The sequence below is a fragment of the Cryobacterium sp. GrIS_2_6 genome (genome assembly GCF_035984545.1).
Classification (GTDB): Bacteria; Actinomycetota; Actinomycetes; order Actinomycetales; family Microbacteriaceae; genus Cryobacterium.
In genome coordinates this window covers 4043018-4099081 of record NZ_JAXCHP010000001.1, presented here as the reverse complement: position 1 = coordinate 4099081, position 56064 = coordinate 4043018, and the positions used below count along the sequence as shown (strand labels likewise).

At 68.9% G+C, this 56064-nt stretch carries 58 protein-coding genes, 1 tRNA gene and 1 riboswitch (1 of these 60 running past the window's edge); of the genes, 28 read left to right on the top strand and 31 right to left on the bottom strand.

The window, feature by feature from the left end; translation table 11 throughout:
• Positions 1 to 86 precede the first annotated feature (86 nt).
• The 4 genes from RCH22_RS19840 to RCH22_RS19825 form a co-directional block, all read right to left on the bottom strand.
• A complete protein-coding gene (locus RCH22_RS19840; RefSeq protein WP_327015313.1) occupies positions 87 to 833 on the bottom strand; it encodes a phosphoglyceromutase in 747 nt (248 codons plus the stop codon).
• 45 nt (positions 834 to 878) lie between these two features.
• The gene (locus RCH22_RS19835) at positions 879 to 2060 is read right to left on the bottom strand and encodes a folate-binding protein (protein ID WP_327015312.1); all 1182 of its coding nucleotides are present in this window, start codon (positions 2058 to 2060) and stop codon (positions 879 to 881) included.
• 67 nt (positions 2061 to 2127) lie between these two features.
• Positions 2128 to 2787 (bottom strand): FABP family protein, encoded by a 660-nt coding sequence (locus tag RCH22_RS19830; RefSeq protein ID WP_327015311.1) that lies wholly within the window; start codon positions 2785 to 2787, stop codon positions 2128 to 2130.
• A 191-nt stretch (positions 2788 to 2978) separates the two neighbouring features.
• Positions 2979 to 3242, bottom strand: a complete 264-nt coding sequence (locus tag RCH22_RS19825; protein ID WP_327015310.1) for a hypothetical protein — start codon at positions 3240 to 3242, stop codon at positions 2979 to 2981.
• 83 nt (positions 3243 to 3325) lie between these two features.
• Here RCH22_RS19825 and RCH22_RS19820 point away from each other — a divergent pair, with 83 nt between their 5' ends.
• The 8 genes from RCH22_RS19820 to pstB all read left to right on the top strand — a co-directional run bounded on the left by RCH22_RS19820 (position 3326) and on the right by pstB (position 12362).
• Positions 3326 to 4018, top strand: coding sequence for a response regulator transcription factor (locus RCH22_RS19820; RefSeq protein ID WP_281535805.1), 693 nt, complete (start codon positions 3326 to 3328; stop codon positions 4016 to 4018).
• A complete protein-coding gene (gene mshD / locus RCH22_RS19815) occupies positions 3993 to 4904 on the top strand; it encodes a mycothiol synthase (protein WP_327015309.1) in 912 nt (303 codons plus the stop codon). The genes RCH22_RS19820 and mshD overlap by 26 nt, the downstream gene beginning before the upstream one ends.
• A gap of 56 nt (positions 4905 to 4960) precedes the next feature.
• Complete coding sequence (locus RCH22_RS19810) at positions 4961 to 7135, top strand: RNA degradosome polyphosphate kinase (protein WP_327015308.1); 2175 nt, start codon at positions 4961 to 4963, stop codon at positions 7133 to 7135.
• Complete coding sequence (locus tag RCH22_RS19805) at positions 7132 to 8082, top strand: NUDIX domain-containing protein (RefSeq protein WP_327015307.1); 951 nt, start codon at positions 7132 to 7134, stop codon at positions 8080 to 8082. Before RCH22_RS19810 ends, RCH22_RS19805 begins: the two co-directional genes overlap by 4 nt.
• Before the next feature lie 158 nt (positions 8083 to 8240).
• The gene (pstS, locus tag RCH22_RS19800; protein WP_327015306.1) at positions 8241 to 9338 is read left to right on the top strand and encodes a phosphate ABC transporter substrate-binding protein PstS; all 1098 of its coding nucleotides are present in this window, start codon (positions 8241 to 8243) and stop codon (positions 9336 to 9338) included.
• 162 nt (positions 9339 to 9500) lie between these two features.
• Positions 9501 to 10445 (top strand): phosphate ABC transporter permease subunit PstC, encoded by a 945-nt coding sequence (gene pstC, locus RCH22_RS19795; protein ID WP_327015305.1) that lies wholly within the window; start codon positions 9501 to 9503, stop codon positions 10443 to 10445.
• On the top strand, positions 10445 to 11545 hold the full coding sequence (gene pstA, locus RCH22_RS19790) for a phosphate ABC transporter permease PstA (protein ID WP_327015304.1): 1101 nt from the start codon (positions 10445 to 10447) through the stop codon (positions 11543 to 11545). Before pstC ends, pstA begins: the two co-directional genes overlap by 1 nt.
• 37 nt (positions 11546 to 11582) lie before the next feature.
• Positions 11583 to 12362 (top strand): phosphate ABC transporter ATP-binding protein PstB, encoded by a 780-nt coding sequence (gene pstB, locus RCH22_RS19785; RefSeq protein WP_134533973.1) that lies wholly within the window; start codon positions 11583 to 11585, stop codon positions 12360 to 12362.
• Between the two features lie 30 nt (positions 12363 to 12392).
• Here the strand turns inward: pstB and RCH22_RS19780 are convergent, their stop codons facing one another.
• The 4 genes from RCH22_RS19780 to RCH22_RS19765 form a co-directional block, all read right to left on the bottom strand.
• On the bottom strand, positions 12393 to 13280 hold the full coding sequence (locus RCH22_RS19780) for an aminodeoxychorismate lyase (RefSeq protein ID WP_327015303.1): 888 nt from the start codon (positions 13278 to 13280) through the stop codon (positions 12393 to 12395).
• Between the two features lie 20 nt (positions 13281 to 13300).
• Complete coding sequence (locus tag RCH22_RS19775) at positions 13301 to 14206, bottom strand: anti-sigma factor (protein WP_327015302.1); 906 nt, start codon at positions 14204 to 14206, stop codon at positions 13301 to 13303.
• On the bottom strand, positions 14203 to 14787 hold the full coding sequence (locus RCH22_RS19770) for a sigma-70 family RNA polymerase sigma factor (RefSeq protein ID WP_327015301.1): 585 nt from the start codon (positions 14785 to 14787) through the stop codon (positions 14203 to 14205). The genes RCH22_RS19775 and RCH22_RS19770 overlap by 4 nt, the downstream gene beginning before the upstream one ends.
• Before the next feature lie 201 nt (positions 14788 to 14988).
• Positions 14989 to 15633 (bottom strand): DNA-directed RNA polymerase subunit beta, encoded by a 645-nt coding sequence (locus RCH22_RS19765; RefSeq protein ID WP_327015300.1) that lies wholly within the window; start codon positions 15631 to 15633, stop codon positions 14989 to 14991.
• A 135-nt stretch (positions 15634 to 15768) separates the two neighbouring features.
• Between RCH22_RS19765 and RCH22_RS19760 the strand changes: the two genes are divergently transcribed.
• From RCH22_RS19760 to RCH22_RS19735, 7 genes are all read left to right on the top strand, one after another.
• Positions 15769 to 15841 (top strand) — tRNA-Lys (locus RCH22_RS19760).
• A 197-nt stretch (positions 15842 to 16038) separates the two neighbouring features.
• Positions 16039 to 16473, top strand: coding sequence for a WHG domain-containing protein (locus tag RCH22_RS19755; RefSeq protein ID WP_327015299.1), 435 nt, complete (start codon positions 16039 to 16041; stop codon positions 16471 to 16473).
• 143 nt (positions 16474 to 16616) lie between these two features.
• Positions 16617 to 17150 carry an SDR family NAD(P)-dependent oxidoreductase gene (locus tag RCH22_RS21255; protein ID WP_369125311.1) on the top strand — a complete coding sequence of 178 codons (534 nt, stop codon included), beginning with the start codon at positions 16617 to 16619 and terminating at the stop codon, positions 17148 to 17150.
• Positions 17044 to 17697 carry an SDR family oxidoreductase gene (locus RCH22_RS21250; RefSeq protein ID WP_369125310.1) on the top strand — a complete coding sequence of 218 codons (654 nt, stop codon included), beginning with the start codon at positions 17044 to 17046 and terminating at the stop codon, positions 17695 to 17697. The genes RCH22_RS21255 and RCH22_RS21250 overlap by 107 nt, the downstream gene beginning before the upstream one ends.
• A complete protein-coding gene (locus RCH22_RS19745) occupies positions 17616 to 17999 on the top strand; it encodes a hypothetical protein (protein ID WP_327015297.1) in 384 nt (127 codons plus the stop codon). The genes RCH22_RS21250 and RCH22_RS19745 overlap by 82 nt, the downstream gene beginning before the upstream one ends.
• A gap of 42 nt (positions 18000 to 18041) precedes the next feature.
• Entirely contained in the window at positions 18042 to 19220 is a 1179-nt protein-coding gene (locus RCH22_RS19740) for a cation:proton antiporter (RefSeq protein WP_327015296.1), read from the top strand.
• A gap of 273 nt (positions 19221 to 19493) precedes the next feature.
• Entirely contained in the window at positions 19494 to 19955 is a 462-nt protein-coding gene (locus tag RCH22_RS19735) for a hypothetical protein (RefSeq protein WP_327015295.1), read from the top strand.
• Positions 19956 to 20052: 97 nt separating this feature from the next.
• Here RCH22_RS19735 and RCH22_RS19730 read toward each other — a convergent pair whose 3' ends face one another.
• Genes RCH22_RS19730 through RCH22_RS19720 form a run of 3 tightly spaced genes read right to left on the bottom strand, consistent with a single transcriptional unit; the run spans position 20053 to position 23179 of the window.
• The gene (locus RCH22_RS19730) at positions 20053 to 21393 is read right to left on the bottom strand and encodes a DUF445 domain-containing protein (RefSeq protein ID WP_327015294.1); all 1341 of its coding nucleotides are present in this window, start codon (positions 21391 to 21393) and stop codon (positions 20053 to 20055) included.
• 10 nt (positions 21394 to 21403) lie between these two features.
• Entirely contained in the window at positions 21404 to 22342 is a 939-nt protein-coding gene (locus RCH22_RS19725; protein WP_327015293.1) for an aldose 1-epimerase family protein, read from the bottom strand.
• 9 nt (positions 22343 to 22351) lie between these two features.
• Positions 22352 to 23179: a DeoR/GlpR family DNA-binding transcription regulator gene (locus tag RCH22_RS19720; RefSeq protein ID WP_327015292.1), complete on the bottom strand. Its 828-nt coding sequence runs from the start codon at positions 23177 to 23179 to the stop codon at positions 22352 to 22354.
• Positions 23180 to 23276: 97 nt separating this feature from the next.
• Between RCH22_RS19720 and galT the strand changes: the two genes are divergently transcribed.
• Positions 23277 to 24437 carry a galactose-1-phosphate uridylyltransferase gene (gene galT, locus RCH22_RS19715; protein ID WP_327015291.1) on the top strand — a complete coding sequence of 387 codons (1161 nt, stop codon included), beginning with the start codon at positions 23277 to 23279 and terminating at the stop codon, positions 24435 to 24437.
• Positions 24434 to 25594: a galactokinase gene (gene galK / locus RCH22_RS19710; protein WP_327015290.1), complete on the top strand. Its 1161-nt coding sequence runs from the start codon at positions 24434 to 24436 to the stop codon at positions 25592 to 25594. Before galT ends, galK begins: the two co-directional genes overlap by 4 nt.
• A 110-nt stretch (positions 25595 to 25704) precedes the next feature.
• Here galK and RCH22_RS19705 read toward each other — a convergent pair whose 3' ends face one another.
• A complete protein-coding gene (locus tag RCH22_RS19705; protein ID WP_327015289.1) occupies positions 25705 to 26193 on the bottom strand; it encodes a YbaK/EbsC family protein in 489 nt (162 codons plus the stop codon).
• Between the two features lie 164 nt (positions 26194 to 26357).
• On the opposite strand from RCH22_RS19705, the gene RCH22_RS19700 reads away from it, so the two are divergent.
• Positions 26358 to 26894 (top strand): gamma carbonic anhydrase family protein, encoded by a 537-nt coding sequence (locus tag RCH22_RS19700; protein WP_327015288.1) that lies wholly within the window; start codon positions 26358 to 26360, stop codon positions 26892 to 26894.
• 142 nt (positions 26895 to 27036) lie between these two features.
• Here RCH22_RS19700 and RCH22_RS19695 read toward each other — a convergent pair whose 3' ends face one another.
• The 8 genes from RCH22_RS19695 to RCH22_RS19660 all read right to left on the bottom strand — a co-directional run bounded on the left by RCH22_RS19695 (position 27037) and on the right by RCH22_RS19660 (position 35847).
• The gene (locus RCH22_RS19695) at positions 27037 to 27918 is read right to left on the bottom strand and encodes a bifunctional methylenetetrahydrofolate dehydrogenase/methenyltetrahydrofolate cyclohydrolase (RefSeq protein WP_327015287.1); all 882 of its coding nucleotides are present in this window, start codon (positions 27916 to 27918) and stop codon (positions 27037 to 27039) included.
• A 170-nt stretch (positions 27919 to 28088) separates the two neighbouring features.
• The gene (gene glyA, locus RCH22_RS19690; protein ID WP_327015286.1) at positions 28089 to 29387 is read right to left on the bottom strand and encodes a serine hydroxymethyltransferase; all 1299 of its coding nucleotides are present in this window, start codon (positions 29385 to 29387) and stop codon (positions 28089 to 28091) included.
• A 25-nt stretch (positions 29388 to 29412) separates the two neighbouring features.
• Positions 29413 to 29502, bottom strand: a riboswitch (ZMP/ZTP riboswitch).
• Between the two features lie 5 nt (positions 29503 to 29507).
• Entirely contained in the window at positions 29508 to 29864 is a 357-nt protein-coding gene (gene mnhG / locus RCH22_RS19685) for a monovalent cation/H(+) antiporter subunit G (RefSeq protein WP_323504808.1), read from the bottom strand.
• On the bottom strand, positions 29861 to 30124 hold the full coding sequence (locus RCH22_RS19680) for a monovalent cation/H+ antiporter complex subunit F (protein ID WP_327015285.1): 264 nt from the start codon (positions 30122 to 30124) through the stop codon (positions 29861 to 29863). Before RCH22_RS19680 ends, mnhG begins: the two co-directional genes overlap by 4 nt.
• Positions 30124 to 30798: a Na+/H+ antiporter subunit E gene (locus RCH22_RS19675; protein WP_327015284.1), complete on the bottom strand. Its 675-nt coding sequence runs from the start codon at positions 30796 to 30798 to the stop codon at positions 30124 to 30126. The genes RCH22_RS19680 and RCH22_RS19675 overlap by 1 nt, the downstream gene beginning before the upstream one ends.
• Entirely contained in the window at positions 30795 to 32363 is a 1569-nt protein-coding gene (locus RCH22_RS19670) for a Na+/H+ antiporter subunit D (RefSeq protein WP_327015283.1), read from the bottom strand. Before RCH22_RS19670 ends, RCH22_RS19675 begins: the two co-directional genes overlap by 4 nt.
• Positions 32360 to 32878 carry an NADH-quinone oxidoreductase subunit K gene (locus RCH22_RS19665; protein ID WP_327015282.1) on the bottom strand — a complete coding sequence of 173 codons (519 nt, stop codon included), beginning with the start codon at positions 32876 to 32878 and terminating at the stop codon, positions 32360 to 32362. Before RCH22_RS19665 ends, RCH22_RS19670 begins: the two co-directional genes overlap by 4 nt.
• The gene (locus tag RCH22_RS19660; protein WP_327015281.1) at positions 32875 to 35847 is read right to left on the bottom strand and encodes a Na+/H+ antiporter subunit A; all 2973 of its coding nucleotides are present in this window, start codon (positions 35845 to 35847) and stop codon (positions 32875 to 32877) included. Before RCH22_RS19660 ends, RCH22_RS19665 begins: the two co-directional genes overlap by 4 nt.
• 137 nt (positions 35848 to 35984) lie before the next feature.
• On the opposite strand from RCH22_RS19660, the gene RCH22_RS19655 reads away from it, so the two are divergent.
• Both RCH22_RS19655 and RCH22_RS19650 read left to right on the top strand, forming a co-directional pair.
• Positions 35985 to 37598 carry an amino acid permease gene (locus RCH22_RS19655; protein ID WP_327015280.1) on the top strand — a complete coding sequence of 538 codons (1614 nt, stop codon included), beginning with the start codon at positions 35985 to 35987 and terminating at the stop codon, positions 37596 to 37598.
• 152 nt (positions 37599 to 37750) lie between these two features.
• Positions 37751 to 39178, top strand: a complete 1428-nt coding sequence (locus RCH22_RS19650) for a glycosyltransferase family 2 protein (protein WP_327015279.1) — start codon at positions 37751 to 37753, stop codon at positions 39176 to 39178.
• Between the two features lie 450 nt (positions 39179 to 39628).
• Here the strand turns inward: RCH22_RS19650 and RCH22_RS19645 are convergent, their stop codons facing one another.
• Entirely contained in the window at positions 39629 to 41041 is a 1413-nt protein-coding gene (locus RCH22_RS19645; RefSeq protein ID WP_327015278.1) for an MFS transporter, read from the bottom strand.
• A 156-nt stretch (positions 41042 to 41197) separates the two neighbouring features.
• Between RCH22_RS19645 and purU the strand changes: the two genes are divergently transcribed.
• The gene (gene purU, locus RCH22_RS19640; RefSeq protein ID WP_327015277.1) at positions 41198 to 42070 is read left to right on the top strand and encodes a formyltetrahydrofolate deformylase; all 873 of its coding nucleotides are present in this window, start codon (positions 41198 to 41200) and stop codon (positions 42068 to 42070) included.
• 95 nt (positions 42071 to 42165) lie between these two features.
• Positions 42166 to 42522, top strand: a complete 357-nt coding sequence (locus tag RCH22_RS19635) for a YrdB family protein (RefSeq protein ID WP_327015276.1) — start codon at positions 42166 to 42168, stop codon at positions 42520 to 42522.
• A gap of 80 nt (positions 42523 to 42602) precedes the next feature.
• Here RCH22_RS19635 and RCH22_RS19630 read toward each other — a convergent pair whose 3' ends face one another.
• The 5 genes from RCH22_RS19630 to RCH22_RS19610 form a co-directional block, all read right to left on the bottom strand.
• Positions 42603 to 43829 carry an MFS transporter gene (locus RCH22_RS19630; RefSeq protein WP_327015275.1) on the bottom strand — a complete coding sequence of 409 codons (1227 nt, stop codon included), beginning with the start codon at positions 43827 to 43829 and terminating at the stop codon, positions 42603 to 42605.
• A 52-nt stretch (positions 43830 to 43881) separates the two neighbouring features.
• On the bottom strand, positions 43882 to 45783 hold the full coding sequence (locus tag RCH22_RS19625; protein WP_327015274.1) for a heavy metal translocating P-type ATPase: 1902 nt from the start codon (positions 45781 to 45783) through the stop codon (positions 43882 to 43884).
• A gap of 130 nt (positions 45784 to 45913) precedes the next feature.
• Positions 45914 to 46732, bottom strand: coding sequence for a hypothetical protein (locus RCH22_RS19620; protein ID WP_327015273.1), 819 nt, complete (start codon positions 46730 to 46732; stop codon positions 45914 to 45916).
• 159 nt (positions 46733 to 46891) lie between these two features.
• Positions 46892 to 47431, bottom strand: coding sequence for a hypothetical protein (locus RCH22_RS19615; RefSeq protein ID WP_327015272.1), 540 nt, complete (start codon positions 47429 to 47431; stop codon positions 46892 to 46894).
• 111 nt (positions 47432 to 47542) lie between these two features.
• Positions 47543 to 48103, bottom strand: a complete 561-nt coding sequence (locus RCH22_RS19610) for a hypothetical protein (protein ID WP_327015271.1) — start codon at positions 48101 to 48103, stop codon at positions 47543 to 47545.
• A gap of 10 nt (positions 48104 to 48113) precedes the next feature.
• Between RCH22_RS19610 and RCH22_RS19605 the strand changes: the two genes are divergently transcribed.
• On the top strand, positions 48114 to 48437 hold the full coding sequence (locus tag RCH22_RS19605) for a hypothetical protein (protein ID WP_327015270.1): 324 nt from the start codon (positions 48114 to 48116) through the stop codon (positions 48435 to 48437).
• Here RCH22_RS19605 and RCH22_RS19600 read toward each other — a convergent pair.
• Complete coding sequence (locus RCH22_RS19600; protein WP_327015269.1) at positions 48434 to 49648, bottom strand: NADP-dependent isocitrate dehydrogenase; 1215 nt, start codon at positions 49646 to 49648, stop codon at positions 48434 to 48436. The two genes, RCH22_RS19605 and RCH22_RS19600, sit on opposite strands and share 4 nt — an antisense overlap.
• Positions 49649 to 49801: 153 nt before the next feature.
• Here RCH22_RS19600 and RCH22_RS19595 point away from each other — a divergent pair, with 153 nt between their 5' ends.
• The 4 genes from RCH22_RS19595 to RCH22_RS19580 all read left to right on the top strand — a co-directional run bounded on the left by RCH22_RS19595 (position 49802) and on the right by RCH22_RS19580 (position 51532).
• The gene (locus RCH22_RS19595; RefSeq protein WP_327015268.1) at positions 49802 to 50254 is read left to right on the top strand and encodes a GNAT family N-acetyltransferase; all 453 of its coding nucleotides are present in this window, start codon (positions 49802 to 49804) and stop codon (positions 50252 to 50254) included.
• 22 nt (positions 50255 to 50276) lie between these two features.
• Complete coding sequence (locus RCH22_RS19590) at positions 50277 to 50600, top strand: MGMT family protein (RefSeq protein ID WP_327015267.1); 324 nt, start codon at positions 50277 to 50279, stop codon at positions 50598 to 50600.
• A 99-nt stretch (positions 50601 to 50699) separates the two neighbouring features.
• Complete coding sequence (locus RCH22_RS19585; protein WP_327015266.1) at positions 50700 to 51062, top strand: cytoplasmic protein; 363 nt, start codon at positions 50700 to 50702, stop codon at positions 51060 to 51062.
• A gap of 32 nt (positions 51063 to 51094) precedes the next feature.
• Positions 51095 to 51532 carry a cytoplasmic protein gene (locus RCH22_RS19580; protein ID WP_327015265.1) on the top strand — a complete coding sequence of 146 codons (438 nt, stop codon included), beginning with the start codon at positions 51095 to 51097 and terminating at the stop codon, positions 51530 to 51532.
• Between the two features lie 19 nt (positions 51533 to 51551).
• On the opposite strand, the gene nagA is transcribed toward RCH22_RS19580, so the two are convergent.
• From nagA to RCH22_RS19560, 4 genes are all read right to left on the bottom strand, one after another.
• Complete coding sequence (nagA, locus tag RCH22_RS19575; RefSeq protein WP_327015264.1) at positions 51552 to 52688, bottom strand: N-acetylglucosamine-6-phosphate deacetylase; 1137 nt, start codon at positions 52686 to 52688, stop codon at positions 51552 to 51554.
• A 4-nt stretch (positions 52689 to 52692) separates the two neighbouring features.
• A complete protein-coding gene (locus tag RCH22_RS19570) occupies positions 52693 to 53478 on the bottom strand; it encodes a glucosamine-6-phosphate deaminase (protein ID WP_327015263.1) in 786 nt (261 codons plus the stop codon).
• 83 nt (positions 53479 to 53561) lie between these two features.
• Complete coding sequence (locus RCH22_RS19565) at positions 53562 to 54806, bottom strand: PTS transporter subunit EIIC (protein WP_327015262.1); 1245 nt, start codon at positions 54804 to 54806, stop codon at positions 53562 to 53564.
• Between the two features lie 56 nt (positions 54807 to 54862).
• Complete coding sequence (locus RCH22_RS19560; RefSeq protein ID WP_327015261.1) at positions 54863 to 55474, bottom strand: GntR family transcriptional regulator; 612 nt, start codon at positions 55472 to 55474, stop codon at positions 54863 to 54865.
• A 384-nt stretch (positions 55475 to 55858) separates the two neighbouring features.
• On the opposite strand from RCH22_RS19560, the gene RCH22_RS19555 reads away from it, so the two are divergent.
• A protein-coding gene (locus tag RCH22_RS19555) for a glucose PTS transporter subunit EIIB (RefSeq protein WP_134449968.1) crosses the window boundary here: on the top strand, positions 55859 to 56064 show its 5' portion. 28 nt of this gene lie beyond the right edge of the window; the window shows 206 of its 234 coding nt (coding positions 1-206); it begins with the start codon at positions 55859 to 55861; its stop codon lies off the right edge, out of view.

Genomic DNA, 56064 nt, shown 5'->3' with positions numbered 1-56064 from the left:
TGCACAACCCGAAACGGCCCCGGAAGCGAATGCTTCCGGGGCCGTTTTCGGTGGGGCTGTCGAGCGGGACTAATTGAGCGGGAGTGCTACTTCTTGCTGCCCTGTGCGGCGACGGCCGCGGCACCGGCGGCGGCGGCCTCGGGGTCGAGGTACTGGCCTGCGCCGATCGGGACCAGATTCTCGTCGAGGCGGTAGACGAGCGGGATTCCGGTCGGGATGTTGAGCTCGGCGATGTCCGCGTCGCTGATGTTGTCGAGGTGCTTCACGAGGGCGCGCAGCGAGTTGCCGTGGGCGGTGACGAGAACGGTCTTGCCGGCACGGAGGTCCGTCGCGATGTCGGACTCCCAGTAGGGCAGCATCCGGTCGACGACGTCGCTCAGGCACTCGGTACGGGGCAGCTCGTCGCCGAGGCCCGCGTAGCGCGGGTCGTGTGCCTGGGACCAGGGGGAATCGTCGGCGAGCACGGGCGGCGGCACGTCGAAGGAGCGGCGCCAGAGCTGGAACTGCTCGGGGCCGAACTTGGCGAGGGTCTCCGCCTTGTCGAGGCCCTGCAGGGCGCCGTAGTGGCGCTCGTTGAGGCGCCATGAGCGCTTCACGGGGATCCAGAGGCGGTCGGCTTCCTCGAGCGCGATGTTCGCGGTCTGGATGGCGCGGCTAAGGAGTGACGTGTGCAGGACGTCGGGCAGGAGGCCGGAATCTGCGAGGAGCTCGCCGGCGCGCTTGGCCTCCGCGGCTCCCTGCTCGCTCAGGCGAACGTCTACCCAACCGGTGAAGAGGTTCTCTTGGTTCCATAGGCTCTGGCCATGGCGAAGGAGGATGAGATTGTATGACATGCCTCCAACTCTATCGAGAGCAGGGCCGGTGGTCGGTGACTGGGGTCAGTGTCCGGGGGTGCGGATGCCCAGCCGGGGCAGCCGGGGGATCTCGGCGACCGAGCCGGCCGACTGCGGAACGATGACCTGCTGGGTCGCGGCGACCGCGATCTCCTCGCTCAGCACCTGGAGCACGACCGTTGCCGGCACGGTGCGTTTGACGACGGCGAGTGCGATCGGCCCGAGCTCGTAGTGGATCGCACTCGAGGTGATCGAGCCGACGCCGCGACGCTCTGTGTCGCCGTCTGCAAGTCGCCGGACGGCCTGGACTTCGTCGCCATGCACCGGCAGCACGCCCTGGGAGCCGTCGAGGTGCAGCAGCACGAGCCGCCGCGGGGGGTGCCCGAGGTTGTGTACCTTCGCGACGGTCTCCTGGCCGCGGTAGCAGCCCTTGTTCAGGTGCACGGCGCTGCGCAGCCAGTCGAGTTCGTGCGGGAGGGTCCTGTCGTCGACCTCTGTAGCCCGGCGGGGCCGCCAGGCAGCGATCCGGAGCGCTTCGAGGGCGAGCAGGCCGGCCGCGCGCACGGTTCCGCGGCGGACGGCCGGCGTCAGGGCGGGAAGCACGGTGCGGGGCACGAGGGCCTCGGTCCAGTGCCAGTCGGCACCGGGATGCGCAGGGTCTTCCGCGTACTGGAAGCCGCCGGTGACGACGGCAGCCCACGGGTCGTGCCAGACGAGGGGGGTTCCGTTCGGCGCGGCGGGTTCGAGCGCGGGCGCGGCTGCGGCGAGGTCGCCGATGCTCCCCATCGTTCCGATGACGGCATACTCATCGGTGCGGTCGCGCAGTTCGACCCGCAGCATGAAGCGCATCCGGTCGAGCCACGCAAGCAGTGCGGGCAGTTCGGCGGCCTCGACGACGAGCCACGCCTCCGTGCCGTCGTCGACGAGCCGCACCGCGTGCTCGATGTGCCCGGTGGGGTCGAGCACGAGGGTCTCAGCCGATTCCCCCGGCACCAGAAACCGCAGCTCCTGGCTCGTGATCGAATTGAGCCAGGTCAGCCGGTCCGGGCCGGAGACGCCGAGCACCGCAAGGTTGGAGAGGTCGACGATGGCCTCGCCGGCGAGCAGGTGACGCTGCTCGATCATCGGGTTGCCGTAATGTGCGGCGACGCCGGCATCGGGGCCGGTGGCCTGCACGGCGCCGGGCAGGTCGAGCAGGGCTGAAACGGATGCTATCGGCGGGGTCATGAGGACTTCTTCCGGGGTTTGTGTGACGCTGAGGCGCACATCGGGGACAACGCGGGAGCCGCCGGGATTATTCGACCCGCTTGAGCCGGCCGGAGGCGTGCGTGCGCAGGCTCTGGCCGAGGGCGGCGATGTCCCACGCCCAGAGCAGGTGGCCGTCGACGAGACCGTACAACCGGGTCGCGGCCGAGTACGCCTTCGCGCCCTGGGTGCGCATCACCGCGTCGGTTGCGAGGTCGATCCGCGGCCCCTTGACCTGGCCGAGGTAGATCTCGGCGGCACCGCCGGGGTGCACGAGCGTCACGTCGATGTCGAAGCCGCCGGCGGCATTGCGGAGCGTCTCCACGGCGGACGCCGTCGTGTAAGGGTGCTCGCCCTCTGCCGGCAGCAGCCCGGGCCCGGGGTCGCCGGCGCCCTGGGGACGACTCAGGCGCCAGTAACCTGTCTCGGTCATGAGCGGGGTCTTCCCGACGAAGCCGGACGCGGCCCCGACGGCTGCCTCGGCGTCGTCGTCGACGCTCGCTGTGGCATCCGCTTCGAGCCAGGTGTATGAACTGTAGTTCAGGTGCGGGAGGCCATCATGGCTGAAGCTCAGCCGCTGGCCGAACTCACGCGAGACCCGATGACCGTCCGGCATGGCATAGTCGATGACGCCTGACCCCTCCCAGACGCCGAGGAGCCACGAGAGCGGAACGAGTTCGGAGGGGAGCCGGGTCGGGAGCTCGAACATCGAGGGTTACCGCTGCCCCCGGAACAGCTTGAACAACACGACGCCGGAGACCCAGGCGATCGACAGGCTCGCGAGCGCGAGGAGGCCCAGGAAGAAGATTTCGAGCGCGAGGATTGACATGACACCACCTTAGCTCCCGGCGAGAGCCGAAACGCCTGCGCGGGGGCACCCGGCGCGGCTTTACCAGTTCGTTACAGAAGCCCGGCGAGCGCGAAGATCCCGGTCGCGGCGGCGAGGACGACGACCGCGCCGACGAGGCTCAGCGTGACCCGGTGCACGTAACCCTCTTTTTGGCCGGTCGCGAGCTGGATGGAGAGGGTACCGATGGTGCATCCCGCGAGGGACAGACCGATCCACACGAGGGAACGACCGGGCGCCGCGAGGGTCCCGGTGAGCACAGAACAGACCACGGCGAACGCCCAGACCAGGCCGACGCTTCTCCACTGCCACTTCACTCCTCTATTGTGCCCTGCCATGGGAGCAATGGGCTGCACGCGGCTGCACGCTAGGATTGGCCAACAATGGTTGGAGGGCCCGCGTGGCGCAATTATTGATCCTGACCTCTGCGGTCGGCGGGGAGGTCCTGCCGGCGCTGGCGTTGCTCTCGCATGGAATCCGCGTCATTCCGGCCCAGCCCGACCAGCTCATCACCGCCCCGGACTCCGATGTCATCCTGGTCGACGCCCGCACCAACCTGATGGCCGCCAAGTCGCTGTGCCAGATCATGCAGACGACGGGCAGCCAGGTCCCGCTGCTTCTCGTGATCACCGAGGGCGGCCTCGCCGCGGTCAGCCCCGGCTGGGGCATCGACGACGTGATCCTGGATACGGCGGGTCCCGCCGAGGTCGACGCCCGCATCCGCCTCGCCGCCGGCCGCACGCCGCGGGCCGAGGAGTCCGCGCTGATCCGCGCCGCCGGTGTCGTCATCGACGAGGCGAGTTATTCCGCGAAGGTCTACGGCCGACCGCTCGACCTCACGTACAAGGAATTCGAACTGCTCCGCTTCCTCGCGGCCCATCCCTCCCGGGTCTTCACCCGCGAGCAGCTGCTCAGCGAGGTCTGGGGCTACGACTACTTCGGCGGCACCCGCACGGTCGACGTGCACGTCCGCCGCCTCCGCGCCAAGCTCGGCGACCAGGAATCCCTGATCGGCACCGTGCGCAACGTCGGATACCGCTTTAATGTGCAGGAACCAGAGGTCGTGCGTGATCAATCCGTCGCACGGGCCTGACGACAGCGCCTTCGCGCTCTCCTGGGACGCGGTGACGGATGCCGCCGAACGCGTCGACGGGTATGCCCCGCTCAACGAGCAGGCCACCCTCGATCTCGCGGCCGGGCGCCGCACTCCCTTTCTGCTTCGCGACGGCGACGCGGCCGTCGGAGCCCTCGTCCTCGGCTCGGGCGAGCTCGACCTCGTGGTGCACCCCGAGTTCCGCAGGCACGGCCACGCCACCGTGGCCCTGACCGAGCTCTTCGGTGATCCCGCGTACGCGGCGGCGGCGCCGGACGACCTGACCGCCTGGGCGCACGGCGATCACCCGGCGGCCCGCGCCCTCGCCGGGCGCTTCGGCTTCGACGCCGCCCGTCGCCTGCTCCAGCTGGAACTGGCGCTCGACGCAGCCGCTCCCCCGGCATCCGCTGCCCCGGAGCGGGCTACCGCTCGGGAGGAGGACGACGCGATCGTGATCGCCGCCTTCGACCCCGAAACGGATGCGGACGCCTGGGTGGTCCTGAATGCCCGGACCTTCGCCATCCACCCCGAGCAGGGCGGCATCACCGCAGCCGACCTCGCCGCCCGAATGAACGAGGCCTGGTTTGACGCGGGCGACTTCCTCGTCGCCCGCGTCGGCGGCGCCCTGGTCGGCTACAACTGGCTGAAGATCGAGCCGGGAGCAGCCGAGGGTGAGATCTACGTGGTGGGGGTGAGCCCCGAGTGGAGCGGGCACGGCCTCGGACGCCGGCTGATGACCGCGGGACTCGAGCGTCTGCGCCAGCGCGGGGCGACCAGGGCGACGCTCTATGTCGAGGGCGACAATGTGCCCGCCGTGCGGCTGTATCGGTCCCTCGGATTCACCGATCGCAGTGTCGACGTCCAGTACCGCCGCCGAACCCGATAGGCACTGTTCACCCGGAACCGTCGCACCGGCAGGTCCCGCGGTGTCAGGATGGACTCATGGACGGCGAAAACATTCAGGACGAATCGGGTCTCGGAAGCGACTTCGATGACGATTTCGATCCCCTGACCGGCAAGGACGACCCGGAACTCCCCACCAACCGGTATCTCGACCGGGAATTGAGCTGGCTCGCGTTCAACCAGAGGGTGCTCGAACTCGCCGAGGACCCACAGCTCCCGGTTCTCGAGCGCGCGAACTTCCTCGCCATCTTCTCGAGCAACCTCGACGAGTTCTTCATGGTCCGCGTCGCGGGACTCAAACGCCGTATCCTGACCGGACTCGCCGTTCCGACGAACATCGGCACCGCACCGCAGGATGCCCTCTCCGACATCTCGGCGATGGCGCACGTGCTCCAGGACCGGCACGCCCGCGCCTTCCAGGACCTCGTCAGCCCGGCCATGATGGCCGCCGGCATCCACATCGCGACCTGGGACAGCCTCGACGAGGCCGACCACCGATCGCTCCGCGACTACTTCTCCAACCAGATCTTCCCGGTGCTGATGCCCCTCGCGGTCGACCCGGTGCATCCGTTTCCCTACATCTCCGGCCTCTCCCTCAACCTCGCCGTCCGGGTACGCAACTCGAAGACCGGCAAGCAGGAATTCGCGAGGCTCAAGGTGCCGACGATGCTGCCGCGCTTCGTGCGCGTCGACCGCCGCGAGGGCTTCGACAATGTGCGATTCATTATGCTCGAGGACCTGATCGCCAACCACCTCGGCGATCTGTTCCCCGGCATGGACATCCTCGAACACCACGTTTTCCGGGTGACCAGGAACGAGGACGTCGAGATCGAGGAAGACGAGACCGAGAACCTGATCAAGGCCCTTGAGAAGGAACTTCTCCGTCGCCGGTTCGGCCCGCCCATCCGCCTCGAGATCACCGAGGACATGGACGAGGTCACGCTCGGCCTGCTCGTGCGCGAACTCGACGTCACCGAGCAGGAGGTGTACCGGCTGCCCGCCCCACTCGACCTCGGCGGACTGTTCGACCTGCGCGTCGACCGCCCGGACCTGCGCTACGTCAAGCACGTCCCGACCACGGCCGTACAGCTCCTCGCACCAGAGCCGAACGCCGAGCCCGATATCTTCAGCTCGATCGCGCGCCGCGACATCCTGCTCCACCACCCGTACGAGTCCTTCGCGACGAGCGTGCAGGCATTCCTCGAGCAGGCGGCCGCCGACCCGGACGTTCTCGCGATCAAGCAGACCCTGTACCGCACCTCCGGCGACAGCCCGATCGTTGAGGCGCTCATCGCGGCCGCCGAATCCGGCAAGCAGGTGCTCGCCCTCGTCGAGATCAAGGCTCGCTTCGACGAGCAGGCCAACATCTCCTGGGCACGCAAGCTCGAGAAGTCCGGCGTGCACGTCGTCTACGGTCTCGTCGGCCTCAAGACGCACTGCAAGCTCGCCCTCGTCGTGCGCAACGAGAACGGCGTGCTGCGGCACTACAGCCACATCGGCACGGGTAACTACAACCCGAAGACCAGCAGGCTCTATGAGGACCTCGGCCTGCTGACCGCGGACCCCCAGGTCGGCAAGGACCTGACCCGCCTGTTCAACGAGCTGTCCGGGTACGCGATCGAGAAGAAGTTCAAGCGGCTTCTCGTAGCGCCCCTGCACCTGCGTCGCGGGTTGTTGAAGGCGATCAACCTGGAGACGCAGGCCGCCCTCGACGGCAAGCCCTCCGGCATCCGCATCAAGGTCAACTCGATGGTCGACGAGGCCATCATCGACGCGCTCTACCGGGCCAGCCAGGCCAGGGTCCCCGTCGAGGTCTGGGTGCGCGGCATCTGCAGCCTGACGCCGGGCATCCCCGGGGTCAGCGAGACGATCAAGGTGCGGTCGATCCTCGGCCGCTACCTCGAGCACTCCCGGATCTTCTCCTTCCACAACGGCGGGGACACCCAGGTGTACATCGGCAGCGCCGACATGATGCACCGAAACCTCGACCGACGCGTTGAGGCCCTCGTGCGCCTCGTCGACCCCGATCACCTCACGGAGATCGATGGGCTGTTCAACCGCGCCATGGACGACCGCACGGCATCCTGGTGGCTCGACAGAACCGGCGAATGGACCCGCCACCACCTCGATGACTCCGGAAAGCCGCTCGACGACATGCAGGACCGATTGATGCAGCAGATCTCCCGACGCGTTCGGCCGACGGGTCGCCGATGAGTGCGATCCTTCCGAACGGGGCGATCCACGCTGCCGGTGCGGTCTGCTGGCGCCTGATCGACGGCAAGATGAACGTCCTGCTCGTGCACCGCACGGTCTACGGCGACGTCACCATCCCCAAGGGGAAGGTCGACCCCGGCGAGACCCTGCCGCAGACGGCCGTGCGGGAGATCGAGGAAGAAACCGGACTCGCGGTCGCCCTGGGCGTGCCGCTCGGCGAATCGCGGTACTCGCTCGGCAACGGCAGGGAGAAGGTCGTGCAGTACTGGGCCGCCGAGGTGCACCCCGAGGAGATCCAGCGCTCGACCTTCGTGCCGAACAGCGAGATCGCGGCCATCGAATGGGTCACGATCAAGAAGGCACGCAGCTATCTCAGCTACGCGCAGGACGTCGAGATCATCGACGCCTTCGCCGAACTCGTCGACAGGGGCGTGACGACGACCTTCGCCCTCATCGCTCTCCGGCACGGCAAGGCCGTCACCGGTTCAAGCTGGGCCGGCCCCGACAGCACCCGCCCCCTCACCGAACGCGGCGTCGCCCAGGCCGTCGAACTCGTGCCGACCGTGGCGGCGTGGCGCCCGCGCCGCATCGTTTCGAGCACGGCCACCCGGTGCATCACGACCGTCGCCCCGCTCGCGGCCGCGACCGGCATCCCGATCAAGCGCACGGAGCTCTTCAGCCAGGACGCCTTCGAACAGGGCGTAGCGGATGTCCGCGCCGGCATCGGCAAGCGCATTCGCTCCCGCAAGACCGCCGTCATCTGCAGCCACGGACCGGTGCTGCCCGAGATCCTGCACGAAATCGCGCTCGCCACCGGGAGCACCTTCGGCCTGTACATCGAGGAGGCTTCCCACCTTGACATCGGCTCGTTCTCCGTCGTGCACCTGACCCGCGAGAACCCGAGCGCCGGAATCCTCGCCATCGAGACCTACCGACCGAGCGTCTGAGGGCCAGCCGGCCCGTCGAACAGCCCGTTCACGTTAACCTTCCGTTCATCTTCCGGAGGGGGTGTCGTTAAGCCGTCGGATTATCGTCTGACCGGGGCCAGCACCGGCCCCGCCCCGCAGTCAGTTTCACTGCTGTCAACCCTCGAAAGGGAAAATTCGTGAATCTCAAGCGTTTTGGCCGACCCGCAGTCATCGCCGTCGCCGCCGCTCTCGCACTGTCCTCGTGTGCCTCCAACGAAGCCGGTACCGGCTCGAGCACCACCGCAGCGACAACCAGCACCCTCACCGGAACGCTCACCGGCGCCGGCTCGTCCGCACAGGGCTCCGCCCAGGAAGCCTGGATCGCAGCGTTCCAGACCTCCAACCCGAACGTCACGGTCAACTACGACCCGTCCGGCTCCGGCGCGGGCCGCTCCACCTTCATCGCGGGCGGCTCCGACTTCGCCGGCAGCGACTCCGCGCTCAACGACACCGAGCTCGCCGGAACGTTCGCGTCCTGCGCCGCCGGCGCCAAGGCCGTCGACCTGCCCGTCTACATCTCCCCGATCGCGGTCATCTTCAACGTCGCCGGCGTTACGGACCTCAAGCTCGACTCCGCAACCCTCGCGCATATCTTCCGCGGCGAGATCACGACCTGGAACGACCCGGCCATCGCCGCGCTCAACTCCGGCGTGACCCTTCCGGCAACGGCGATCACCGCGGTGCACCGCTCGGACGACTCGGGCACCACGAAGAACTTCACCGACTACCTCTTCCAGACCGCACCGACCGTGTGGACCGACAAGGCAGCCGACGCATTCCCGATCCAGGGCGGCGAAGGCGCCAAGGGCACCTCCGGTGTCGTTGACGCCGTGACCAACGGCGTCGGCACGATCGGCTACGCGGACGCATCCAAGGCCGGCAAGCTCGGCGTTGCGAAGATCAAGGTCGGCGACGCTTTCGTCGGCTACACCGCAGAAGCCGCGGCCGCCGTCGTCGCAGAGTCCCCGCTCGTCACGGGCCGCGACGCGAGCGACCTCGCCATCAAGATCAACCGCACCACGACCGACGCGACGCACTACCCGCTCGTGCTGGTCAGCTACGCGATCGTCTGCACCGAATACGCCAAGCCCGCCCAGGGCGAGCTCGTCAAGGCGTACGTGACGTACATGGCCAGTGCTGACGGCCAGAAGGTCGCCGCATCCGCCGGCGGCGCCGCGCCGCTCTCGACCGACCTGGCCGACAAGGTCGCCAAGGTTCTCGCGACCGTCAAGTAACACCCGTTTCACCGGCAACACCCGCACTACCAGCTCCACCGAAGTCTGCCCGGCCCGGGCCCGCGTCGTATCAGCGGCCCGGACCGGGCAGACTGGGGTGTACGGCCCCCGGACCGCGCATTGTTTTCGCTCCACCACCCGAACCTCAGGGAGACGCCCGGCATGACCTCCGTAGTTGCCCGCGATCGAATCCGCGCCCCGCAGCGTCCCGGCGATGTGATCTTCTCAACGGCGACCGTCGTCGCCGGCAGCCTGATCCTCGCCGTGCTCGCCGCCGTCGCCGGGTTCCTGCTCATCCAGAGCCTGCCGGCCTTCGTCGCGGCGCCCGCCGATTTCACCGGCGGCTTCACCAACTTCTGGGCCTACGTCTGGCCTCTCGCCTTCGGCACGCTCTGGTCGGCACTCCTGGCAATGATCATCGCGATCCCGCTCGCGATCGGCATCGCCCTCTTCATCTCGCACTACGCTCCCCGGCGGATCGCCCAGGGCCTGGGCTACGTCATCGACCTCCTCGCCGCCGTGCCGTCCGTGGTCTTCGGCCTGTGGGGCATCGGCGTGCTGGCCCCGCTCGTCCAGCCGTTCTATGCGAACCTCGTCGACTGGTTCGGCTGGTTCCCGCTCTTCGCCGGACCGGTCTCCGGCACCGGTCGCACCATCCTGACCGTCGCCATCGTGCTCGCGGTGATGGTGCTTCCGATCATCACCGCGCTCTGCCGGGAGATCTTCCTGCAGACCCCGGTGCTCTACGAGGAGGCCTCCCTTGCCCTCGGCGCCACCCGCTGGGAGATGATCTCGATGGCGGTGCTTCCCTTCGGCCGCTCCGGCATCATCTCCGCCTCGATGCTCGGCCTCGGCCGCGCCCTCGGCGAGACGATGGCGGTCGCGATGGTGCTCTCGCCGAGCCCGACGGTGCTCTTCCAACTGCTGACCTCGCAGAACCCGACGACCATCGCCGCGAACATCGCCCTGAACTTTCCTGAGGCACACGGCGTCGGCGTGAACATCCTGCTCGCCACCGGCCTGATCCTCTTCGTCATCACCCTCGCGGTCAACATGATCGCCCGCTACATCATCAACCGCCGCAAGGCCTTCTCGGGAGCGAACTGATGAGCAGCACGACCGCCACCCGGGCCGCGAACACGCCCCAGGCCAACGCATACGCCGCCGGCAAACTGCCCCGGAACTCCACGCTCTATGTGCTGCTCGCGAGCTGGATCGTCACAGGGGCGGTATTCCTGGTGCTCCAGCTGTCGGGGGCCACCTCCGGCTTCAACATCGTCGGCACGGTCTTCTTCGGCACCGTGCTCTACTGCGTCGCCATCTACGCGCTCTCGTACGCCGTCGAAGGCGTGCGCCGGGCGAAGGACCGCCTCGTCACCGCCCTCGTCACCGCCGCCTTCGTGGTCGCACTGCTGCCGCTGATCTCGCTGGTCTTCACGACGGTCGTCAACGGGCTGCCGGCCTTCCTCACCCCGACGTTCTTCACCGAGTCGCAGCGCAACGTCGTCGGCGCTGGCGGCGGCGCCCTGCACGCCATCATGGGCACACTCGAGATCACCGGCGTCGCCACTATCATCTCGGTGCCGATCGGCCTGCTCGCCGCGATCTACCTCACCGAGTACGGACGCGGCCGGCTTTCCCAGGCGATCACCTTCTTCGTGGACGTGATGACCGGCATCCCCTCGATCGTGGCCGGCCTGTTCGCCTTCGCCTTCTTCTCCCTGCTGTTCCAGGATGCGGGCATCCGCTTCGGCTTCGGCGGTGCCATCGCTCTCTCGGTGCTGATGATCCCGGTCGTGGTGCGCTCGAGCGAGGAAATGCTCAAACTCGTGCCGAACGAACTGCGCGAGGCCGCATACGCCCTCGGCGTGCCGAAGTGGCTGACCATTCTCAAGGTGGTGCTTCCGACCTCGATCGCCGGCATCGTCACGGGCATCATGATCTCGATCTCCCGGGTCATCGGCGAGACGGCCCCGCTGCTGATCATCTCCGGCTTCACGGCGAGCATGAACTACGACCTGTTCAGCCAGCGGATGATGACCCTCCCGGTGTTCGTGTACACCCAGTACGCGAACCAGGGCACGGACACCCAGGCGTATCTCGACAGGGCCTGGGCCGGCGCACTCACCCTGGTGCTCATCGTCATGCTCCTGAACGGCCTCGCGAGGCTCATCGCCAAAATCTTCTCCCCCAAGCTCGGCCGCTAGGCTCCACCCGGCCGCTGGCCGCAACTCGAAGGATCACATGTCCAAGCGCATTGAAGTCAACGACCTCAACGTCTATTACAGCAAGTTCCTCGCTGTCGAAAACGTCACGCTGACGATCGAGCCCCGCACGGTGACCGCCCTGATCGGGCCGAGCGGGTGCGGTAAGTCCACCTTCCTCCGCACCCTGAACCGGATGCACGAAGTCATCCCCGGCGCCTACGTCACGGGCGAGGTGCTCATCGACGGCAACAACCTCTACGGCCCCGGCGTCGACCCGGTGCTCGTGCGCCGCCAGGTCGGCATGGTGTTCCAGCGGCCGAACCCGTTCCCGACCATGTCGATCGGCGACAACGTCCTTGCCGGCGTGAAGCTCAACAACCGCCGCATCTCCAAGCCGGACGCGGATGCCCTCATCGAGAAGTCCCTCCAGGGCGCCAACCTCTGGAACGAGGTCAAGGACCGCCTCGACAAGCCAGGCTCGAGCCTCTCCGGCGGCCAGCAGCAGCGGCTCTGCATCGCCCGTGCGATCGCCGTGCAGCCCGACGTGATCCTGATGGACGAGCCGTGCTCGGCCCTCGACCCGATCTCCACCCTCGCGATCGAGGACCTCATCGAGGAGATGAAGGCCGAATACACGATCGTCATCGTCACGCACAACATGCAGCAGGCATCCCGGGTCTCCGACCGCACCGGCTTCTTTAACATCGCCGGCACCGGCAAGCCGGGCAAGCTCATCGAGTACAACGACACCACGACGATCTTCTCGAACCCGTCGGTACAGGCGACCGAGGACTACGTCTCCGGCCGCTTCGGCTAAACCCGCGCCTGCCCCGACCGCTTCGGCGGTCTAGTCGGTGCGGCCGAGCAGGTACTCGTTGAAGACGCGGGTGCGCGGCCGGTCGGTCGCGAGCGGCAGGCCGTCGAGTTCGGTCACGGCGACGACCAGGCGGATGCTCGACAACAGCCAGACGGCATCCGCTGCCCGCAGCTCCGCGACCGTGATGTCGCGGTACTCCACCGGTTCGCCCTCCTCCCTGAGGTGCTCGAAGAGGCTCTGCTGGGTGGTGCCGTGCAGGATCGCACCGCTCGGCGCCGGCGTGACGTAGACGCCGTTCGACCGGATGACCACGCTCGACGTCGGGCCCTCCATGACGTAGCCGTCGTGCGTGAGGAAGATCGTGTCGTCGGCCCCACGACGCCGTGCCTCGCGGAGGGCGGCCATGTTGATCGCGTAACTGAGTGTCTTCGCACCCATCAGCAGCCACGGCGCGACCTCGGCGACCCCGCGCGGGTACCCGCGGTCGAGGGTGATCGCCCGCACCCCGTTCTCGCGCGCGGCGGAGTGGTCCGGCGCGCGGGTCGCGTGCAGCCACGCGGTCGGCGCAGGCCCGGACTGGACGCCGCGGCTGAGCACGAATTTGAGCGCGAGCTCGCCCTCGTGCGGCACCCGCGCCACCGCGTAGGCGATGGCCTCTCGCCATTGCGCCGGGTTCGGCACCGGGAGGTCGCAGATCTCCGCCGAGTGCCGCAGGCGCGTGATGTGCGCCTCGACCTCCTGCGGGTGTCCGTCGACGACGCTGAGGGTCTCGAAGATGCCGTCACCGCGCTGGGTGCTCAGCTCCCCCACCCGGAGAGCCGGAGCGGCCGAATCCATCTCGTGGAAGGTGCCCGCAAAGTCCGCCTGGGCGGAATCGGCGGGCTCCGGGTCGATCAGAAGGGTGAATGGCAGCGTCATGCCCCGAGCCTAGTTGCGGATCAGGAACTCTGGATGGCCACCATCGGCGTCGTGGTGGGCTGCTTCGAGCCGCCCTTGGGTTCCACGGTCATGCCGATCGTGTCGCCTGTGGTGAGGCTGCCGTCGAGGACCCGCCAGGCGGTGCCGCCGCTCGCGCTGACGCTCGTATCGAGGACACCGGCCGAGACCGCTCCCCCGGCCCCGATGTACCAGAGCTGGTAGTCCTTGTCGCCGGAAAGCGCGGGCAGGCCGTCGACGACGAGCGCCGAAAGGCTGCTCGAATCGGACCAGACCAGGGTTGCCTGGTGGCCGTCCGCTGTCGTCGCCGAGGCGCGCTGCACGTCGGGTGCCGCGTTGAGCTGGGCGAGGGATGCCGCCTGCTGGGCCGCGAAGGAATCGGACGTGCCCGAGGTGCCGGCCAGTCCGAGGCCGACGAACGTACCGCCGATGAACAATGCGACCGCGGCGGCCGCGGCGAGCAAGAGGCTCGCGGGGCGCTGGAACCAGCGCTTTCTGGCCCGCTCTGCGGCGCTCGCGCCGGAACCCGAGCGGGTGCCCGTGCCGGCTGCGGACGGGGGAACGGGCGGGACGGCGGCGAGGCCGGGAGCCGCGGGGGCGGCATCCCCTGTCGGTGCGGTTGTCCGGGTGCTCGCCGGCCCGGCGAGGGGGGCGAGTTGCGGGGTCGAGGAGAGTTTGGCCATCAGCGAGGCTTTGAGGGCGGCTGAGGGCTGCACGGGGGCGGTCGCGAGGCCGAGGGCCACCGCGGTGTCGCTCAGTTCGGCGGACTCGATTCGGGCTTCTTCGGAGGACTTCAGGTGCGCCTCGAAGGCGGCGCGCTCCCTGGCCTCAAGGGCGTTGAGCGCGTAGGCGCCGGACAGCTCACCGGGGTTGCGCTCCGGGGTGCCGGTGTTCTCGGTGCCGGTCATGATGCCACGCCCAGTTCGTCGCGAAGGCGGATGAGCCCGTCCCTGAGTCTCGTCTTCACGGTCCCGAGCGGGATATGCAGTTGGGCGGCGACTTCGCTCTGACTGAAGCCCCCGTAGTAGGCAAGACCGATCGCCTGGCGTTGCAGTTCGGTCAGTCTGGACATCGCCCTCTCCACCCTTTCATGCTCGATTCGTGTTTCTACGGTCTCGGACACGTCGTCGTAGGCAACCGCGAGGTCGCGGATGCCGATTTTCGTGTCCCGGTCGCGGCCGGCCTGGGACGACCTGATCCGGTCGACCGCACGTCGGTGCGCCATGGTCATGATCCAGGTGGAAGCCCCGCCACGCGCCGGCTCGTACCGCGTCGCCGACTGCCAGATCTCCAGGAAGATCTCCTGGGTCACTTCTTCCGACTGGGCGTGGTCGATGAGCAGGCGCTTGACCAGACCGAGCACCCGAGGGGCCATCTGGTCGTACAGTTCCCCGAAGGCCGCCTGGTCGCCAGTGGCGACCCGGGTTAGCAGCTCCTCTTTTGAGGGCGGCGCTGTCGACTCGGTGTCAGCGGCGAAGTCAGCAGTCATGAGAACCAGCATGTCAGGTCTTATCCCGTTCCATGACTAGTGTTCGGCGCCGAACACGAAATGGATTGGTCAGAAAAAGCTGAAGGCCGGGCCGCAGAACGCCTCTCGGCGCGAGGCCGCTCAGAGCGGCGAATATTGGAGCCCGGGGTTACTGCGGCCCGACCAGCATCCAGTGTAAACGACGAAGACGGATGTTTATTCCTAGTCGAGCGAATCGCTGCGCCACAACCGGGCGCACGATCCGAACTCCTGGGCCGTCGTCGAGAACCGCAGGGCGCGAGTGGTCAGTTCCGAGGCGCGGGACACCCCGGATGCAGCGAGTTCCGTCGCGTCAAGGTCGTCGGCGACACTCGCGCATCCGCTTGCGATGACCCGGCAGAACGCCGCGGCACGGTCGAGCGCGACGGCGAAGTCGCCCGTGAAGATGCCGCGGAGGATCTGGTCGGCGAGGGCGATGATCTCGGCGGGGCCGGTCGGCGCGGCGGCTCCGGCGATGACGGGGTCGATCGCCACGGTGACCTCGGTGCCGCGCTGGTAGAGGAACGACGTGCCTTCAGGATCCTGGCGGATGAGCAGGCGGACGAGGTAGATCCGCCAGAGCGCGCCGGGCAGGCTGCGCGGCGTTGCGCGCGACCACAGTTCGGCGACCGCGTCGATGCCGTGTTCGTCGGTGTACGCGACGAGGCGCTCGACGACGTCGGGATCGGGGTCGTTCCGCACCCGGGCGAGCAGCGCGTGCGCCGTCTCATGCGCGACCCGGCTGATTGCCGCCGGATCCTGGCCACCCTCGAAGGATTCGAACTTGCTGCCCGAGAACTGGGTGGGCTTGTGGAAGTCCTCTGCCAATCGAATCCTCCGTGTCTCGTTCGTGACTCGTGCGTGTCTGGTGGGGTCTCGCGGGGCAATTCCGTCCGTGAGGGGAACCCTCCCCACGGTACCCAGAAAAAACCTTGCCCGAATCCACGGTAGATTATTTACCGCGGGCCTCTAGCTCAGTTGGTAGAGCAAAGGACTTTTAATCCTTGGGTCGTCGGTTCGAGCCCGACGGGGCCCACTCTTGTGTTGGCAGCAGTACGCCGCGTGGCGGTTGTGGTGATAACACTCTCGTGTTGGCGTGAGTCACATGAGCACGCGATCAGTGACATTCGATGCGACGGCCGAGTTGCTGGCGCAGTCCCCGAGCGGGAACGTCTCGACGCGCGCCGTGTGCGAAGCTGCGGGAGTCCAGCAGCCGAGGAATCCGCCGATCCGTTGAGCGACCTGAGGGCCGGCTGGGACAGCCACAACGCGTTCGCCCTCGCCCAGCCGAATGCCTACCGGCTCCTGTTCGGGTCAGGGTCCGTCGCCAAGGCGGAATCAGCGAACGAAGCCATGCGACTCCTCCGGTCCGTGCTCGAACGCCTGGCCGCGCAGGGACGGCTGCACGTTGCTCCTGAGATCGCGGCACGGGTGGTGATGGCGGCGAACACCGGAGTCGCTCTCGCCCTGATCCTCCGCCCCGCGCTCTATCCGGATCCGGCCATATCGTCGATGATGCGTGACATCGTCCTCGGCGGGCTGGTAGCCGACACCGCGCCTGCTCCGGACGCCGGCGAATCCGGCCGCATTGCGGCGATCACCCCGCACGAGCCTTCCCGCGCTGCCCCCTGCTCTCTTCACCGGCCGCGAGGCCGGGCTGCTCGATGAAATGGCTGGAGCGCATCCAGTCCCCGTCGCCCTCCGACTGACAGCCGCCCCACCGCTGGTCTTCATGCGCCCCGCCGGGGCGTCATCCGTCGCGCCCGAAACCGGGCGCTTACCACCGCAGGGCAGCAGAAAGCGTATCCCCCCTGAGCAGCACCATCGGCACCGATCCCACCATCCAGGTCTCCCGGGTCGCCCTCGTCACCGGCGGGTCCGGCGGCATCGGACGCGCCGTCGTCGAGCGACTTGCAGAAGACGGGTTCGCCCTCGGCGTGCACTACGCCGGCAACCAGGCGAAAGCCGACGAGACCGTTGCCGCGGTCCTTGCCGCGGGCGGTCGCGCGATTGCGGTAGGCGACGACGTCGCCGAGGAGGGAGCCATGTCGGACGCGTTCGACGCGGTGGAGGCGGAGTTCGGCGGGGTCGACGTCGTCGTGAACACGGCAGGCATCATGCTCCTCTCGCCGATCGCGACGCTCGATCTCGCTGACCTCGACCGGATCTACCGCGCCAACAGCCGCGGCACCGTCGTGGTCCCAGCAGGCGGCCCGCCGGGTCCGCCCGGGCGGAGCGATCATCAACTTCTCCACCTCCGTCACCCGCACCCAGTTTCCCGGCTACGGCGCATACGTGGCGAGCAAGGCCGCGGTCGAGAGCATCACGCTCATCCTCGCCCGTGAACTGCGCGGCAAGGACGTGACCGTCAACGCGGTCGCCCCCGGCCCGACCGCGACCGCCCTGTTCCTGAACGGCAAGGACGAGGCCACGATCACGAACCTCGCCAGCGCCGTCCCCCTGGAAAGGCTCGGCCAGCCCGCCGACATCGCCGAGACCGTCGCGTTCCTCGCCGGCCCCGAACGCGAACGCGACCGCCAGCCGCGACACGAACGGACGGTAGAACCAGCCGAGATAGCAGGCGGACATCGGGTGGAGCACCAGGTTGTTCACCGACAGGACCGGGGCAGTCGAGACCGCCATCTGCAGCGCGGTCACCGCGAAGAACACGAAGGTTTGACCGCTCTCTCTCCTCACGTGTCTTCTCCCGATCCTCAGGCCATCGGCCAGGGTCGCTCGAATGGGCACACCCATTCGTACTACGCTCAGGCTATCGCCCCACCAACGGATGCCCGGCACGAGGAGTCGCAATGCCCAAGAAGGTCAAGTGGCTCGAGGAGCCCATCCCGGAGAACTACCCGAAGGCGGCCGACTACCTGCGGTTGCTCGTGAACGAGCACGCGGTCGAGGCGACCTCGCTCGCCCTCGAGGCAGCGCCCATCACCTTCCACAAGGCCAAGGACATCCTGCGCGCCGCCGGGCTTCCCCTGCTCACGCCGGAGAACCCGCACGTCGCCAACTACCTCAGGCTGATCCGCGAGGGAGGTCGGCTGGGCCCGATCCTGCTCGTGCGCGGCAATCTGCCTGCCGCCGTTCCGCTGCACATCGCGGATGGATACCACCGCGTCTGCGCGACCTACCTCACGAACGAGAACACCGACATCCCTGTTCAGCTGGCGGACCTGACGCTCTAACCGCGCCATGATGCACGGCCGGTTGCCTGTCCGGACACCCCGATGACGTTCCAGACCCTTGCGATCATCTCCCTGGTCGGCCTGCTCGGCCCGCTGCTGGCGACCCCACAGCGCTGGCGGGTTCCGGTCATGCTCGGCGAGCTCCTCGCTGGAATCCTCGTCGGCCACACCGGACTCGGCCTCGTCGACTCGAGCGATCCGACCCTGACCCTGCTCGCTGACGTCGGGTTCGCACTGATCATGTTCGTGGCAGGCACCCACGTCCCGGTGCGTGATACCGGCATCCGCTCGGCGCTCGGCAAGGGCACGGCCCGGGCCGGTCTTGCCGCCGTCATCGCCATCGTGCTCGGCGTGGCGACGGCGGTGCTCTTCGGTACCAGCCACGCGCCGCTGTACGCGGTGCTGCTCGCCTCGTCGTCTGCGGCGCTCGTGCTGCCGGTGATCGACTCGCTGAAACTGACCGGCCCGTCGGTGCTGCAGGTGACCGCGCAGGTCGCGATCGCCGACGTCGCTGCGATCGTCGCCCTGCCGATCGTGATCGACCCGGCCAATGCAGGCTCGGCCGCGCTCGGCGCCACAGCGGTCGCGGCATCTGCGGTGCTGCTGTATCTCGTGCTGTCGCGTCTCGAACGGAACGGCGCCCGGCTCCGGCTGCACCGGGTGTCCGAGGACCGCAAGTTCGCCCTCGAACTGCGGGTGCAGCTGACGATCCTGTTCGCGTTCGCCGCCCTCGCGGTGGTGAGCCACGTCTCGATCATGCTCGCCGGGTTCTCCTTCGGGCTGGCCGTCGCGATGGTCGGGGAGCCGAGGCGCCTTGCCCGGCAACTGTTCGCGATCGCCGACGGCTTCCTCGGGCCGCTCTTCTACGTGTGGCTCGGCGCCTCGCTCAACGTACTCGACCTCCTGACCCGGCCCGGAATGATCCTGCTCGGTCTCGTCCTCGGTCTCGGCGCCGTCGTGGCGCATGCCTCGGCCCGGCTGCTCGGCCTGCCACTGCCGTACGGCCTGCTTGCGGCCGCACAGCTCGGCGTGCCGGTTGCGGCGGCGACGATCGGGACCCAGCTGAACCTGCTTGCGCCTGGCGAGGCGGCCGCGCTGATCCTCGGCGCCCTGATCACGATCGGTGTCGCGACCGTGGCTGCGGGCGTCGCCTCCAGGCGGCAGGCCGGCGGGTCCCCCGCAGCACCAGGGGCGTCCGCCGGGCCGGCCGCACCCGCCTGACCCTGAGCGGATGGCGCCGCTCACGCGCCATGTGCGCCGTTCCGCGCCAGGCACGCCTGGCGCGGAGCGGCGCAATGGGCGCGCGACTCGGGGCGGCGGGCGGACCGGGGCCGGGCGATCGCCCGGGGAATTCCCGGGGAGCACACAGCGTTGACACGGTCAGCACTCGGGCTCAGCCGCCAGACTTATTGCTCCGCAGTCGCGCCACGCGCGCTGCGGGCACACAGCGGAGCGGGAGCTGCGGGGTGACGCGACAATTCAAGGAGGTCGCACGTGGAAAGAATTAACGAAGAAGTCGAGATCGAAACCGGCACCATCGAAAAGTACCGCCGGCACGCGAACGGACGCGGGCTGGTCTCCGGCGGGGCGCGGGTCGACCCGTCCGCCTTCATCTCTGGAACGGCATACGTCGAGAGCGGAGCCAAGGTGGGTGCGGAGGCCTGGATCGGACCGGGCAGCTGGATCGACCACAACGCCCTCGTCGGAGCGCGGGCCTTCATCGGGCAGAACGTGCACGTCGGCGTTGACGCCGTGATCGGCGCGGCCGCCCGTCTCGGAAGCCACTCCCGGATCGGCGACGGCGCCCGGGTACAGAGCGGAGCCGTCCTCGACCGGGACATCCGGATCCCGCAGGGCGGCATCGTGACCGCCGCGGCACGCGCGCAGGCACGACCGGCCGGGGCGCGGCATCCGCTCGATGCGGAAGCGCCGGCCCGCTTGCGCCGCGCCGCCTGAGCAGCGACCGTGACCGGGCGAGGCCCCGACCGAGTCATACCGGTCGGGGCCTCGCCACGTCGGGCCGCGGAGGCTCCGCCCTGTTCGGACGCTCGGCTTAGAGGAGGGTGACGGCAGCCTGGGCGACGGCGAAGATCGCGAGCCCCGCAAGGGACCCGACGACGGTGCCGTTGATCCGGATGTACTGGAGGTCGCGTCCGACCTGCAGCTCGATCTTCTCGCTCGTCTCCGCGGCATCCCAGCGTTCGACCGTCTCGGTGATGACACCGGCGATCTCGTCCCGGTAGGTCCGCACGAGGTACGTGACCGAGTCGGCGATCCAGCGATCGATGCGCCCTCCGAGCGCGCCGTCGCCGGCCAGCCGCCCACCCACCTCGATCACGGTCGCACGGATGCCGTCCCTCAGGTCGCTCGACGGGTCGCCCAGCGACGCCACGAGGGACACCTTCACGGCCTCCCAGGTCTCGCTCGCGAACTCGCGCAAGCGGGCACTGTCCAGGAGCTCGAGCTTCAGGGTCTCGACCCGGTTGATCATGGCAGGGTCGTGCTCGAGGTCGTCGGCCAGCTCGACGAGGTAACGGTCGATGGCCTCACGAAGCGGATGCGCGGCATCCGTCCGCACGGCGGCGACGAACCCGAGCACCTCGCGGTGCGCCCTGTCGTCGACGAGGCGGTCGACGAAGCCGGGCAGCCAGCCGGGCAGCCGAGCTGACACGGCCTTGCCGAAGGCCTCCGGGTGGGCTTCGAGCCAGGCCTCCGCCCGGTCCAGGAGCAGGTCGACGACCGCGTGCTGCTGTCCGGAGGCGACCAGGCGCGCGCCGACCCTGCCGATCGGCGGCGCCCACTCCGGGCGCACGAGGTGCTCGCGCGCCACGGTCTCGATGAGATCCTTGATCGCGTCGTCACTGAGGAGAGTGAGCAGCCCGGTGCCGGCGACGGAGATTTCCTCGGTGAGCCTGCGGGCGTTGTCGGGCTGCTTCAACCAGGTGCCGAGCCTCCTGGACACCCCGATGGAGTCGAGCTTGCCACGGACGACCTGCTCGGAGAGGAAGTTGGTGCCCACGAATTCGCCGAGGCTCGCGCCGATCTCGTCCTTACGACTCGCGATGATGTTGGTGTGCGGGATGCGCAGGCCGAGCGGATACCGGAACAGCGCGGTCACGGCGAACCAGTCGGCGAGGGCGCCGACCATGCCGCCCTCGGCGGCGGCCCTGACGTAGTGCAGAGCGGGAATACGATCCTGCAGCGCAAACGAGACGGCGAAGACGAGCGCCATCAGAAGGAGCAGCGCGAGGGCGAGCCGCTTCATCCTGACCAGGGCCACCAGCCGGGCCGCGTCTGCGGGGCTGAGCACGGCGGTGCGGCGACGCCGGGTGCCGCCGGGCGTCGGTCCGCCGGGCGTCGGTCCGCCGGGCGTCGGCTCGCGCGTCAGCGCCATGGATGCGAGCCTAGGCCTGGAATCCGGTCGGGCGGATGGCCCAGCGCACGGTCCAGGACTCGTCCGGCGCGAGCCAGCGGAGGCCGGCCCCCGAGTTGAAGGCGTCGGCGGGCGCGGTCATCGGCTCGATCGCGACGGCACGGCCGGGCAGGGGGCTCGCGCCATCGCTCGCCGTGACCGGAAACTCGGTGGGCGTGAAAACCTGCACGTACCGCATATTCTCGTCGCCCCAGACGGTGACCCTGCGGCCGTCCGGCGCGGTGAGGGAATGCTCGCGTCCGGCGCCGCCGAAGGCGTCGTCGAGCGCGAGATCGGCGACGCGCACGCCGGCACGCAGGTCGTAGCCGGTGCCGTCGACCGGGGTGTCGACACCGGTCGGATTGAGCCGGGCATCCACTTCGAGGTGCGTGGCCGCGTCGACTCGCAGCACGAGGTCCTCGGTGGGGACGTCGCCGATCTTGAGGTAGGGGTGCACGCCGATGGCCACGGGGGCGTTCTCCGTGCCGACGTTGTGCACGGTGTGGGTGACCTCGAGGCCCGTGTCGGTGAGGGCATAGGTCACGGTCGTGTCGAGCTGGAACGGGAAGCCGGACTGGGGGAACACGGTCGCGGCGAGGGTCACTGCCGCAGCGTCCCGTTCGACCAGTCGATACGGGGTGAAGCGGAGGAGCCCGTGGATGGCATTGTTCAGGAGGGGCTCGGTGATGCTCAGCTGCTGCCAGTCCTCGCCGTGCCGCCAGATCCCGTCGCGGATGCGGTTGGGCCACGGCACGAGCACGATGCCCGCGGACATCGGCGGCTCGACTGCCGCAGCGAAGGTCTCCACGAGGTCTATGCGGTTCAGGGCATAAGCCCGGATCCCGGCGGCGACCTCGGTGATCGTCGCCGTGGCCCGCCCGTTCGGGGTCTCGTGTGTCAGTTCGTGCTGGGTTCCGGTGGCTGCGCGCATGGGACCAGCCTATTCGCCCTGAAGCACGGTCAGTCCGGCCTCGCGGAGCCGGGCCAGCGCATCGGGGTGCGCTGCGGCATCCGTCAGCAGGGAATCGAAGGCACCGAGGGGGCCGACCCGGCCGAGGTGCACCCGGCCGAGCTTGGAGCCCTCCGCGACCACGATCGCCCGGGTCGCCGCCTGGAGCATGAGGGTCTTGACGCCGGCTTCCGGCAGGTTGATGTTCGTGACCCCGCCTGCAGCGTCGACGCCGTTGCAGCCGATGAAGGCGAGGTCGGCGTGGACCTGGCTGAGCACGGTCGCGGCGAGCGGCTCGACGAGGGAGTGCTGCAACGGCCTGAGCGAACCGCCCGTGACGATCACGGTGAAGCGCGGGATGGCGGGCTCGAGCTCGAGGGCGATGCTGAGCCCGTTGGTGATCACGACGACGTCGCTCAGCTCCGTACGGGCGAGCAGGGCACGGGCGATGGCGAGGTTGGTCGTGCCGACGTCGAGGATCACGCTCTGCCCGCTCACGACGAGGGATGCTGCGAGCGCGCCGATCTGCTGCTTCGGTATCACGGATGCCCCGAGCGACTCTTCGAAAGAGGGCTCGGTGTCCGCGGCGAGCGTCGAACCCTGGGCCAGCGCGGGCACCGCTCCCCCGTGCACCCGGTGCACGAGCCCCTCCGTCTCGAGGGCGTCGAGGTCGGCGCGCGCGGTGACCCCGGACATGCCGAAGGCCTCGCGCAGCTCACTCACCCGCACGAAGCCGCGCTCGTCGACGAGCCGGCGGATCTGCTCCCTGCGCTGGTGCTGCGGGAGCAGCTCGCGGTCTGCCGGCGTCTCGAATGTCATAACCCCATCTTCGCTTACTTTCTTTTCGTTATCAATTAGAAACCGCTGGTTTCGGTTGCGCAGATCCGCTAACGTGGTGAGGGTTATGGACACCGTCATGGACAGCGCAGGCTTCGTCGCCGCACCCGGAATCACCCGTCACCACCACACCCTGGCCGACGGCCGGGACCTCATCTACTTCGACGACCCGGACACGCTGCTTCCGCCGGAACGCGCCGCCGACACCCGCCAGCTCGACCCGCGCCCACCGACGGCGAGCATGCGGCAGGACCCGCTCAGCGGCGAATGGGTCTCGATCGCCTCCGCACGCCAGAACCGGGTGTTCCTGCCGCCGGCGAACCTCGATCCCCTCGCGCCGTCGACGCCGGAGAACCCGAGCGAGGTGCCGAGCAACTACGACGTCGCCGTGTTCGAGAACAAGTCGCCCTCCTTCGGCCCGCTGCTGACGGACCCGAACGCCCCGGCAGGCCTTGCCGAGCTCGCCGAGATCGGCCTCGGGCGCACCCGCACCTCGGTCGGCCGCTGCGAGGTCGTCTGCTTCAGCCCCGAGAACGAGGGCTCCTTCGCGAGCCTCTCCGTCACCCGGGCCCGCACCGTGATCGAGGCATGGGCCGAGCGCACCCACGTGCTCTCGCAGCTGCCGGGCATCCAGCAGGTGTTCCCCTTCGAGAACCGGGGCGAGGCGATCGGCGTGACGCTGCGGCATCCGCACGGGCAGATTTACTCGTACCCGTACGTCACCCCGCGCACCCAGCGCGTGATCGCATCGATCGACACCTACGGTCCCACTCTCTTCGCCGACGTGCTCGCAAGCGAACAGGCCGCCGACCGGGTCATCATCCGCGGTGAGCACTGGTCCGCATTCGTGCCCTTCGCGGCCCGCTGGCCCATCGAAGTGCACATGCTGCCGCACCGCCAGATCCCCGACTTCGCGGCGACGAGCCTCGCCGAACGCGACGAACTCGCGGTGCTCTACCGGCGACTCCTGCGCGGCATCGACGCGATCTACTCGACGCCGACGCCGTACATCGCGGCCTGGCACCAGGCCCCTGTGCACACCCACCGGGACGACATCCGCCTGATGCTGCAGGTCACGAGCCCGCGCCGGGCAGAGGACAAGCTGAAATATCTCGCCGGATCGGAGGCTGCGATGGGTGCGTGGATCGGCGACGTCACTCCTGAGCAGGCGGCTGCGGGCATCCGTGCCGCCGTCGAACGGGCGCTGAAAGCGGATGCCGCGAGCGAGGCCAGCGCATGAGCGCCCTCGATTCCGCAGCGACCGCCGGTTTCGCCAAGCGCTTCACCGGCGAGCCGGACGGCCTCTGGGCGGCGCCCGGACGGGTGAACCTGATCGGGGAGCACACCGACTACAACGACGGCTTCGTGCTGCCGTTCGCGATCGACCGGCGCACCGTGATCGCGCTGGCTGCGCGGAGCGACCGGTTGATGCGGGTGGCGAGCTCGTTCTCCGACGAGATCGTCGAGGTCTCGCTCGATGGGCTGACCCCCGACATCCTCTCGGGCTGGTCGGCGTACCCGCTCGGAGTCGCCTGGGCGCTCGGCGAATTCGGGGCGCCGCTGTCGACGGTGCCCGGTTTCGACGTGTACATCGTCTCGGACGTGCCGATCGGGGCCGGCCTGTCGTCGTCGGCGGCGATCGAGAGTGCGATCGCGGTCGCCCTCAACGACGTCTGGGGGCTCGGCTTCGACCGGCGCACACTCGCCCGGGTAGGCCAGCTCGCCGAGAACCGCGCCGTCGGGGCTCCGACGGGCATCATGGACCAGTCCGCGTCCCTGCTCGGCGAGGCCGACTCCGCGGTGTTCCTCGACTGCCGCACGCTCGAGTCCGAGGTCGTTCCGCTCGGCTTCGACACCGCGGGACTCGAGCTGCTGATCATCGACACGAAGGTGAGCCACGAGCACTCGACGGGCGGGTATGCCTTGCGCCGGGCATCCTGCGAGCTCGGCGCCCGGCTGCTCGGCGTCGACTCGCTCCGCGACCTCGGGGTCGTCGACCTCGCGCGTGCCGCTGAACTGCTCGACGACGAGACGTTCCGCCGGGTGCGGCACGTGATCACCGAGAACCAGCGGGTGCTCGACACCGTGCGCACGCTGCGCGAGTCCGGCCCGGCCGCGATCGGCGCGCTCCTCGACGCCTCGCACACCTCGATGCGCGACGACTTCGAGATCTCGGTTCCCGAACTCGACCTCGCGGTCGTCGCAGCGCGCGGCGCGGGTGCCCTCGGCGCGCGGATGACGGGAGGCGGCTTCGGCGGTGCCGCGATCGCGCTCACGCCGCATGAGCTGATCCCCGCGGTCACCGCTGCGGTCCGGTCCGCGTTCGCGGATGCCGGGTTCAGCGCCCCGGACACCTTCGTTGTCCGCGCGGCAGCCGGGGCCGGCCGCGAGGGCTGACCCTTCCCTCCCCGGCTTCCCCTTCATAACTCCTGCACGTCGGTCCGGCCGCTGCGGCGCTGCCAGTAGAACACTGGGCGGCGCGGCAGCCGGCCGGGAATCTGCAGGAGTTATGCCGATTCGGGCGGGGTGACGGGCGTGGCCGTTCCTGCGGTGATGCGGAGCAATTCGGCAAAGCTGGTCGGGAAGACGGTGTGGGCGTGGCCGGCAGCCGCCCACACTTCGGGATACCCGTCCAGGTCGACGTCGACGAGGGTGCGGAGCGGCCTCGGATGCCCGACCGGCGCAACGCCGCCGATGACCTGCCCGGTCGCGCTCGTGACGAGTTCCTTCGACGCCCGGCCGATCGTGCCGCCGAGCATCTCGCCAAGCCACTGCGTGTCGACGCGGTGAGCTCCAGAGGTCAGCACGAGCAACGGCTCGCCGTCGATGGTGAAGACGAGGGAGTTGGCGATCGCGCCCGGCTCGATGCCGAGGGCGTCGGCGGCCTGCTGCGCGGTCGTCGCCGCCTCATCGAGCCAGCGGATGTCCGGCGCGAGCCCGAAGGCGGCGAGCGCCTCCCGCACACGGTCGACGGCGGGGTGTGCGGTGTTCACCATCCGCACAGCCTAGCTGCGGCATCCGCTTCCCACCCGGCCCAAGGCATGACTCCTGCACATGCCTTGCGGCGGGGACGGGAGGCCACTGAAACACTGGGCAGCCGGATTCCGTCCGAGGAATGTGCAGGAGTTATGCCAAGGGACGGAGCATTAGGCTGGCGCGTATGACTGCAGACAGCGCCGCCCGCATCATCACCCTTCCCGACCGGCCGGGGCCGAGCATCGCGGACTCGGCGTTCGTCGCCCCTGGTGCGGTGCTCGTGGGGCATGTGATTCTCGCCGAACACGCAAGCGTCTGGTACAACTCGGTGCTGCGCGCGGAGGCGGAACCGATCCGGATCGGCGCGGGCTCGAACCTGCAGGACAACGTCTCCTGCCACGTCGACCACGGGTTCCCGCTCATCGTGGGCCGGGACGTCTCCGTCGGGCACGGCGCGGTGCTGCACGGCTGCGTCGTCGAGGACGGCGCCCTGATCGGCATGAGGGCGACCGTTCTGAACGGCGCCGTGATCGGGACGGGTTCCCTCGTCGCGGCCGGGGCCGTCGTGCTCGAAGGCACGATCGTGCCGCCGTATTCGCTCGTCGCCGGGGTCCCGGCCAAGGTGCGCCGACCCCTGACGGATGCCGAGGTCGCCGGCATCCGTCAGAATGCCGCGAACTACCTCGACCACGCCGCCCTGCACGCTTCCGCCCTCGCCTGATCCGCAGCGCACGGCCAGACCGGGTCCGTGACGTGTCGCATATCGACGTCAAGCGCCGACGCGAAGGCAGATAGGCGACACCTCAGCGATCACCTGAGCGTTTCCCGCTTCGCGACGCTGTGGCGGGATGCCCTGGGGGTGGTTAGAGCAGGGCGCGCTCGGCGGCCTTGACCACGTTGCCGAGCAGCATGGCGCGGGTCATCGGTCCGACGCCGCGGGGGTTCGGGGAGAGGTGGCCGGCGACCTCTGCGACGTCGGGGTGCACGTCGCCGGTGAGGACGCCCTTGCCGGTGACCGGGTCGACCAGGCGGGTGATGCCCACGTCGAGAACTGCGGCGCCCGGCTTGATCCAGTCGGCCTGGACCAGGTGCGGCACACCGACCGCGGCCACGACGATGTCCGCGCGGCGGACCTCCTCCGGCAGGTCGACGGTGCGCGAGTGGGTGAGTGTGACGGTCGCATCGAGGCCCTTGCGGGTGAAGAGCAGGCCGAGCGGCCGTCCGACGGTGAGCCCGCGGCCTATCACGACGACCTTGCGGCCGACGATCGGCACATCGTAGCGGCGCAGCAGCTCGACGATTCCAGCCGGCGTGCACGGCAGCGGCGAGCTGAGCTTGCCTTCGATGCCCAGGACGAGCCGGCCGAGGTTGGTCGGGTGCAGGCCGTCCGCGTCCTTGGCCGGGTCGATCAGTTCAAGCATGGCGTTCTCGTTGTGGCCGACGGGAAGCGGCAACTGGATGATATAGCCGGTGACCTCGCGGCTGGAGTTCAGGTCCTTGATCGCGGCGCGGACATCCGCCGTCGTCGCCGATGCGGGCAGGTCGATGCGGATCGACTCGATGCCGACTTCGGCGCAGTCGCGGTGCTTGCCCGCGACGTACGAACGTGAACCCGGGTCATCGCCGACGAGCAGGGTGCCGAGCCCGGGAACGATCCCGTGCGCACGCAGCTCGGTGACACGGGCGATGAGTTCGGTCTTCACGGCGGACGCGGTCGCGACTCCGTCGAGGGTGATTGCCGTCATGCGTGATCCAATCGTTTGGTGCTTTCGTGCGCGGTTGACCCCCGCGCTCGCCGAACCAATTCGACGGAGTTTCTGGTCGAAAACCCCGAAAACGGGCCTCCCAGGTACTTTTTTCCCAAAAACTCCGTCGAATTCGTCAGGGGGTGGTGGTGCAGGATGAGCGGCGTGCGCTACTGGTGCAGGCCGGGGTACAGCGGGAAGGCCTCGGTGAGCGTCTTGACCCTGGCACGGAGCGCCTGCACGTCGGCGCCTGGCTTGAGGGCCTCCGCGATGACGTCGGACACGACGGTGAACTCGGCGTCGCCGAAGCCGCGGGTCGCGAGTGCGGGCGTGCCGATCCGCAGGCCGCTCGTGACCATCGGCGGGCGCGGATCGAACGGCACCGAGTTGCGGTTGACCGTGATGCCCACGTCGTGGAGGGCGTCCTCGGCCTGCTGTCCGTTGATCTCGGAGTGGCGCAGGTCGGCGAGCACGAGGTGCACGTCGGTGCCGCCGGTGAGCACGTCGACGCCGGCGGCGCGCGAGTCGTCTGCCGTCAGGCGGGCGGCGAGGATGCTGGCCCCGCGCAGGGTGCGCTCCTGGCGTTCCTTGAATTCCGGCTCGGCCGCGAGCTTGAACGCGGTCGCCTTGGCGGCGATGACGTGCATGAGCGGGCCGCCCTGCTGCCCGGGGAACACGTTCGAGTTGAGCTTCTTCGCGAGCGCGGTGTCACGGGACAGGATGAAGCCGGACCGGGGGCCGGCGAGGGTCTTGTGCACGGTCGAGGACACAACGTCGGCGTGCGGCACCGGTGACGGGTGCAGGCCGGCGGCGACGAGCCCGGCGAAGTGCGCCATGTCGACCCAGAGCAGGGCGCCGACCTCGTCGGCGATCGCACGGAACGCGGCGAAGTCGAGGTGGCGGGGGTATGCCGACCAGCCGGCGATGATGACCTTCGGCTTGTGCTCGAGGGCCTTGTCGCGGACGACGTCCATGTCGACGAGGAAGGTGTCCGGGTCGACGCCGTACGCGACCGGGTTGTAGAGCTTGCCGGAGAAGTTGAGCTTCATGCCGTGGGTGAGGTGGCCGCCGTGGGCGAGCTCGAGGCCGAGGATGGTATCGCCGGGCGTTGCGATCGCGGAGAGCACAGCGGCATTCGCGGTGGCACCGGAGTGCGGCTGCACGTTCGCGTATGCTGCGCCGAAGAGGGATTTCGCCCGCGCGATCGCGAGCTCCTCTGCGACGTCGACGAACTCGCATCCGCCGTAGTAGCGGCGCCCCGGGTAGCCCTCGGCGTACTTGTTGGTGAGCACGGAGCCCTGCGACTGCAGGATGGCGCGCGGCACGAAGTTCTCGCTCGCGATCATCTCGAGGTAGTCGCGCTGGCGACCCAGTTCGAGTTCGAGGACTGCGGCGATCTCGGGGTCGACGACCTCGAGCGGCTCGTTGAAGGTGGAATGCAGCGTGGTACCAGGCACAGATTCGGACACGGGTCTCCTCAGACTTTGAATTAATCGTCGTGGCCCAGGCGTGCGGCCACTAACCGTGTCAGTCGCTCCCCGATGGTGACCCATCTTTCGTGCTACGCCAGTTGCGACACGCAAATCCTATCAGGCACCGCGGTCCCCGCGGCGGTTCGCGCGTCCGAGCTCGTCGACGACGAGCAGTTCCGGCCGGAACCGGTCGGTGTCGTGCGCGACCCTCGCGATGAGGTGCGCGGCCATCGGTGCGGTCAGCGCCTGGAAGGCCACGATCGCGACCGAGAGCGTGACGGTGCCGAGGGTGAAGTTATTGACCGCGACATCCACCGTCACGGCGATGAGGCCGAAGATCTGCGGCTTGGTCGCCGCGTGCAGCCTGCTGAGGACGTCGGGAAAACGCAGCAGGCCGACGCCGGCCGCGAGGCACATCAGGGCGGCGGAGAGCACGAGCACCGCCGTCACCACGTCGCCGATCACTGCGGTCACGAGCGCTCCTTCCCGCCGAGGAAGCGGCCGACGGCGAGCGAGCCGAGCACCGCGAACAGGGCGAGCACGAGCAGCACCGGCAGGGTGTCGACGTGCCGGTTGATCGCCATCTCCGCGCCGAGCGCGCAGATCACGGTCGCGACGAGCACGTCGGAGGCGATCACGCGGTCGAGAACAGAGGGGCCGCGAATGATGCGGTACACCGCGCACAGTCCCCCGGCGCCGAAGAGCACGGCGGCTACGATCACGACGACTCCCATCAGGTTTCCTTTCCCGTGTCGTCCAGGTTCCGGCGGTCCCTGTCGTCGTCATTCCGAGCGGATGCCGGGCGCGCGTCCCCGGCCACGGCGCCCGTTGCCGCCGCAACGGCGGCCACGGCGTCGCCGAGGGCGAGTCTTTCGAGGTCTTCGCGCGAGCCGAAGGCGCGCACGATGCGCCGCTCGGTCGCGAGCACGCTCATCCGGAACCGGTCGATCTGGGCGGGCGTGCGCACGTTCAGCACGTGCAGGTAGAGCGTTGAGCTCACCCGGTCGGTGTCGATGACGATCGATCCTGGCACGATCGAGGTCGCAACGGCCGTCCAGGTCAGGATGAGGTCGCTCCGGGTGCCCAGCGGCACCGCGATGATCGCGCTGTCCGGACCGGCGGGCCTCCGGACGGGCCTGAGGGCCAGCCAGGCGACCTGCACGGACGCGCGCACGATGTCGACAAACAGCCGCAGCAGGAAGGCGAGGGCGCCTGCCGGGCTGATCCGGCCGCTCAGCTGCACGGCGGGCAGGTAGAACACGACGGAGACGAGCGCGGCGAGCAAGGCGCCGGTCACGAGGTTGAGCCAGGAGAAGCTACCCCAGAGCAGCATCCAGAGCAGCACGAGCCCGAGCCAGAGCGGGAGCTGGTTCAGGACGGCGCCGCGGCGTTCCGCGCGGGTCGTCACGGTGTGCCGCCCGGGAAGACCGCGTCGACATAGTCGGTCGGGGCTTCGATGTCGGCGGCGGCCCGCGCGGCGAAGTCGAACACGGGACCCGCGAAGACCGTGAGTCCGATGGTCAGCACGAGCAGCCCGGCGGTCGCGCCGACCATGAGCCGTGAGACGGTCTTGGTCACGACCGTGCCGTCGTCGTGCGGGTCGTCGGTCAGGCGGTCGAGCATGGGCGAGTCGTAGTCCTCGACCTCGCGGCGCGGTCGCCAGAAGGCCATGTTCCACGCCCGGGCGAGTGCGTAGAGGGTCAGGAGCGACGTCGCGGCCCCCGCGCCGATCACGGCCCATGCGAGCGGGGTGCCGAGCTGGGCCCCGGCCTGGAACAGCGCGAACTTGCCGAGGAAGCCGGAGAACGGCGGGATGCCGCCGAGGTTCATCGCCCCGATGAAGAACAGCACCGCGACAACGGGAGCGGCCTTGAGCATGCCGCCCAGCCGGGCGAGGGAGGTCGTGCCGCCAACGCGCTCGATGAGCCCGGCCGAGAGGAACAGGGTGGTCTGGACGCTGATGTGGTGCACGACGTAGAAGATCGTCGCGGCGAGCGCGAGCGGGGTGCCGATCGCGATGCCGAAGATCAGGTAGCCGATATGGCTGACCAGGGTGAAGGACAGCAGCCTCTTGATGTCGGCCTGGGCGAGCGCGCCGAGAATGCCGATCAGCATCGTGAGCGCGGCGACGATGAGCAGCGGCACCTGGAACGGGTTGCTCGGGAAGAGCAGGGTCTGGGTGCGGAGGATCGCGTAGACGCCGACCTTGGTGAGCAGGCCCGCGAAGACCGCCGTGACCGGGGCGGGTGCGGTCGGGTAGGAATCCGGAAGCCAGAACGAGAGCGGGAACACGGCGGCCTTCACCGAGAACGCGAGGAGGAGCATCAGCCCGAGGATGCCCTGCACGTCTCCGGGCAGAGCGGGGATGCGTTCGGCGAGGAGTGCGAGGGTCACAGTCCCGGTCGCGCCGTAGATCAGGGCGATCGAGCTGAGGAAAAGGATCGAGGAGACCAGGCTGACGACGAAGTAGGTGACCCCGGCACGGATGCGCGCACCGGTGCCGCCGAGGGTGAGCAGCACGTAGCTGGCCGAGAGCAGCATCTCGAAGCCGACGTAGAGGTTGAACAGGTCCCCGGCGATGAACGCGTTGAACAGTCCTGCGGCGAGCACGAGGTAGGTCGGGTGGAAGATCGAGACGGGGGTTTCCCTGTCGCCGTCGATGATGCCCTGGCCGACGGCGAAGAGCAGCACGCCGAGGAGCATCACGGCCGAGACGAGCAGCATCAGAGCGGAGAGTCGGTCCACGACGAGCACGATCCCCCACGGCGCCTGCCAGCCGCCGACGTACACGACGGCGGGTCCCTGCTGGTCGACGAGAACGAGGAGCGTGGCGCTGATCAGGGCGACCGCGGTCAGCGAGGCGACGCCGACAGCGATCTGGGTCACGGTGCGCCGGCCGAGGGCGAGCGTGATCGCGCTGCCGAGCAGCGGGATGGCGACGACGAGGGGGACGAGGATGGTCGCAAGGTTCATCGGGCGGCATCCGTGTCCCCGGGGCGGGCGGGCGCTCCGTCGTCGTAGTCGTCCGGGTCGTCGTGATCGTCGGGGTCGTCATGATCGCTCGCGTCGAGGGAGGCGCGCACGGCCGCGTCATCGTCTGCGGAGGACCGGAAGTCCTGCTCCGCGGAGGATGCGGTCTCCGCAGCGTGCTCGTCGGTGAGCGTGTCGCCCTCGTCGCCGAGCTGGGCGAGCCACCAGGCGCGGTAGACCAGGGCGAGGATGAGGGCGGTCACGCCGAAATTGATCACGATCGCGGTCAGCATCAGGATCTGCGGCACGGGATCGACCATGCCGGCGTCGCTCGCGGTTCCGGTGATGATCGGCGAGCTGCCGGGCCGGCCGCTCATGATGAAGATCAGCAGGTTGGTCGCGTTCCCGACGAGCACGAACCCGATCAGCACCCGGGTCAGGCTGCGCTCGAGCATGATGTAGACGCCGGCCGCATAGAGCACGGCCATGACGACGACGAGGGTCAGGGAGGCGCTCACGGGACTACCTCCGGCACCGGCACGGCGCCGGGTCCTGGCACCGGGGCACCCGCGGCATCGGAGCCGGAACCGGTCGCGGATGCGTCGGACCCGGCGGGCGGAGCCTCACCGGCCTCGCTCTGCCGGTCGATCTCGCTGCCGAGGCTGCGGAGGATGTCGAGTGCCAGGCCGATCACGACGAGGTAGACGCCGATGTCGAAAACAGTGGAGGTGCCGAAGGAGAGGTGCCCGAGCACGGGAACGTCGACGCTCGCGTACGCCGATTGCAGGGGGATCCCCGTGACGAACAGTGAGGCGACCGCGATGCCGACGGCGAGGATCACGCCGAGGCCGAGGATCTTGCCCGGGTCGATCGGGGCGGCTTCGCCGAGTTCGTAGCGTCCTCCGGCGAGGTAGCGGGCGACGAGGGCGAGCCCGGCAAGGAGCCCGCCGGCGAATCCGCCCCCTGGCGCGTTGTGCCCGGCGAAGAGCAGGAACACCGACACGACGATCGCGGGGTGGAAGAGAAGCCGCACGATGACCTCGATCAGGATCGATCGGTCCTCCGGCTTGATCGTGCGCCCGGCGAGCAGCCAGGACTGTCGGGTGACGGCGTGGCCGGCCGAGGATGCCTGCGGGTCGGCGACGACGCGGCGACGGTTGCGCGGAGACCGTTGGGTTCGGGAGCCCTTCAGACGCGGCAGGGTCTCGGTACGCCCGGACACGAAGAGCAGGCTCGCGACGCCGGTCGCGACGACGATGAGCACGGACACCTCTCCCATCGTGTCCCAGGCCCGGATGTCGACGAGTGCGACGTTGACGATGTTGGTGCCATGCGCATCGAGCGTCAGGCGCGGCAGCTCGAGCGCGATGCTCGGCGCCTGCCGGGCGCCGAGGGCGATCACCGCGATGGTGCCCATCGTCGCCCCGACGAGCACCCCGATCAGGGCGCGGCGCCTGCGATGCAACGGCGCGTTCGGCCGGGTGACCGTCGCCGGCAGCCGGCGCAGCACGAGCACGAAGACCACGAGGGTCATCGTCTCCACGAGCGCCTGGGTCAGGGCGAGGTCGGGTGCGCCGTGGAACGCGAACAGGGCCACGAGGCCATAACCGGTGACTCCCGCGAGCAGCACCGACGTCATCCGCTGCCCGGACCGGGACGCCGCGATCGCCGCAACGCCCATGATCACGGCGATGATGACCTGGCCGGGGTAGTCCCAGAGCACGACCGAGTCCGGCCAGGTGCGGTTGACCAGGGCGGCGAAGCCGAGCGCGAGCACGAAGACCACGAGGATCGTGCCGAGGTACTGGGGCAGCCCGCCGCGCTGCGCGAAATGGGTGAGCCTCGCCGCGGTGCGATCGACGCTGCGCACGAGAAGCCCGTAGCCACGACCGGCGTCGACGGTGCCGGGAACTCGCTCCTGCAGCACCGCGACCCTGCGACGCTTCCAGAACATCGCGGCGCCGAGAGTGAGCACGACACCGGTGATGCCCAGGGCGGGTTCGAATCCGTGCCAAAGGGCGAGGTGCGCGTGCCCGCCGCCGGGGACGGTGTCCGCGTACGGCGTGAGCAGCGGGTCGAGCCGGTTGGCCAGCGGGCCGAGCGCGATCGTCGCGACGGCGAGTAGTCCAGGGGCGATCAGAATGTCCCAGCGGCTCGGGTGCAGGGCCGTTTGCGCCAGCGCCGGCCTCGTTCCGAACGCGCCGTGGAAGAAGCGGATGCTGTACGCCACGGTCAGCAGGGAGCCCACCGCCGTGCCGACGAGCGCCACCCAGCCCCAGCCGTCGCCGCGCAGTGCCGCCTCGAGGAATGCCGTGAAGACGGCCTCCTTGGCGACGAATCCGAGCAGGGGCGGAAGGCCGGCCATTGACGCCACGGCGACGAGCGCGATCACGGCGAGCGCCGGGTCGCTGCGGCCGATTCCGGAAAGCTTCCGGAGGTCGCGGGTGCCCGCGCGGTGGTCGATGATCCCCACGACGAGGAAGAGCGCCGCCTTGTAGAGCGCGTGGGCGAGGAGGAGCGCGGCCCCGGCGAGCGCCGCGTCGCGGGTGCCGAAACCGACGACGACCATGATGAAGCCGAGCTGGCTCACGGTTCCGTAAGCGAGCACGAGCTTGAGGTCGTGCTGCCGCAGGGAACGCCAGGCGCCCACGAGCATGGTCCAGACGCCGATCGTGACGAGCACCGGCATCCACCCCTCGGTGTCTGCGTACCCGGGGGCGAGACGGGCGACGAGGTAGATGCCGGCCTTGACCATGGCTGCGGCGTGCAGGTAGGCGCTGACCGGGGTGGGGGCGGCCATGGCGGCGGGGAGCCAGAAGTGGAAGGGGACGAGAGCCGACTTGGACAGGGCCCCGACGAGGATGAGCAGGATCGCCCAGGTCGCGACCGGGCCGGTGACGGGTTGGGCGACGAGCAGGGCGAGCGAGGTCGTCCCTGCCTCGACGCTGAGCATCACGACGCCGACGAGCATGACGAGTCCGCCGAAGGTCGTCACGATCAGGGCCTGGAGCGCGGCGCCCCTGCTCTCCCTGCGGAAGGTGTAATGGCCGATCAACAGGTAGGAGAGCACGCTCGTGATCTCCCAGAACATGAACATCACGACCACGTCGTCCGCGGTCACGAGCCCGTACATGGTGCCGGCGAAGGCGAGGAGGCAGGCTGCGAAGCGGCCGAGCGCCGGTTCGTCCGCGTCGAAGTAGCGGGCGCAGTACACGAGCACGAGGGCGCCGACGCCGGTCACGACGAGGGCGAGCAGCCAGGCGAGGGTGTCGACGCGGAAGGACAGCGCGACGCCGAGCTGCGGGATCCACGGAATGGTCGAGGTTTCCGACCCTCCGCGCGTGACCGTCGCGGTCTGGGTGAGCGTGAAGACGAACGCCGCCGCAGGCAGAAGCGCAATCAGGTAGAACACCCTGGTCGACAGCACGCGGGTGAGTGCCGGCGTCAGGACGGACAGCGCCAGGAAGGCGAGCAGGATCGTCGTCATGTGGCCTCCGGCTCTGTTTCTCGGGTCAGGGGTATGGAAAAACAGTCTACCGAGTGCCCCGTGGACGAACCCCGTTAGGGGGCGCAGGCGCCCCGCGGGTAGGGTGGGCGAAAGCAACTGGATCGGAAGTGCCCCCCATGACGAGTGCCATCCGGGGGCCGCAACGCCCCGATCCGACCGGGTCAGGGGCTGAGGCAGAGCCAGAGGAGCCTCACGAGCACGGGCACCACGGCCTGCCCGTCGAGACGCCGCTCGAGCACATCCACGACGCGACGAGCGTGCACGAGGATGCCGGCCTGCACAAGGGACTCAAGGCCCGCCAGGTGCAGATGATCGCCATCGGCGGCGCAATCGGCACCGGGCTGTTCCTCGGTGCCGGCGGCCGGCTGGCGTCAGCGGGTCCCTCCCTCGTCTTCGTCTACGCGATCTGCGGGTTCTTCGCGTTCCTGATCCTGCGGGCCCTCGGCGAGCTCGTGCTGCACCGCCCCTCTTCCGGATCGTTCGTGTCGTATGCCCGTGAGTTCTTCGGCGAGAAGGCCGCGTTCGTCACCGGCTGGCTGTACTGGATCAACTGGGTGATGACCGCGATCGTCGACGTCACCGCCGTCGCGCTGTACATGAATTTCTTCGCCAAGTATTGGGCGCCCTTCGGGAGCGTGCCGCAGTGGCTCTACGCACTGACGGCCCTCGCGGTCGTGCTGTGCCTCAACCTCCTGTCGGTGAGCGTGTTCGGCGAGCTCGAGTTCTGGTTCGCACTGATCAAGGTCGTCGCGATCGTGTCCTTCCTGCTGGTCGGAACCTGGATGGTGATCTTCGGCACCCCGATCCCCGGCCAGGAGGCCGGCTTCAGCCTGATCGCGGACAACGGCGGCTGGTTCCCGAACGGGGTGCTCGCCTCGATCGTCGTCGTGCAGGGCGTCGTCTTCGCCTACGCCTCGATCGAACTCGTCGGCACGACCGCGGGCGAGACCGCACACCCCGAGACGGTGATGCCGAAGGCGATCAACACCGTGATCGTGCGCATCGCGGTCTTCTACGTCGGCTCGATCCTGCTGCTCTCGCTGCTGCTGCCGTACACCGCGTACCAGGCGGGCGTCAGCCCGTTCGTGACATTCTTCGGCAGCATCGGCGTCGGCGGGGTCGACGTGCTCATGAATCTCGTCGTGCTGACCGCAGCGCTGTCCTCGCTCAATGCCGGCCTCTACTCGACGGGACGGATCCTCCGGTCGATGTCGCTCGCGGGATCGGCGCCGCGCTTCGCCGGAAAGGTGAGCCGGACCGGGGTGCCGTTCGGCGGCATCCTCCTGACCGGCGTCGTCACCCTGCTCGGCGTCGGCCTCAATGCGATCGTGCCGGACGAGGCGTTCGAGATCGTGCTCAACATGGCGGCGATCGGGATCATCAGCGCGTGGGGGATGATCGTGCTCTGCCAGCTGCGCCTGCAGGCATGGGCGAAGCGCGGGATCTTGAAACGGCCGGCGTTCCGCCTGTTCGGCGCGCCGTACACCGGTTATGCGAGCCTCGGATTCCTGGCGACGGTTCTCGTGCTAATGGCCTTCGACTGGCCGGTCGGCACGCTCACGATCAGTTCCCTGATCGTGATCATTCCGGCGCTCGTGGTCGGCTGGTATGCCTGCCGCGGCCGGATCCTGCAGATCGCGCTCGCCCGCGACGGCAAGACAGGGGCCTTCCCGATCAAGGCCAACCGGCCGCTCGCCGACGAGAACGGGACCGGGACGCGTCGCCGCTAGCACGCCACCCGACACGGAGCAGTCGTAGCCGACGGGCCTGGCCTCCGGCGTACCAGGCGAGTCGCTACCCGGACCAGCGTCGCGGTGGAACGGGCGCCCTCCGCTCCTCCTGCGCCTGCCGTGAGATAGCATAATTCAGGAGGTCATCAGCCATGGGGGCGCAACTGGGGCGATGGGTCGGTCTGGTCATCGCGGGACTCGACCTTAGCGCGGCGAGCCTGCTCTGGTTCATCGTCGCAGCCGGGAATCCGACGGGTAGTGCAGCCCCGTTCGAGTACCTGGTCTTCGGTGTGCTCCCGGTGTTCTACGACCCGAGCGCACCAGCGCTCCGAGCGATCCTCGGCGCCATCGCCCTCGCCATACTCTTCGCCGCCGGCATCGGCCTCCTCGAAAGCCGGACGACGAACAAGTCCCGCAGGTCCTCCAACGCAAGCCGCCACCCGCTCGCGCCGAAGATCGTCATGGCCAGGAACGGGGGCGTCTTCACCGGCCCCGTCACGGTGACCGTGCTGATCCCCGCTCACAACGAGGCCCTGTCGCTGCCCGCGACCCTGGCCTCTCTCTTCGCCCAGTCGCATCCGCCGGAACGTGTGATCGTCGTGGCGGACAACTGCACCGACTCCACCGTCGCCATCGCCCGCGGACACGGCGTCAAGTTGTTCGAATCCGTGGACAACACCCAGAAGAAGGCCGGCGCGCTCAACCAGGCACTCAAGCGGGTGCTTCCCGGCCAGCTCGACAACGACGTCGTCATGATCATGGACGCTGACACCGCGCTCGACGACGGCTTCCTCGCCGCGGCCGTTGCCCGATTCGAGAGCGACCGCGCCCTGATGGCGATCGGGGGCCTCTTCTACGGGGAACCGGGGTTCGGCCTGCTCGGACTCCTGCAGCGCAACGAATACGTGCGTTATTCCCGAGAACTCGCCAGGCGGCGCGGCCGCGTCTTCGTCCTGACCGGGACGGCATCGTTGTTCCGGCCACTCGCGCTGCGCTACATCGCCGAGAACCGCGGTCTCGCGATCCCCGAGGTGCCCGGCGACGTCTACGACACACACGCGCTCACCGAGGACAACGAGCTGACCCTCGCGTTGAAGTCCCTCGGTGCCCTGATCACCTCCCCCGCCGCGTGCACCGTGGTGACCGAGCTGATGCCGACACTCCCCGCCCTCTGGCAGCAGCGCCTGCGCTGGCAACGCGGCGCCCTCGAGAACATCGGCGCGTACGGGCTGACCCCGGCGACCCTGCGCTACTGGGCGCAGCAGCTCGGCATCGGGTACAGCGTCATTGCCCTGACCTCGTTCCTGACCTTGATCCTGGTCACCCTGCTCGCCGCGAGCACCTGGATCTGGTTCCCGTTCTGGCTCGGTCTCGGGACGATCTTCATCGTCGAGCGCGTCGTCACCGTGTGGGAGGGCGGGTGGTGGGCCCGGCTGCTCGCGCTCACCGTCCTCCCCGAACTCTGCTTCGACATGTTCCTGAATGCGGTCTACGTCAAGGGCATCATCGACATCACTCTCGGCCGTCAGGCCGGCTGGGAGCACGCAACAATCAAGACACGAAACGTGGGGGCCAGCTGATTCCGATGTCATCACTCCTCACCCTGCAGGCGCTCACGCCGCCCCTGGCGATGCCGACCGGCATCCTGTTGCCGGATTCGGTCCTGGCCTCGACATTCTTCGCGATCTTTTGAGCGTTCGTCGGGATCAATACGGTCATCTACGTTGCGCTCGCAGTGACCAAGATCCTGCCGAAAATCTACCTGACCGATCTGATCAGGGGCAGGAACCGTCGGGCCACGGCCCGGAGCATCTACGGGGTGGATTCGCCGCCTGCACAGCCGCAGGCGCGCGTTCACGCTGGAATGCACTCGGCCCGGAATTCGGCCAGGTCCCCGGCTCGGCAGCCCTCGCGGCATCCTCCACGGCACTCCACGCAGCCCCCGGAGGGATCGCCCGCGCAGCCATCACCTTCACCTTCACCGTCGCCACCGCGCCGCTGACAGGGTACCGAGACGCGCGAGGCTCCCGTTACCCGGCCGAGCGGCGCCGGATCACCAGCTGGCTCACGAGCACGAGCACGAGCGCGGCGACGAGGATACCGACGTAGACGAACGGCACGGAGGTGATGCCTGAGCGTTCGAGGAGGATCCCGCCGAGGAGGGCGCCGCCGCCGATCCCGGTGTTGAACGCGGTCGTGTAGAAAGCGCTCGCGGTGTCGCGGATGCGACGGGAGGCGGTGTGCATCAGCCGGGTCTGCAGGAGGGCGGGGAGGGCGCCGAACGCGATGCCCCAGAGCAGGAACGCGATGATGGCGACCGGGAGCAGGCCGCTCCAGATGCTCAGCGCCGACACACTGACCGCGCTCACGACGAGGCCGAGCACGAGGCCGAGCTGGGGCCGGGCGGCGAACACCGTGCCGCTCAGGAGCAGTCCGACGGCACCGGCGATCCCATAAGCGAAGAGGAACGGAGCGATCGTGGACGGATCGACCCCGAGGCCGTCGATCAGGAACGGCGCGATGTACGTGTAGAAGGAATAGTGACCGATCATGATCAGGGCTGCGATGACGCAGATCAGAGCGACGGGAGCGATCGTCGGGTCCCGGAGCTCTGGCGCCTGGGGGCGCGGGGCCGGGTCGGTCACGGCTGCCGGGTCGGTCACGGATGCTGACGTGGTCTCGACCGGCGCCGCGCTCGCGTCCGAGGCGTCGAGGGCGGATGCCGCGGCATCCGCTACCTGCCCCGGCGCACCCCGGTCGCCGCGCGGCGGGGAGACGTAGTGCTCAACCTTCGGGAGGAACCGCCAGACGAGGGCCGCGCCAATGAGCATGAGCACGGCGAGCAGGACGAAGGACAGGCGCCAGCCGAGCGCATGCCCGGCCGCCGTCCCGAGCGGCACGCCGAAAACGAAGGCGAGGGTGCCGCCGGAGATCGTGATCGAGATCGCCCGGCCGATCTGTTCCTTGGGCACGAGGTGGGCTGAGTACGCGCCGACGACGCCCCAGAACAGGCCATGGGCGAGGCCGCCGAGCACCCGGGTGGCGACGACGAGTTCGTAGCTGGGGGCGAGCGCGGTGAGCACGTTGCTGAGCGCGAAGACGAGGAGCACGAACACGATCAGTCCGTGCCGGGGCAGTCGTTTCGTGAGCAGGGCCAGCGGGGTGCTCGTGAGCACGACGGTGAACGCGAACCAGCTCACGAGCAGGCCGGTCTGCGACTGCGGCACTCCGAGCGATCCGCTCATCTCCGGGAGCAGGCCGGTCGGCAGCATCTCGCTGGTGACGGAGAGGAACACGGCACCGGAGAGGGCGAGCAGCCCGATCCAGGGGAAGCGGGCCGGAGGCGTCGAGGCGACCGAGCCGGTGCGGGGGCGGTCGGAGTGCGCCGTGGCGGTGTTGGCGGGATCGAAGCGGGGCAGCTCGATCGGCGAAGTCAGGGACATCGGTGTGCTCACAGAGGGCTGGGCCTGCAGCCCGCGCGGGGCGAGGCCGGCGCCAGCCGGATCGTGTGCGCGCAGCGTGCGCGCCCGGGGCCTGTCGCTTGTGCCGGCCGCATCCAGCCTAACCGACAGCCCGACAGCAGCCGATAGCCTAGACGGATGACTAGTTCCACTCCGCTGCCCGCACACCACCACTGGGTCATCGCCCTCGTCTGCGTCGACCAGCCGGGCATCGTCCACGCCGTGAGCGGCGCCATCGTGCTGGCTCACGGCAACATCACCGAGAGCCAGCAGTTCACGAGCGCCGACACCGGCCGGTTCTTCATGCGACTCCAGATCGAGACTCCCGCCTCACGCGAGGAGCTCACGGCGGCGCTCGCACCCGTCGCCGAGCGCTACGCGATGACGTCGGTGATCGACGTCGTCGGCCGCCCGCTCCGCACCCTCGTGCTCGCCTCGACGGCGGGCAACTGCGTGAACGACCTGCTCTTCCGGCACCGGGGCGGCCAGGTGCCGATCGAGATCCCGCTGGTGCTGAGCAACCACGGCACCCTGCGCGACCTCGTCGGCTTCTACGGGGTGCCGTTCGAATCGCTCCCCATCACGGATGCCGCGAGCAAGGCCGCCTTCGAAGCCCGGGTCATCCAGGCGATCGAGGACAACGACATCGAGCTCGTCGTGCTCGCGCGGTACATGCAGATCCTGTCCCCTGAGCTGTGCGCGGTCCTCGAGGGCCGGGCCATCAACATCCACCACTCGTTCCTGCCGGGGTTCAAGGGCGCGAACCCGTACAAGCAGGCCCACGCGCGCGGGGTCAAGCTGATCGGGGCGACCGCTCACTTCGTGACGAGCGACCTCGACGAGGGACCGATCATCGAGCAGAACGTGGTCCGTGTGGACCACTCCCGCACGCCGGCCGAGCTCGTCGCGATCGGCCAGGACGAGGAGAGCCGTACCCTCACGCAGGCGGTGACCTGGTTCGCCGAGCACCGGGTGCTGCTCGATGGGGCCCGTACGATCATCTTCAAGTAGCCGCCGGCATCCGTCACCTTTCCGGTCGAGGGCGACCGTTCCACCGGGCACTCTCGACCGGAAAGGTGAACCTCGCGGAACGGTAGAGTTGGCGGGTGACTGACTCCCGTGCCCTGCCGAAGATCGGGTTCAACGACGTTCTGCGGTTCCTGCTCGAATTGTTCGCGTTCATTTCGCTCGCGGTGTGGGGCTTCACGACCTGGCCGTTCCCGTGGCCCGCGCTGCTCGTCGGTATCGTCGCCCCCGCATTCGCGATCATCCTCTGGGCGCTGTTCCGGTCGCCGAAGGCCGTCTTCCGGCTCGACGCGTTCGGCAAGGCGATCATCGAGATCGCCGTGTTCGGCGCTGCCGCGATCGCGTGGTGGGACATGGGCCTGCCGATCATCGGCGGCGTCTTCGCGGTCGTCGCGACGTTCAGCGGCGTCCTCTCCGGTCGCGCCGAACTCCGCTAGCGGCCGTTCCGTCGACAACTGTCGCCGGAACGGACAACTGTTACCGGTGCGCCGGACGCAGCTGTCCGAAACGGCAACAGTCAGGCGGGACGGACCGCGCGAGTCTCCCGCGGCATCCGCACGGCGAAGGCGCTCGTCGCGAGGAAGAACACCGCACCGACACCGAACGCGACCGGGTACGAGACGGAGTCTGCGAGCAGGCCCGCCGCGAGCGGGCCGATGATCGCCCCAAAGTCAGAGAACATCGAGAAGACCGCGACCGGGCGTCCGCCGCCGGCCCCCGCTGCGTCGCCGACCGCGGCGGCCGGAGCCGTACCGAGGAACGCCGACGCGACCCCGTACACGCAGAGCAGAACGGTCAGCACCATGATGTTGGGCGCGAACGGCACGGCGAAAATGGTCACGGCCGCGAGCAGGCATGCTCCGATGATCGCCGGGCGGCGTCCGACGGTGTCGACGAAGCGGGCAGCCGGCGCGAGTGCGAGCGTCTGGGCGACCGCCGCGACGGCGAAGGCAACACCGGTCCACGAGCTCGGTCCGCGCAACACCTCGACGACGAGCACAGGGATCAGCGCGTTGCGCACACCGAACGAGGTCCAGCCCTGCGCGAAGTTGGCCAGGCACGCGGCCCGGAACCGGGGGTCGGCGAGCACCGTGCGGAACAGGACCCGGGGCGCCGACCCGCCGGAGGCATCAGCCGGCGCGTTGCGATAGCCGGGGCTCAGCAGCAGCAGCCCGAGCACACCGGCGATCGCGAGAGTGCCTGCGTAGAAGAAGAACGGCGCGGTGAGGGAGATCGTCGCGAGCAGGCCGCCGAGGGCGGGGCCGGCCATGCCGCCGAGGAGGAACCCGCCCTGGTAGAAGCCGATGGCGCGGCCGCGGATGCCCGGAGCGGTCGCGCCGAGCAGGAGCGTCATCGCCGAGACGGTGAACATCGCGGAGCCGATGCCCCCTGCCCCGCGCAACAGGAGCAACTGCGGGTAGTTCTGGGCGATGCCCGCGAGCCCGCTCGAGAGCGCGACGATGCCGATGCCCGCCGCGAGGATGGTCCGCTCCCCCGCCCAGTCGATCAGGCGCCCGCAGAAGGGGCTCGCAACGAACCGCATCAGCGCGAACGCGGAGACGACCGCGCCGATCTCGAGGTTGCCGACGCCGAAGCTGCGCACGTAGACCGGAAGCACGGGGACGACGACGCCGAAACCGACCATGACGAAGAAGGCGATCCCGCCGAGGACGAGCACGTCCCGGGAGAGTCGCGGCTGCGCATCCGCCCCAGTGGACGGCGTGCGGGGGCGGAAGAGGCGCATCTACTCAGGCTAGGCCGTCCGGGTGGGGTCGGCGTGCGGCGGATGCCACGGCTCAGCTCACGAGCACACTCGCCGGTTCGGGGCGTACCGGTGCGCTCCCGGCAGCGATCGCGGCATCCCGCCGCCCGCCGATGGCCCGGAGCGCGTTGAGGATCGTCGCGAGGTCGACGAGCTCCTGGAGGAGCGCCCCGATCGTCGCCGGGATCAGCCCGAACGCGGCGAGGCCCATCAGGACCAGGCTCAGCGCGATGCCGAGCCAGATGCTCTGCAGCGCGATCCGGATGGTGTCCTGCCCGATCACGACCGCCCGGGCCGTGCGCGAGAGGTCGTCGATCAGGATGACGACATCGGCGGACTCGCTCGCAGCGGTCGCGCCACGGGCACCCATTGCGATCCCGACATCCGCCACCGCGAGCACGGGCGCGTCGTTGACCCCGTCGCCGACCATGATCACCGGTCGCTTGTCGATCCCGCGCACTGCGTTGACCTTGTCGACCGGCAGGCAGTCGGCCTGCACGTTCTCGATGCCCACGAGACCGGCGATGTGCTCGGCCGTCGGCCGGGCGTCACCGGTGAGCATGATCGCATTGTGGATGCCGAGGTCTGCGAGCTCCCCGATCGTCTGGCGGGCGTTGCCCCTCAGCCGGTCGCTCGCGACGATGCTCCCGGCGAAGTGCCCGTCGACGGCGACATAGATGGCGAGTTCGCCGCCGTCGAGCGGGGTCGCTGCGGCGTCCGGCGCCTTCGCTGCGATGTAGGAGAACTTGCCGACGGCGACCTCACGGCCGTCGAGCGTGGCGACGACGCCGTGGGCGGGCACCTCGCTCGCCGTGTCGCTCGCGGTGAGTTCGAGGTCTTTGGCCCTGGCCGCAGCGATGATGGATGCCGCGAGCACGTGCGACGAGTACTGCTCGGCCGACGCGGCGAGCGCCAGCACCTCGTCAGCGTCGAACCCGCCGGCGGGCAGCACCCGGGCGATCGTTGGGGTGCCGTGCGTCAGCGTCCCGGTCTTGTCGAAGACGACGGTCCGGGCGGTCGAGAGAGTCTCGAGCACTCCGCCGCCCTTGACGATGATGCCGTTGCGGGCCGCACGGCTCATGCCACCCATGAAGGCGATCGGCGCCGAGATGAGCAGCGGGCACGGTGTGGCGACGACGAGCACCTCGGCGAAGCGCACCGGATCCCCGGTGAGCAGCCAGGCGAGACCCGCGACGGCCAGCGCGACCGCGGTGAACGGCACCGCGTAGCGGTCGGCGAGCCGCACGACGGGAGCCTTGCTCGCGGAGGCCTCCTCGACGAGGGCGACGATCTGCTGGTACTGGCTTTTCGCCGCGGTCGCCGTTGCGCGGATCGTCGCGGCCGCCTGGCCGTTGATCGACCCCGAGAGGATGCCGTCTCCGGCGCTCCGCTCCACCGGCAGGCTCTCCCCGGTGAGGGACGACTCGTCGAAGGCGGCGCTCGCGGAAACGAGTTCGCCGTCGACGGGGACGATCTCCGCCGGACGCACCAGAAGCAGGTCTCCCGGCTGCACCTCCGTCACGGGCACGTCGTCGACGTCCGCCGGGTCGCCGGCACCGTTCAGGCGATGCGCGATCTGCGGTGCCCGGTTCAGCAGCGCGTTGAGTTCCCGCTTGGCGCGGTTCACGGCGAAGTCCTCGAGGGCTGCTCCCCCGGTGAGCATCAGCACGATCAGGATGGTCGCGACGTACTCGCCGACGAGCACCGTTGCGACGATGGCGGTGATCGCGAGCAGGTCAACGCCGAAGCTGCCGTGGCGCAGCTGCTTGACCATGCCCACGGCCGAGATTGCGGCGACGAACAGGCCGAAGCCGCCGAACAGCCAGGCCAGGGAGTCGGCGAAGCCGGCGAGGGCGAGCCCGATCCCGACCAGCCCGAGCACGATGGTCGCGGCGACAAGCGGATACCGCCGTACGGCGGCGAGCAGACGGGACATGCTTCAAGTCTCGTCCCGTCCCCCGTCCACCGCCAGCAAGGTGAGGCTCGCCTGTCAGGGGCGGATGCCCGGCCGACGACGCGCGCCGGGCATCCGTCTCGAGGGCGGTCGTCTCAGAGCACGAGCGCGGTCAGGAAGGCCGCCTTGATGGCCTCGCCGACCTTGGCCGGGTGCACGCAGTCGCCGAGCTGATGCACGTTGTCGCGCCCTTCGAGCGCTGCGTGAGCGCCGTGTCCGGACGCACCCCGAAGGCCGCGATCACCGTGGACACGATGACGTGCACGGCGCCGTCCTGGCCGGTCGCGGTGAGGCCGTCGGCGTCGACGGACGTGACGGTGTGCGCGGTGAGGATCCGGACGCTCTTCTCGGTGAGTTCGGGCCCGAGGCCGGCGAAGTCGGCGTCGCCCGCGGCGAGGGCGGCCTCCGCGTTCTCCGGGGTGTGGTTGCCGACGGCCATCACGGGGACGGAGACGACGTCCTTGAGTGCGCGGGCCGCCGGGACCCTGCACGCGTCGCCGAGGTGGTACGGCGGGAAGACGTAGTCCATGGTTTCGTATGACCCGTCGTCGGCGTATGACCCGTCGTCGGCGATGATGAGGTCGAGCCCTGCCACGGCGAGCACGACGGCGATGGCCTGGCCCTCCGCCGTCGTGCGGCCCCCGGCGAAACGGTGGTTGACCGAGAGGCGGAAGCTGACGGGCAGGCCAGGCGCGTTGGCCTTGACGGCGGCGATGATCTCGGTCGCGAACCGGCAGCGGTTCTCGACACTGCCGCCGTAGACATCCGTGCGGCGGTTCCACCAGGCGCTCATGAACTGGTCGATCAGGTAGCCCGTGTGGCCGTGGATGTCGATCGCATCCATCCCAGCGTCGCCGGCGCGGGCTGCGGCTTCGCCGAAGCGCCGGACGAGCAGGTGGATCTCGTCGATCTCAAGCGGCCGGCAGAGCACAATCGGGTCGGCATAGTGCGCGTTCCCGTGCGATGACCTATGATCGTCGACCTGAGGCGCATCCCGGACGGGAAATCGGGCGGAAAAAAATGGAGCAAGAGCGACGACCTGATTTGTTTCAATCCTCGGTGAGCCGCCAGAATGAAAACCGAAGAATCGCTATGGATTCGTTCCGGATGTCCGGTCCCGAAGCATCGCGAAGTCGATCGCGAGCAGGTATTTGATCCGCTCCTCGCGCATCCGCGCGTAGCCGGGGGCGTGGCCGTCGATCGTCTGGCGGATCAGGCGTGCGGCAAGGGCCTTCCGGATCTCGTAACTCGCGTCGTGTTGCGCGTTCTCGACGATCGCGGCCAGTTTCTCGTCGTCGTCCGCGACCGCGTGCAGGATGAGGGCGAGCCCGTTGTGGGCGCGACGACGGCGGGCGAGCCTGCCGATGTCGAGCCGCTCATCCTCTGTGAAGCCCTGCGACCAGCGCCGGGACGCAAGTTCCCGTCTTTCCTGCGCGACGCGGGCGGCATCCTCTTCGTTCTGCACCGCAAGAAGGAGCAGTTCTTCGCGCGCGACCGTCTGGTAGGACGATTCGTCGAAGTTGTCGTGCTCGCGGAGAGCACCGACGATGATGTGGTTCTTCACAGCCATCCGCACCGCGGAGAGGGCGATCAGGAGGCCCTCGTCGATGATCCGTTCCATGGCGTTCATCCGCGGCGCCGCATCAGACGCGAGGGTCGCGTGCGGGACACCGAATGCCAGTCAGGTGCCATACCGCGCCGCTTTCTCGTCCAGGTGAGAAACTATGTCTCCACACTGATTTTATGGGCATTCGACTCCCGTGCGCATGCCGCGCGCAATACCCGAAAGGTTCCGATGTCCCCTGTCGATCCCGCCTCGTCCTTCCCCGGCGTCGTCGAACGCCTCCGCGCGGCGGGATGCGTCTTCGCCGAGGAGGAAGCGGAGCTCCTCCTCGGCGAGGCTCGGTCGGCGGACGAGCTCGAGGACCTGCTGGAGCGCAGGGTGGGCGGGGAGCCGCTCGAATACGTCCTCGGCTGGGCGCTGTTCTGCGGGCTGCGGGTGCACGTCGAACCCGGGGTCTTCGTGCCGCGGCGACGCACAGAGGCGCTCGTGCGCGAGGCCGCCGGGCTCGCCGGTCGTGGTGCGATCGTCGTCGACCTCTGCTGCGGCACGGGAGCCGTCGGCGCCGCCCTGCTCTCGGCCCTGCCGGGGCTGGGACTCGACCTCCTGGCGGCGGACCTCGACCCGGTCGCAGTCCGCTGCGCCCGCGTCAACCTCCCGGGACGACCCGTGGTCGAGGGCGATCTTTTCGCCCCCCCTGCCCCTGGCCTTACGCGGCCGGATCGCGCTCCTGCTCGTCAACGCGCCCTACGTGCCGACCGGCTCCATCGAATGGATGCCGCCAGAGGCCCGGGTGCACGAACACCGGCTGGCGCTCGACGGCGGTTCGGACGGGCTCGACGTGCAGCGAAGGGTCGCGGCGGCTGCGGCAGGCTGGCTCGCCCCCGGCGGCCATCTCATGATCGAGACGAGTGCGCGCCAGGCGCCTGTGACGAGCGCGTTGTTCGCCAGGAACGGCCTGCTCCCCCGTACCGCGCACCACGAGGACGTCGACGGAACCGTTGTGATCGGCACACGGGTGAGGCCCCCGACCCCAGAGGTCGAGGGCCTCTCCCTGACGAGCGGGCCCGGTTAGGCCAGGCGCGTCTGCAGGTTGGTCGCGATGGCCGCGAGGAATTCCTCGGTCGTCTGGTAGCCCTGCTCCGGGCCGACCAGCAACGCGAGGTCCTTGGTCATCTGGCCGCTTTCGACGGTTGTGATGACGACGTCCTCGAGGGTTTCGGCGAACTCGGCGAGCGCCGGGTTGCCGTCGAGCTTCGCCCGGTGCGAGAGGCCGCGGGTCCAGGCATAGATCGAGGCGATCGGGTTCGTCGAGGTGGGCTTGCCCTGCTGGTGCTGGCGGTAGTGGCGGGTCACGGTGCCGTGGGCTGCCTCTGCCTCAACGACCTTGCCATCGGGAGTCGAGAGCACGCTCGTCATCAGGCCGAGCGAGCCGAAGCCCTGCGCGACGGTGTCCGACTGCACGTCGCCGTCGTAGTTCTTGCAGGCCCAGACGTAGCCGCCTTCCCACTTCATGGCGGATGCGACCATGTCGTCGATCAGGCGGTGCTCGTAGGTGAGGCCGGCAGCCTCGTAGCGGGCCTTGAACTCGGTGTCGAAGATCTCCTGGAAGATGTCCTTGAACCGGCCGTCGTATGCCTTGAGGATGGTGTTCTTGGTCGACAGGTAGACCGGGTAGTTCCGCACGAGGCCGTAGTTGAGCGAGGCACGGGCGAAGTCACGGATCGAGCTGTCGAGGTTGTACATGCCCATCGCGACACCGCTGCCCGGGGACTGGAAGACCTCGAAGGTCTGTGCCTCCGAGCCGTCCTTCGGTGTGAAGGTCATGCTGAGCGTGCCCTCACCCTCGAAGCGGAAGTTCGTGGCGCGGTACTGGTCGCCGAAGGCGTGGCGTCCGATGATGATCGGCTTGTTCCAGCCGGGAACCAGGCGCGGGATGTTGGAAATGATGATCGGCTCACGGAAGATCGTGCCGCCGAGAATGTTGCGGATCGTGCCGTTGGGAGACGCCCACATCTTCTTGAGGCCGAATTCCTCGACCCTGGCCTCGTCCGGGGTGATGGTCGCGCACTTCACGCCGACGCCGTGCTTCTGGATGGCGTGGGCCGCGTCGATCGTGATCTGGTCGTCGGTCTCATCGCGTTTCTGGATCGACAGGTCGTAGTACTCGAGGTCGATGTCGAGGTACGGGTGAATGAGCGTGTCCTTGATGGCCTGCCAGATGATGCGCGTCATCTCGTCCCCGTCGAGCTCGACGACAGTGCCTTCAACCTTGATCTTCGCCAATGAATTCTCCTCAGAATGGTACCGGCCACGTGGCCGAGTCAATTCTACAAGGCCCCCGCAACTGTCTCGACATCGAGACAGTTTTCGGTCCGGTTCTGCCCAGCGCACAAAACCCGACTACCACGCCGGTCGGCCGCAGGTTAGCCTGTTGCCATGGGTGAACTACGTCTGGAAGAACTGTCCGCACGCAACATTGTTGCGGCCAATAGCCTCAGTCTCAAACCGGGCCAGGAGCTGTACATCGCTCCCGTCTCCTATGCGGTGGCGGCTTCCGTGATCAATCCCGCGACCGCGTGGCAGCGCGTCGTGTTGCTCGACGGCGAGGTGGCCGGGTTCATCCACGGCAACTTCGACCCGGATTCGGAGCACGAGGAATTCCGGGCCTGCATCTGGAGGATCAACGTCGACGCGAGCGCCCAGGGCAAGGGCGTCGGCAAATTCGCAGCAGAGTCACTCGCCCAGGAGGCCAGGAAGCGGGGCTTCGACCACATCACCGTGATCTGGGAACCCGGCGAAGAAGGACCGGAGTCGTTCTTCCACCGGATCGGCTTCGTCGACATCGGCGAGACGGTATACGGCGAGATGATCGGTTCGCTCAAGCTGTAGCGGCCAGACGGTCCCGCTGGCCATGCGCCTCGCCCCCGACAGCGACTTCGTCACGCATGTCCTCGGCATCGTCGACTCGATTCCCGCCGGGCGGGTGATGACCTACGGCGACGTCGCGGCGGTGCTCGGTTCTCGCGGCGCCCGTGTCGTCGGCCAGATCATGGCGCACTATGGGGCGGATGTCCCCTGGTGGCGGGTGATCCGCGCCGGCGGCCACCCGCCGGCCCTGCACGAGGCCAGGGCGCTGCCGCACTACCGGGAAGAGGGCACCCCGCTCGTCCTCCTGCGCACCGCGGAGTCCGGCTACCGGGTCGACTACCCGGCCGCGCGCTGGTCACCGACCTGACCTGCCCCTCGCGGGCGAAGCCGGCACCGGGTACGGTGCCCGCATGGACAGTGAAGAAGGCTTTCAGGATCCCGTCGTCCCAATCCCGGCCTCTACCGGGTGATCCTCGAGAATGAGCGGGTACGCGTCCTCGAATACCGGGACACGCCCGGTGCCGCGACCGCGCCGCACCGGCATCCGGACAGCGTCATGGTCACCCTGAGCGAGTTCAGCCGGCGGATCTCGTCGAACGGCCGCGCCGTCGACGTCGAGCTTCCCGCCGGGGTCGCGCGGTGGCTTCCCGCCCAGGAACACACCGGTGCGAACACCGGCGATACCGACACGCACTCGATCTTCATCGAGCTCAAGGAGCCGGCGCGGCATCCCCGCGGGCGCACGGACGAGCGGCCGCTCGGGCCGCAGTCCGCCACGCCGTCGGCGCCGGACACCGACGATGAGGCGAACGTCTGGGGCTTCTCCTAGCGCGTCGCAGGCAAACGGTGTTAGCGTGCGGCATGTCCAGTGAACAGAACGCCACACAGTCCCTCGATCCGCTCGTGACGGATCCCGGCGTCTACCGGGTATTGCTCGAAAACGACCGCGTTCGCGTGCTCGAATTCCTCGATGCTCCCGGCGACACCACCAACCCGCACGAGCATCCCGACAGTGTGATGATCACGCTGAGCGCATACGCCCGGAGGTTCTCCTTCGAGGGCAGGGAGGTCGACGTCGAACTCCCGGCCGGCGAAACCGCCTGGCTCCCCGCCCAGGAACACGCCGGCGTGAACATCGGCACCACGCCGACCCACGCGATCTTCGTCGAGCTCAAGGAACAGGCCGTGCGGGCCCCCGATCCCAGCCTGCACCCGCTCGGGCCGGCGCCGCGCCCCTTGATCGGCATCCCGTTGTCGGACGCCTCGAGCGACGAGGAGAAGGCCTGGGGCTTCGCCTAGGCTGGTCTCCCCTGCCGGCTCAGGCCGGCAGGCGCCAGTCGCCTGACCGCATGGTCGCGGTGACGTAGAGTCCGGCATCGAGGACGATCAGGTCGGCCGGCTGCCCCACGGCGAGGCGGCCACAGTCGGTGAGGCCGATCATGTCGGCCGGGTTCTGCGTGGCCGCTCGCACCGCGGTGGCGAGGTCGACCCCAGCCGTGTGCACGGCGAACCGAACGGCCTCGCTCAGGGTGAGGACACTCCCGGCGATCGTCCCGTCCGCGAGGCGCGCTTCACCGTCCAGCACGCTGACGGGGAGGCCGCCGAGGGTGTACTCGCCCTCGTCCGCGCCGGCCGCGGCCATCGCGTCGGTCACGAACACCGGTCGCGACGGGCTCTGCGTGATGAAGCGGACGACCGCAGGATGCAGGTGCACCCCGTCTGCGATCAGTTCGGCGAACACGGCGGGGTTCTCGAGCAGCGCGAGCGAAGGCCCGGGTTCCCGATGGTGCAGGGGACGCATCGCGTTGAAGAGGTGCGTGCCCGCCGTGGCCCCCGCCTGGATCGCCTGCCTGGTCATGTCGTCGTTGGCGTCGGTGTGGCCGATCGCGGCGACCGCGCCGTATCCGACGACCCGCCGGACGGCGTCGAGCCCGCCCGGGAGTTCCGGGGCGATCGTGACCATGCGCACCGTGCCGTGGCCGGCACGCATGAGGCGGTCGATGCTGTCCCTGTCGGGCACCCGGAGCAGCTCCGCCGTATGGGCGCCCCGATGGATCGGGCTCAGCCAGGGTCCTTCGAGGTGGATGCCTGCGAGCAGGCCGGAATCGACGAGGTCGGCGAGGCCGGCCACCAGGCGTTCCATCTCGTCGAGCGGTGCCGTGACGAGGCTCGCCATCAGCGTCGTCGTGCCGTGTTCCCGGTGGGTCGCCGCGATCCCGGCCGCCGCGATCTCCGTGTCGGCATCGTTGAAGCTGAATCCGCCGCCGCCGTGATTGTGCACGTCGACGAACCCGGGGGCGAGGATCCCGTCCGGGTAGCGGACATCGGCGACGCGCGGCGGGTCGCCTGCGCCGACGGCGACGATCCGTCCGGCCCTGACCTCGACCCAGCCCGGGGTGTACACGGCGTCCGCGGCGACGACCGTGCCGGCGCTGAGCAGAATCGAGTCGGCCACGGGGTTAGATTCCCTGCCAGGCGTACTTGTGGGCGTATGCGTATGCGTAGTAGTCCCGGTTGGCGAGGCGGGATGCCGCAGCCTCGTCGACGAGGACGGTCACGTGCGGGTGAAGCTGGATGACCGAACCGGGCTTGCTCGACGAGACCGGTCCCTCGACGGCGGACGCGATCGCATCCGCTTTCTCTTCGCCGAACGCGAGCAGGATGAGGTGCCTGGCGCGGCGAATCGTGCCGAGGCCCTGGGTCATGCAGTGGATCGGCACGTCGTCGGCAGTGGCGAAGAAGCGCGCGTTGTCGATCCGGGTCTTCTCGGTCAGGGTCTTGATCCGGGTGACGGACGCGAAGGAGGAACCTGGCTCGTTGAAACCGACGTGACCGGTCTGCCCGATACCGAGGATTTGCACGTCGACGCCGCCGGCCGCGACGATGGCGGCCTCGTAGTCGAGTCCGGCGGTCTCGAGGGTGGCCACGTCGCCGTTCGGGGTACGGATGTTCGCGGGGTCGAGACCAAGGGGCACGACGACGTCGCGGGTGATGACGGCGCGGTAGCTCTCCGGGTGCCCTGCGGGCAGCCCGACGTATTCGTCGAGGGCGAAGCCGCGCACGCGGGACATGTCGAGGGGTTCCTCCGCGAGGGAGGCCGCGAGCGCCGCGTACACGGAGAGCGGCGTGGACCCTGTGGCCAGGCCGAGGACGGCATCCGGCTTGCGCATGATCAGGGCACGGATGGATGCCGCAGCAAGCGTTCCCGCTGCGGTCTCGGTGTCGAGGACGATTACTTCAGCCAATGTTCTGCTCCAGTTTCACAATGATGGTGCGTGGTGGTGCTGCCGGGGTCACGGGCTCGCCCGCGACCCCGGCGTTGGTGGGATTAGACCGTCGTGGACGAAGCGGAGTCGGCCACGGTCGCGTCGGGGACCTCGTCCTCGCCGCGACCGGGGGTCTTCAGGTTCCACTTGCGAATCACGAAGCGGAACAGGAAGTAGTAGATGGCCCCGTATGCGAGCCCGATCGGGATGAGCAGCAGCGGCTTTTCGGCCAGGCCGAAGTTGAGCACGTAGTCGAACGTGCCTGCGCTGAAGGTGAACCCGTCCCTAATCCCGAGGGCGTTCACGAGGGCGAGCGAGGAACCGGTCAGCACCGCGTGGATGAGGTAGAGCGGGAAAGCGACGAACATGAAGGAGAACTCGAGGGGCTCCGTGACGCCGGTGAGCATGGCGGTGAGCGCACCGGAGAGCATGATGCCGCCGACGATCTTCTTCTGGGACGGCTTGGCTTCCTGCCAGATGGCGAGGGCGCCGGCCGGCAGCGCGAACATCATGATCGGGAAGAACCCGGTCATGAAGGAGCCGGCGGTCGGGTCGCCGGCGAAGAACCGGGCGATGTCACCGTGCGCGCCGTTGAAGTCGCCGATCACGAACCACATCACCGAGTTGAGGATGTGGTGCAGCCCGACCGGGATCAGCAGCCGGTTGGTCGTGCCGTAGAGGAAACCGCCCCAGATGTTGTTGGAGGAGACGAACTCGCCGAAGCCGGAGAGACCGGTCGCGAAGGCGGGGTAGACGAAGGCCAGCAGGACGCCGAGAACGAGTGCCGTGCCGGCGGTGACGATCGGAACGAACCGGCGACCGCCGAAGAAGGCCAGGTAGCTCGGCAGGGAGATCCGGTGGAAGCGCTGCCAGAGCAAGGCGGAGGTGATACCGATCAGGATGCCGCCGAGGACACTGTAATTGACCAGCACCTGCTTCCCGCCCGCTGCGGGAAGGCCCAGGACCAGGGGCGACATCGCCTCGCCGACCTTGGAGAAGACGAGGTACCCGACGACGGCGGCGAGGGCTGTCGATCCGTCGGACTTCTTCGCGAAGCCGATCGCGACGCCGACCGCGAAGAGCAGCGGCAGCGCGTCGAAGAGGGCGCCGCCCGCCGAGGCGATCACGGCCGCTCCGGTTTCGAAGCCCGGGATGCGCCCGAGCAGGTCGGGCTGGCCGAGGCGGAGCAAAAGGCCGGCAGCGGGCAGTGCCGCGATCGGCAGCATGAGGCTGCGACCGACTCGTTGAAGTTGCGCGAGGCCGGGGAACGGCCGTTTCGTCCCGGCGTCTACGGTGATGCTGGACATTGATTTCCTCCTGGTGGTGCGTTGTCGGTATGGATGGTGCGTGGATGGTCTGAGGGTCAGGGCTGGTGCTGCAGGTTGAGCGTCATGTGGATCTGGTAGCGGTCGCCGCGATACCACGAGGTGACGTGTTCGAGGAAGGCGGCCCCGGCGGACGACGTCCGACGGAAGACCATTACGGGGGCGTTGGCGGCGATGCCGAGGGTGGCGGCGAGCAGGTCGTCGGCGCCCTCCGCCCAGACGGCCTGCTCCGCGTTGTCGATCCGCAGGCCGTATTCGGTCGCGAACGTCGCGTACAGGGACCGGGTCAGGTCCTTGGCGCCGAGGTCGGGGAGCAGCTCTGCCGGGTAGAAGCCGCGTTCGAGTGCCATCGGCACCCCGTCGGCGAGCCGGAGTCGTTCGATCTCCAGTACCTGGGCGCCGGCGCCGAGTCCGAGGGCGGCCCGTACCGCGAGGGGCGCTTCGACCAACCGGGACGAACGCACGATCGTCGCGGGGACGAGGCCGCGCCGGCGCATGTCCTCCGTGAAGGACGCGAGGTGCAGGTCGCTCTGCACGCGTTCGCCGGCAACGAAGGTGCCCTTGCCCTGCACCCGGTAGAGCACACCCTCCTCGACGAGCTGCCTGATCGCTTCGCGCACGGTCGAGCGACTGACGCCGTAGCGCGTCATGAGCTTCCGCTCCGGCGGGATCGCGGCGTGGGGAGCCAGGCTGGTCCCGACCAGCTGACCGCAGCTGGGCGTGCTTGGAGACCGGTCCTGATTCCAGAACCGGGACCTCATCGATGTCGGTCATCTCGCTGCGTCCTCCGGAAGTTGGGGTGTGTAGATACCAGCATAGGACCACTTTCGCTTTCTGGTCTGTACTGGTACGATCCAATAGTTCGATGATGAAGCCGCGGCACCCTGCTTGTCAAGACCCCCAGCCGCTCGGGTTCTCCGAGAACACCCGAACCGAATCAGACAGGGCGCAGACTTGGCTCACGGCCGGAACGCTTCGCGCGCATCCCGGCCGCTGCAGCCGGTTCCCGGCCCACCATCACTGGAGGAAACACCATGAGCACCAAAGCGGAGCAAATCCTCGCCGGCCTCGGCGGATCAGGCAACCTCGTCGAGATCGAGGCGTGCATCACCCGACTGCGCACCGAGGTGAAGGACCCCGCCCTCGTGAACGAGCCTGCGCTCAAGGCGGCCGGCGCCCACGGCGTCTTCCGGTCCGGCACCATCGTCCAGGTCGTTGTCGGACCAGAGGCCGACAACCT

Coding starts and splice junctions, on each gene's coding strand:
- RCH22_RS19840 (WP_327015313.1), bottom strand. CDS start 833: ATGTCATACAATCTCATCCTCCTTCGCCATGGCCAGAGCCTATGGAAC.
- RCH22_RS19835 (WP_327015312.1), bottom strand. CDS start 2,060: ATGACCCCGCCGATAGCATCCGTTTCAGCCCTGCTCGACCTGCCCGGC.
- RCH22_RS19830 (WP_327015311.1), bottom strand. CDS start 2,787: ATGTTCGAGCTCCCGACCCGGCTCCCCTCCGAACTCGTTCCGCTCTCG.
- RCH22_RS19810 (WP_327015308.1), top strand. CDS start 4,961: ATGGACGGCGAAAACATTCAGGACGAATCGGGTCTCGGAAGCGACTTC.
- RCH22_RS19805 (WP_327015307.1), top strand. CDS start 7,132: ATGAGTGCGATCCTTCCGAACGGGGCGATCCACGCTGCCGGTGCGGTC.
- pstC (WP_327015305.1), top strand. CDS start 9,501: ATGACCTCCGTAGTTGCCCGCGATCGAATCCGCGCCCCGCAGCGTCCC.
- pstA (WP_327015304.1), top strand. CDS start 10,445: ATGAGCAGCACGACCGCCACCCGGGCCGCGAACACGCCCCAGGCCAAC.
- pstB (WP_134533973.1), top strand. CDS start 11,583: ATGTCCAAGCGCATTGAAGTCAACGACCTCAACGTCTATTACAGCAAG.
- RCH22_RS19780 (WP_327015303.1), bottom strand. CDS start 13,280: ATGACGCTGCCATTCACCCTTCTGATCGACCCGGAGCCCGCCGATTCC.
- RCH22_RS19775 (WP_327015302.1), bottom strand. CDS start 14,206: ATGACCGGCACCGAGAACACCGGCACCCCGGAGCGCAACCCCGGTGAG.
- RCH22_RS19770 (WP_327015301.1), bottom strand. CDS start 14,787: ATGACTGCTGACTTCGCCGCTGACACCGAGTCGACAGCGCCGCCCTCA.
- RCH22_RS19745 (WP_327015297.1), top strand. CDS start 17,616: ATGCCCAAGAAGGTCAAGTGGCTCGAGGAGCCCATCCCGGAGAACTAC.
- RCH22_RS19740 (WP_327015296.1), top strand. CDS start 18,042: ATGACGTTCCAGACCCTTGCGATCATCTCCCTGGTCGGCCTGCTCGGC.
- RCH22_RS19730 (WP_327015294.1), bottom strand. CDS start 21,393: ATGGCGCTGACGCGCGAGCCGACGCCCGGCGGACCGACGCCCGGCGGA.
- RCH22_RS19725 (WP_327015293.1), bottom strand. CDS start 22,342: ATGCGCGCAGCCACCGGAACCCAGCACGAACTGACACACGAGACCCCG.
- RCH22_RS19720 (WP_327015292.1), bottom strand. CDS start 23,179: ATGACATTCGAGACGCCGGCAGACCGCGAGCTGCTCCCGCAGCACCAG.
- galT (WP_327015291.1), top strand. CDS start 23,277: ATGGACAGCGCAGGCTTCGTCGCCGCACCCGGAATCACCCGTCACCAC.
- galK (WP_327015290.1), top strand. CDS start 24,434: ATGAGCGCCCTCGATTCCGCAGCGACCGCCGGTTTCGCCAAGCGCTTC.
- RCH22_RS19705 (WP_327015289.1), bottom strand. CDS start 26,193: ATGGTGAACACCGCACACCCCGCCGTCGACCGTGTGCGGGAGGCGCTC.
- RCH22_RS19700 (WP_327015288.1), top strand. CDS start 26,358: ATGACTGCAGACAGCGCCGCCCGCATCATCACCCTTCCCGACCGGCCG.
- RCH22_RS19695 (WP_327015287.1), bottom strand. CDS start 27,918: ATGACGGCAATCACCCTCGACGGAGTCGCGACCGCGTCCGCCGTGAAG.
- RCH22_RS19680 (WP_327015285.1), bottom strand. CDS start 30,124: ATGGGAGTCGTCGTGATCGTAGCCGCCGTGCTCTTCGGCGCCGGGGGA.
- RCH22_RS19670 (WP_327015283.1), bottom strand. CDS start 32,363: ATGAACCTTGCGACCATCCTCGTCCCCCTCGTCGTCGCCATCCCGCTG.
- RCH22_RS19660 (WP_327015281.1), bottom strand. CDS start 35,847: ATGACGACGATCCTGCTCGCCTTCCTGGCGCTGTCCGTCCTGACGCCG.
- RCH22_RS19655 (WP_327015280.1), top strand. CDS start 35,985: ATGACGAGTGCCATCCGGGGGCCGCAACGCCCCGATCCGACCGGGTCA.
- RCH22_RS19650 (WP_327015279.1), top strand. CDS start 37,751: ATGGGGGCGCAACTGGGGCGATGGGTCGGTCTGGTCATCGCGGGACTC.
- RCH22_RS19645 (WP_327015278.1), bottom strand. CDS start 41,041: ATGTCCCTGACTTCGCCGATCGAGCTGCCCCGCTTCGATCCCGCCAAC.
- purU (WP_327015277.1), top strand. CDS start 41,198: ATGACTAGTTCCACTCCGCTGCCCGCACACCACCACTGGGTCATCGCC.
- RCH22_RS19630 (WP_327015275.1), bottom strand. CDS start 43,829: ATGCGCCTCTTCCGCCCCCGCACGCCGTCCACTGGGGCGGATGCGCAG.
- RCH22_RS19625 (WP_327015274.1), bottom strand. CDS start 45,783: ATGTCCCGTCTGCTCGCCGCCGTACGGCGGTATCCGCTTGTCGCCGCG.
- RCH22_RS19615 (WP_327015272.1), bottom strand. CDS start 47,431: ATGAACGCCATGGAACGGATCATCGACGAGGGCCTCCTGATCGCCCTC.
- RCH22_RS19595 (WP_327015268.1), top strand. CDS start 49,802: ATGGGTGAACTACGTCTGGAAGAACTGTCCGCACGCAACATTGTTGCG.
- RCH22_RS19590 (WP_327015267.1), top strand. CDS start 50,277: ATGCGCCTCGCCCCCGACAGCGACTTCGTCACGCATGTCCTCGGCATC.
- RCH22_RS19580 (WP_327015265.1), top strand. CDS start 51,095: ATGTCCAGTGAACAGAACGCCACACAGTCCCTCGATCCGCTCGTGACG.
- RCH22_RS19565 (WP_327015262.1), bottom strand. CDS start 54,806: ATGTCCAGCATCACCGTAGACGCCGGGACGAAACGGCCGTTCCCCGGC.
- RCH22_RS19560 (WP_327015261.1), bottom strand. CDS start 55,474: ATGACGCGCTACGGCGTCAGTCGCTCGACCGTGCGCGAAGCGATCAGG.